Source organism: Kitasatospora sp. NPDC051984, assembly GCF_044593455.1.
In the GTDB taxonomy this organism is placed as follows: Bacteria; Actinomycetota; Actinomycetes; order Streptomycetales; family Streptomycetaceae; genus Kitasatospora.
The window spans coordinates 13,653-68,377 of sequence record NZ_JBIUCB010000015.1 but is presented as its reverse complement, the minus strand read 5'-3'; the positions used below and the strand labels follow the sequence as shown (position 1 = coordinate 68,377).

Annotated in this window: 54 protein-coding genes and 2 pseudogenes (1 of these 56 only partly in view); 20 read left to right on the top strand and 36 right to left on the bottom strand. The window is 71.4% G+C overall.

All coding sequences use genetic code 11. The features are described from left to right. On the bottom strand, positions 1 to 1,333 hold the 5' portion of the coding sequence (locus ACIHEI_RS26145) for an APC family permease (protein ID WP_396608291.1). Its footprint begins 170 nt before the window's first position; the window shows 1,333 of its 1,503 coding nt (coding positions 1–1,333); the start codon lies at positions 1,331 to 1,333; the stop codon falls past the left edge of the window. A 237-nt stretch (positions 1,334 to 1,570) separates the two neighbouring features. Then, a complete protein-coding gene (locus ACIHEI_RS26140; protein ID WP_396608290.1) occupies positions 1,571 to 3,031 on the bottom strand; it encodes a PHB depolymerase family esterase in 1,461 nt (486 codons plus the stop codon). Positions 3,032 to 3,355: 324 nt separating this feature from the next. Here ACIHEI_RS26140 and ACIHEI_RS26135 point away from each other — a divergent pair, with 324 nt between their 5' ends. Next, positions 3,356 to 4,483 (top strand): PP2C family protein-serine/threonine phosphatase, encoded by a 1,128-nt coding sequence (locus ACIHEI_RS26135; RefSeq protein ID WP_392946304.1) that lies wholly within the window; start codon positions 3,356 to 3,358, stop codon positions 4,481 to 4,483. Positions 4,484 to 4,511: 28 nt separating this feature from the next. Here the strand turns inward: ACIHEI_RS26135 and ACIHEI_RS26130 are convergent, their stop codons facing one another. Next, complete coding sequence (locus tag ACIHEI_RS26130) at positions 4,512 to 4,811, bottom strand: hypothetical protein (RefSeq protein ID WP_396608289.1); 300 nt, start codon at positions 4,809 to 4,811, stop codon at positions 4,512 to 4,514. Between the two features lie 121 nt (positions 4,812 to 4,932). On the opposite strand from ACIHEI_RS26130, the gene ACIHEI_RS26125 reads away from it, so the two are divergent. After that, positions 4,933 to 5,961, top strand: a complete 1,029-nt coding sequence (locus ACIHEI_RS26125) for a 2-dehydropantoate 2-reductase (RefSeq protein ID WP_396608288.1) — start codon at positions 4,933 to 4,935, stop codon at positions 5,959 to 5,961. Between the two features lie 94 nt (positions 5,962 to 6,055). On the opposite strand, the gene ACIHEI_RS26120 is transcribed toward ACIHEI_RS26125, so the two are convergent. Then, positions 6,056 to 6,505, bottom strand: a complete 450-nt coding sequence (locus ACIHEI_RS26120) for a hypothetical protein (protein WP_392946296.1) — start codon at positions 6,503 to 6,505, stop codon at positions 6,056 to 6,058. Positions 6,506 to 6,605: 100 nt separating this feature from the next. Here ACIHEI_RS26120 and ACIHEI_RS26115 point away from each other — a divergent pair, with 100 nt between their 5' ends. Continuing rightward, positions 6,606 to 7,412, top strand: coding sequence for a phosphotransferase family protein (locus ACIHEI_RS26115; protein WP_396608287.1), 807 nt, complete (start codon positions 6,606 to 6,608; stop codon positions 7,410 to 7,412). Here the strand turns inward: ACIHEI_RS26115 and ACIHEI_RS26110 are convergent. The 6 genes from ACIHEI_RS26110 to ACIHEI_RS26085 all read right to left on the bottom strand — a co-directional run bounded on the left by ACIHEI_RS26110 (position 7,406) and on the right by ACIHEI_RS26085 (position 13,338). Beyond that, a complete protein-coding gene (locus ACIHEI_RS26110) occupies positions 7,406 to 8,329 on the bottom strand; it encodes a GNAT family N-acetyltransferase (RefSeq protein WP_396608286.1) in 924 nt (307 codons plus the stop codon). The genes ACIHEI_RS26115 and ACIHEI_RS26110 overlap by 7 nt on opposite strands. A gap of 74 nt (positions 8,330 to 8,403) precedes the next feature. Then, complete coding sequence (locus ACIHEI_RS26105) at positions 8,404 to 9,072, bottom strand: HAD family hydrolase (protein WP_396608285.1); 669 nt, start codon at positions 9,070 to 9,072, stop codon at positions 8,404 to 8,406. Between the two features lie 312 nt (positions 9,073 to 9,384). Continuing rightward, positions 9,385 to 10,059, bottom strand: a complete 675-nt coding sequence (locus ACIHEI_RS26100; protein ID WP_396608284.1) for a maleylpyruvate isomerase N-terminal domain-containing protein — start codon at positions 10,057 to 10,059, stop codon at positions 9,385 to 9,387. Positions 10,060 to 10,098: 39 nt separating this feature from the next. Further along, complete coding sequence (locus ACIHEI_RS26095; protein ID WP_396608283.1) at positions 10,099 to 11,412, bottom strand: HEAT repeat domain-containing protein; 1,314 nt, start codon at positions 11,410 to 11,412, stop codon at positions 10,099 to 10,101. A 68-nt stretch (positions 11,413 to 11,480) separates the two neighbouring features. Further along, entirely contained in the window at positions 11,481 to 12,758 is a 1,278-nt protein-coding gene (locus tag ACIHEI_RS26090; RefSeq protein ID WP_396608282.1) for a PP2C family protein-serine/threonine phosphatase, read from the bottom strand. Between the two features lie 148 nt (positions 12,759 to 12,906). Then, positions 12,907 to 13,338 (bottom strand): hypothetical protein, encoded by a 432-nt coding sequence (locus ACIHEI_RS26085; RefSeq protein ID WP_396608281.1) that lies wholly within the window; start codon positions 13,336 to 13,338, stop codon positions 12,907 to 12,909. Positions 13,339 to 13,577: 239 nt separating this feature from the next. Here ACIHEI_RS26085 and ACIHEI_RS26080 point away from each other — a divergent pair, with 239 nt between their 5' ends. Beyond that, entirely contained in the window at positions 13,578 to 14,015 is a 438-nt protein-coding gene (locus tag ACIHEI_RS26080) for a GNAT family N-acetyltransferase (RefSeq protein ID WP_396608280.1), read from the top strand. Positions 14,016 to 14,201: 186 nt separating this feature from the next. Here the strand turns inward: ACIHEI_RS26080 and ACIHEI_RS26075 are convergent, their stop codons facing one another. Next, positions 14,202 to 15,368: an FAD-dependent monooxygenase gene (locus ACIHEI_RS26075; protein ID WP_396608279.1), complete on the bottom strand. Its 1,167-nt coding sequence runs from the start codon at positions 15,366 to 15,368 to the stop codon at positions 14,202 to 14,204. A gap of 247 nt (positions 15,369 to 15,615) precedes the next feature. Continuing rightward, complete coding sequence (locus tag ACIHEI_RS26070) at positions 15,616 to 16,155, bottom strand: GNAT family N-acetyltransferase (RefSeq protein WP_396608278.1); 540 nt, start codon at positions 16,153 to 16,155, stop codon at positions 15,616 to 15,618. Positions 16,156 to 16,319: 164 nt separating this feature from the next. Between ACIHEI_RS26070 and ACIHEI_RS26065 the strand changes: the two genes are divergently transcribed. Further along, positions 16,320 to 17,546 carry an MFS transporter gene (locus tag ACIHEI_RS26065; protein ID WP_396608277.1) on the top strand — a complete coding sequence of 409 codons (1,227 nt, stop codon included), beginning with the start codon at positions 16,320 to 16,322 and terminating at the stop codon, positions 17,544 to 17,546. 20 nt (positions 17,547 to 17,566) lie between these two features. On the opposite strand, the gene ACIHEI_RS26060 is transcribed toward ACIHEI_RS26065, so the two are convergent. Beyond that, entirely contained in the window at positions 17,567 to 17,992 is a 426-nt protein-coding gene (locus ACIHEI_RS26060) for an SMI1/KNR4 family protein (protein WP_387862244.1), read from the bottom strand. A 205-nt stretch (positions 17,993 to 18,197) separates the two neighbouring features. Here ACIHEI_RS26060 and ACIHEI_RS26055 point away from each other — a divergent pair, with 205 nt between their 5' ends. Next, entirely contained in the window at positions 18,198 to 18,611 is a 414-nt protein-coding gene (locus ACIHEI_RS26055) for a nuclear transport factor 2 family protein (protein ID WP_396608276.1), read from the top strand. Between the two features lie 14 nt (positions 18,612 to 18,625). Here ACIHEI_RS26055 and ACIHEI_RS26050 read toward each other — a convergent pair whose 3' ends face one another. The 6 genes from ACIHEI_RS26050 to ACIHEI_RS26025 all read right to left on the bottom strand — a co-directional run bounded on the left by ACIHEI_RS26050 (position 18,626) and on the right by ACIHEI_RS26025 (position 23,452). Beyond that, a complete protein-coding gene (locus ACIHEI_RS26050; protein WP_396608275.1) occupies positions 18,626 to 19,234 on the bottom strand; it encodes a DJ-1/PfpI family protein in 609 nt (202 codons plus the stop codon). A gap of 74 nt (positions 19,235 to 19,308) precedes the next feature. Further along, on the bottom strand, positions 19,309 to 19,779 hold the full coding sequence (locus ACIHEI_RS26045) for a MarR family transcriptional regulator (RefSeq protein ID WP_392946259.1): 471 nt from the start codon (positions 19,777 to 19,779) through the stop codon (positions 19,309 to 19,311). 82 nt (positions 19,780 to 19,861) lie between these two features. After that, a complete protein-coding gene (locus ACIHEI_RS26040) occupies positions 19,862 to 21,313 on the bottom strand; it encodes an amidase (protein WP_396608274.1) in 1,452 nt (483 codons plus the stop codon). A 114-nt stretch (positions 21,314 to 21,427) separates the two neighbouring features. Continuing rightward, positions 21,428 to 21,964 carry a hypothetical protein gene (locus tag ACIHEI_RS26035; protein ID WP_392946254.1) on the bottom strand — a complete coding sequence of 179 codons (537 nt, stop codon included), beginning with the start codon at positions 21,962 to 21,964 and terminating at the stop codon, positions 21,428 to 21,430. A gap of 359 nt (positions 21,965 to 22,323) precedes the next feature. After that, a complete protein-coding gene (locus ACIHEI_RS26030) occupies positions 22,324 to 23,088 on the bottom strand; it encodes a hypothetical protein (RefSeq protein WP_392946251.1) in 765 nt (254 codons plus the stop codon). 70 nt (positions 23,089 to 23,158) lie between these two features. Further along, entirely contained in the window at positions 23,159 to 23,452 is a 294-nt protein-coding gene (locus ACIHEI_RS26025) for a hypothetical protein (protein WP_396608273.1), read from the bottom strand. A gap of 108 nt (positions 23,453 to 23,560) precedes the next feature. On the opposite strand from ACIHEI_RS26025, the gene ACIHEI_RS26020 reads away from it, so the two are divergent. Continuing rightward, positions 23,561 to 23,947 carry a hypothetical protein gene (locus ACIHEI_RS26020; RefSeq protein ID WP_396608272.1) on the top strand — a complete coding sequence of 129 codons (387 nt, stop codon included), beginning with the start codon at positions 23,561 to 23,563 and terminating at the stop codon, positions 23,945 to 23,947. A gap of 310 nt (positions 23,948 to 24,257) precedes the next feature. On the opposite strand, the gene ACIHEI_RS26015 is transcribed toward ACIHEI_RS26020, so the two are convergent. Together ACIHEI_RS26015 and ACIHEI_RS26010 are read right to left on the bottom strand one after the other, a co-directional pair. Next, positions 24,258 to 25,664 carry a family 2B encapsulin nanocompartment shell protein gene (locus ACIHEI_RS26015; RefSeq protein WP_396608271.1) on the bottom strand — a complete coding sequence of 469 codons (1,407 nt, stop codon included), beginning with the start codon at positions 25,662 to 25,664 and terminating at the stop codon, positions 24,258 to 24,260. Positions 25,665 to 25,934: 270 nt separating this feature from the next. Further along, a pseudogene (locus ACIHEI_RS26010) lies at positions 25,935 to 26,209 on the bottom strand (transcriptional regulator); the annotation flags it as partial. A 131-nt stretch (positions 26,210 to 26,340) separates the two neighbouring features. Between ACIHEI_RS26010 and ACIHEI_RS26005 the strand changes: the two are divergent. From ACIHEI_RS26005 to ACIHEI_RS25995, 3 genes are all read left to right on the top strand, one after another. Next, a complete protein-coding gene (locus tag ACIHEI_RS26005) occupies positions 26,341 to 26,769 on the top strand; it encodes a hypothetical protein (protein WP_396608270.1) in 429 nt (142 codons plus the stop codon). Positions 26,770 to 27,182: 413 nt separating this feature from the next. Further along, positions 27,183 to 28,361 (top strand): helix-turn-helix domain-containing protein, encoded by a 1,179-nt coding sequence (locus ACIHEI_RS26000; protein WP_396608269.1) that lies wholly within the window; start codon positions 27,183 to 27,185, stop codon positions 28,359 to 28,361. Positions 28,362 to 28,475: 114 nt separating this feature from the next. Beyond that, positions 28,476 to 29,822: a serine hydrolase domain-containing protein gene (locus ACIHEI_RS25995; protein WP_396608268.1), complete on the top strand. Its 1,347-nt coding sequence runs from the start codon at positions 28,476 to 28,478 to the stop codon at positions 29,820 to 29,822. An 11-nt stretch (positions 29,823 to 29,833) separates the two neighbouring features. On the opposite strand, the gene ACIHEI_RS25990 is transcribed toward ACIHEI_RS25995, so the two are convergent. Next, positions 29,834 to 30,028: a DUF1737 domain-containing protein gene (locus tag ACIHEI_RS25990; protein ID WP_396608267.1), complete on the bottom strand. Its 195-nt coding sequence runs from the start codon at positions 30,026 to 30,028 to the stop codon at positions 29,834 to 29,836. A 162-nt stretch (positions 30,029 to 30,190) separates the two neighbouring features. On the opposite strand from ACIHEI_RS25990, the gene ACIHEI_RS25985 reads away from it, so the two are divergent. Further along, positions 30,191 to 30,685 carry a ricin-type beta-trefoil lectin domain protein gene (locus ACIHEI_RS25985; RefSeq protein WP_396608266.1) on the top strand — a complete coding sequence of 165 codons (495 nt, stop codon included), beginning with the start codon at positions 30,191 to 30,193 and terminating at the stop codon, positions 30,683 to 30,685. Positions 30,686 to 31,117: 432 nt separating this feature from the next. Here the strand turns inward: ACIHEI_RS25985 and ACIHEI_RS25980 are convergent. After that, positions 31,118 to 32,100, bottom strand: a pseudogene (locus ACIHEI_RS25980) (phosphotransferase family protein). 169 nt (positions 32,101 to 32,269) lie between these two features. On the opposite strand from ACIHEI_RS25980, the gene ACIHEI_RS25975 reads away from it, so the two are divergent. Next, on the top strand, positions 32,270 to 32,779 hold the full coding sequence (locus tag ACIHEI_RS25975; RefSeq protein ID WP_396608265.1) for a hypothetical protein: 510 nt from the start codon (positions 32,270 to 32,272) through the stop codon (positions 32,777 to 32,779). Between the two features lie 41 nt (positions 32,780 to 32,820). On the opposite strand, the gene ACIHEI_RS25970 is transcribed toward ACIHEI_RS25975, so the two are convergent. The 5 genes from ACIHEI_RS25970 to ACIHEI_RS25950 form a co-directional block, all read right to left on the bottom strand. Continuing rightward, positions 32,821 to 33,306, bottom strand: coding sequence for a MarR family winged helix-turn-helix transcriptional regulator (locus tag ACIHEI_RS25970; protein ID WP_396608264.1), 486 nt, complete (start codon positions 33,304 to 33,306; stop codon positions 32,821 to 32,823). After that, positions 33,303 to 35,054 carry an MFS transporter gene (locus tag ACIHEI_RS25965; RefSeq protein ID WP_396608263.1) on the bottom strand — a complete coding sequence of 584 codons (1,752 nt, stop codon included), beginning with the start codon at positions 35,052 to 35,054 and terminating at the stop codon, positions 33,303 to 33,305. The genes ACIHEI_RS25970 and ACIHEI_RS25965 overlap by 4 nt, the downstream gene beginning before the upstream one ends. A 142-nt stretch (positions 35,055 to 35,196) precedes the next feature. Beyond that, positions 35,197 to 35,355 (bottom strand): hypothetical protein, encoded by a 159-nt coding sequence (locus ACIHEI_RS25960; RefSeq protein WP_387647800.1) that lies wholly within the window; start codon positions 35,353 to 35,355, stop codon positions 35,197 to 35,199. 125 nt (positions 35,356 to 35,480) lie between these two features. Beyond that, entirely contained in the window at positions 35,481 to 36,713 is a 1,233-nt protein-coding gene (locus tag ACIHEI_RS25955; protein WP_396608262.1) for a cytochrome P450, read from the bottom strand. 129 nt (positions 36,714 to 36,842) lie between these two features. Next, positions 36,843 to 36,983 (bottom strand): sigma factor, encoded by a 141-nt coding sequence (locus ACIHEI_RS25950; RefSeq protein WP_396608261.1) that lies wholly within the window; start codon positions 36,981 to 36,983, stop codon positions 36,843 to 36,845. Between the two features lie 70 nt (positions 36,984 to 37,053). On the opposite strand from ACIHEI_RS25950, the gene ACIHEI_RS25945 reads away from it, so the two are divergent. Further along, positions 37,054 to 38,034, top strand: a complete 981-nt coding sequence (locus ACIHEI_RS25945; protein ID WP_396608353.1) for a sigma-70 family RNA polymerase sigma factor — start codon at positions 37,054 to 37,056, stop codon at positions 38,032 to 38,034. A 7-nt stretch (positions 38,035 to 38,041) separates the two neighbouring features. On the opposite strand, the gene ACIHEI_RS25940 is transcribed toward ACIHEI_RS25945, so the two are convergent. Continuing rightward, on the bottom strand, positions 38,042 to 38,329 hold the full coding sequence (locus tag ACIHEI_RS25940) for a hypothetical protein (protein WP_396608260.1): 288 nt from the start codon (positions 38,327 to 38,329) through the stop codon (positions 38,042 to 38,044). A gap of 169 nt (positions 38,330 to 38,498) precedes the next feature. On the opposite strand from ACIHEI_RS25940, the gene ACIHEI_RS25935 reads away from it, so the two are divergent. The 3 genes from ACIHEI_RS25935 (at position 38,499) to ACIHEI_RS25925 (ending at position 40,402) form a co-directional block, all read left to right on the top strand. Next, positions 38,499 to 39,068 carry a dihydrofolate reductase family protein gene (locus ACIHEI_RS25935; RefSeq protein WP_396608259.1) on the top strand — a complete coding sequence of 190 codons (570 nt, stop codon included), beginning with the start codon at positions 38,499 to 38,501 and terminating at the stop codon, positions 39,066 to 39,068. A 34-nt stretch (positions 39,069 to 39,102) separates the two neighbouring features. Continuing rightward, complete coding sequence (locus ACIHEI_RS25930) at positions 39,103 to 39,657, top strand: dihydrofolate reductase family protein (protein WP_396608258.1); 555 nt, start codon at positions 39,103 to 39,105, stop codon at positions 39,655 to 39,657. Between the two features lie 283 nt (positions 39,658 to 39,940). Continuing rightward, complete coding sequence (locus tag ACIHEI_RS25925) at positions 39,941 to 40,402, top strand: hypothetical protein (RefSeq protein WP_396608257.1); 462 nt, start codon at positions 39,941 to 39,943, stop codon at positions 40,400 to 40,402. A gap of 69 nt (positions 40,403 to 40,471) precedes the next feature. On the opposite strand, the gene ACIHEI_RS25920 is transcribed toward ACIHEI_RS25925, so the two are convergent. Then, a complete protein-coding gene (locus ACIHEI_RS25920; protein WP_396608256.1) occupies positions 40,472 to 42,649 on the bottom strand; it encodes an MMPL family transporter in 2,178 nt (725 codons plus the stop codon). A gap of 106 nt (positions 42,650 to 42,755) precedes the next feature. On the opposite strand from ACIHEI_RS25920, the gene ACIHEI_RS25915 reads away from it, so the two are divergent. Next, positions 42,756 to 43,340 carry a TetR/AcrR family transcriptional regulator gene (locus ACIHEI_RS25915; protein WP_396608255.1) on the top strand — a complete coding sequence of 195 codons (585 nt, stop codon included), beginning with the start codon at positions 42,756 to 42,758 and terminating at the stop codon, positions 43,338 to 43,340. A gap of 627 nt (positions 43,341 to 43,967) precedes the next feature. Here ACIHEI_RS25915 and ACIHEI_RS25910 read toward each other — a convergent pair. Further along, positions 43,968 to 44,738, bottom strand: coding sequence for an SDR family NAD(P)-dependent oxidoreductase (locus ACIHEI_RS25910; RefSeq protein WP_396608254.1), 771 nt, complete (start codon positions 44,736 to 44,738; stop codon positions 43,968 to 43,970). 104 nt (positions 44,739 to 44,842) lie between these two features. On the opposite strand from ACIHEI_RS25910, the gene ACIHEI_RS25905 reads away from it, so the two are divergent. Next, complete coding sequence (locus ACIHEI_RS25905) at positions 44,843 to 45,427, top strand: TetR/AcrR family transcriptional regulator (RefSeq protein ID WP_396608253.1); 585 nt, start codon at positions 44,843 to 44,845, stop codon at positions 45,425 to 45,427. Between the two features lie 250 nt (positions 45,428 to 45,677). Next, positions 45,678 to 47,237 carry an RICIN domain-containing protein gene (locus ACIHEI_RS25900; protein ID WP_396608252.1) on the top strand — a complete coding sequence of 520 codons (1,560 nt, stop codon included), beginning with the start codon at positions 45,678 to 45,680 and terminating at the stop codon, positions 47,235 to 47,237. A gap of 76 nt (positions 47,238 to 47,313) precedes the next feature. Here ACIHEI_RS25900 and efeU read toward each other — a convergent pair whose 3' ends face one another. The 4 genes from efeU to ACIHEI_RS25880 all read right to left on the bottom strand — a co-directional run bounded on the left by efeU (position 47,314) and on the right by ACIHEI_RS25880 (position 51,373). After that, positions 47,314 to 48,162 carry an iron uptake transporter permease EfeU gene (efeU, locus tag ACIHEI_RS25895; protein ID WP_396608251.1) on the bottom strand — a complete coding sequence of 283 codons (849 nt, stop codon included), beginning with the start codon at positions 48,160 to 48,162 and terminating at the stop codon, positions 47,314 to 47,316. 44 nt (positions 48,163 to 48,206) lie between these two features. Next, positions 48,207 to 49,499 (bottom strand): iron uptake transporter deferrochelatase/peroxidase subunit, encoded by a 1,293-nt coding sequence (efeB, locus tag ACIHEI_RS25890; protein WP_392946188.1) that lies wholly within the window; start codon positions 49,497 to 49,499, stop codon positions 48,207 to 48,209. Between the two features lie 130 nt (positions 49,500 to 49,629). Beyond that, on the bottom strand, positions 49,630 to 50,781 hold the full coding sequence (gene efeO / locus ACIHEI_RS25885) for an iron uptake system protein EfeO (protein ID WP_396608352.1): 1,152 nt from the start codon (positions 50,779 to 50,781) through the stop codon (positions 49,630 to 49,632). A gap of 268 nt (positions 50,782 to 51,049) precedes the next feature. After that, positions 51,050 to 51,373, bottom strand: coding sequence for an ArsR/SmtB family transcription factor (locus tag ACIHEI_RS25880; protein WP_396608250.1), 324 nt, complete (start codon positions 51,371 to 51,373; stop codon positions 51,050 to 51,052). 189 nt (positions 51,374 to 51,562) lie between these two features. On the opposite strand from ACIHEI_RS25880, the gene ACIHEI_RS25875 reads away from it, so the two are divergent. Then, the gene (locus tag ACIHEI_RS25875) at positions 51,563 to 52,744 is read left to right on the top strand and encodes an MFS transporter (RefSeq protein WP_396608249.1); all 1,182 of its coding nucleotides are present in this window, start codon (positions 51,563 to 51,565) and stop codon (positions 52,742 to 52,744) included. A 286-nt stretch (positions 52,745 to 53,030) separates the two neighbouring features. Here the strand turns inward: ACIHEI_RS25875 and ACIHEI_RS25870 are convergent. Beyond that, on the bottom strand, positions 53,031 to 54,725 hold a 1,695-nt coding region (locus tag ACIHEI_RS25870), incomplete at its 5' end, for an LPXTG cell wall anchor domain-containing protein (RefSeq protein ID WP_396608248.1).

Sequence of the window (54,725 nt, the reverse complement as noted above, 5' to 3'; positions counted from 1 at the left end):
GGAAGAGCACCAGCGAGATGCCGACCACGATCAGGCAGAGCTTGACGGCCCTGCTGCCCTCCTCGTTGTACTGCTCAATGGCGGCCCAGACGCTGATCGAGGTCAGGCAGACGGTGATCAGGCCGACGCTCCACCAGCCGCCGGGGATCTTGTAGGGGCGCTCCAGCTCGGGCTCGCGGATCCGCAGCGCGATCAGGGCCGCGACCTCCAGCAGGATGCCGAGGTTGGTGAGGAAGACGTCGAAGATCACCAGCTTGCTGAAGCTGGAGAAGCAGAACAGCGCGTAGATGACGGACGATCCGATGATCGACGCGATCGGCATCTTGTAGCGCTTGCTCTCCTTGGAGACCCACCTGGGCAGGTAGCCGTCCTGCGAGAGGGCGGACGGGAGGCGCGAGTAGGAGGCGAGCAGCGCGGAGAACATCGCGACCGAGGCGAACAGGCCGCCGATGGTGACGGTGTACTGGAGCCAGGGGCCGGCCAGTTGGCCGGCGATGTCGGAGAACGAGCCGTCCTTCCAGTTCGTCCAGCCGTTGTCGCCGTCCGCGCCGACCGCGAGGGCGGCCACCGAGGGCAGCAGGTAGCCGACGACGATCAGCAGGACGGCCCAGAACAGCGCCTTGGGCAGGTGCTTCTTCGGGTTCTCCATCTCGCCGGCCACGGTGGAGACCGAGTCCCAGCCGGAGTAGTTCCACATCACGATGAACAGGCCGGAGCCGAAGGCGTTCCAGGTGGACTGGCCCTGTTCGGCGGTCAGTGGGGTGACCGGGTTGATGCCCTCGGTCAGCAGGTGGTAGCCGCCGATCGCGGTGAGGATCAGCATCGGGGTGAGGCAGATGATCGCGAACAGCACCGAGGAGTCGCCGACCCAGCCCGCGCCCATCAGGTTCAGCAGTGTAAAGATCACGATGACGCCGGAGCAGATCACCCAGTTCAGGTCCACGTCGAGGTTGTGGCCGGCGATCAGCGGGACGGTGAAGAACACGTGCTTACCGGGGGCGACGACGCCGATCAGGCTGGACAGGTACGAGGTGAACATGACCGGGTAGAGCGCCATGTCGACGAAGCTGCACACCCAGGCCAGCACGCCCTGCTGGAAGGCCCAGAATCGGCCGAGGCCGCGCTTGACCCAGTGGTAGTAGCCGCCCTCGACAGGGATGGCGGTGCCGAGTTCGGCGCAGACCAGGGCGTGCGGCACGCTGTAGATGAGCGGGGCGATCAGGATCAGCAGGATTCCCATGCCGGGCCCCGACGTCGAGAACAGCGGCTCGATGCCGTAGGCGCCGCCGGAGACGCTGAAGAAGATCAGGGCGACCAGGGGAACCAGGCTCACGCGCTTGGGCGTTGCCCACCGGGTCTCCGGCGGGGCCACGGGGATGGCGGTCATTTTCACCTTGGCAATCGGGTGTCGGCTCGGATGTCTGAGGTGCACGAGTCTGGCCGCCCCGTTGACGTAGGACAATCATTCAATCTGTCAGACGTCTTGTTGCCCCCCTGACACTCTGGTGGGCCCCACCGGCGAATCCGGCAGAGCCCACATCACCGCTGGTCAGAGCTTGTCCGGACGGGTTCAGGCGGTGCAGCCGGAGTCCGCGAGCACGAAGTACCCGGCCGAGGTCTCCTTCAAGGTGTGAACCACGAACAGGTTCCACAGCCCCATGTTCTGGTTGGAGCCGTTCGCATATGCGTACCCGCCGCTCTGGTGGGCGCGGCCCGCCGAGACCTGGTTGTAGTTGTTGTCGGTGTAGCACTTGGGCGTGAACACACTGCCGGTGGTGGTCCCCGTCACGGCCGAACTCGCCGCTCCCACCGCCCCGTTGGCGTCCACCGCCGCGACCGTCCAGGCGTACCCGGTGCCCGCGGTCAGCCCGGTGTCGGTGTAGGTGGTGCCGGCGCTGGTGCCGACCTGCGCGCCGCCCCGGTACACGGTGTAGGACGCCGCGCCCGGTACCGCGTTCCAGCTCAGCGAGGCGGTGGTGTCCGTGGTGCCGGTGACGCTCAGGCCGCCCGGTGCGGGCAGCTGACCGTTGTTGCCGCTGCCGTCCAGACCCCAGAACAGACCGGTGTAGTACGACGAGCAGATGGTGTTCAGGAAGTAGGCGCCGGCCTGGCCGCAGTTGGCGGTACCGCTGCCCGGGCTGACCGGCAGACCGTGGCCCATCCCCGACACGCTGTACAGCTGCACCGCCGGCTTCCCGGCGCTGTCGTCGTACACGCTCAACGTGGTGCCGCCGGGCAGCGACCGGGTGGCGGACGCGGTCTGCGGGATGCCCCACACATTGGTCCACTGGTCACGCAGCTCGGTGGCGTTGACCGGCGCCACGGTGGTGTCCGAACTGCCGTGCCAGATCGCCACCCGCGGCCACGGCCCGGCCCAACCCGGGTTCGACGCCCGCACCTTGTCGCCCCACTGGGCGGGCGTCAGATTCTGGCTGGAGTTCTGACAGCCGGACGCGGCGGACTGCGTCGTCGCGCACTGCGCGGGCAGACCGGAGGCGATCGAACCGCCCGCGAACACGTCCGGGTAGTCGGCCAGCAGATCGGCCGCCATGCCCGCGCCCGCCGACAGGCCCGTCACGTACACCCGCGACGGGTCACTGCCGTACAGCGCCACCGCCTTGTCCACCATCTGCTTGACCGACAGCGCCTCGCCCTTGCCCCGGGTGTCCTTGGAGCTGTCGAACCAGGAGAAGCAGGACAGCATGTTGTTGGTCGAGTTGGTCTGCGGGAACACCACCGCGAAGCCCCAGCGGTCGGCGAGCTGCGCCCAACCCGAGTTGCCGTAGTAGTCGTTGGCGGTCTGGGTGCAGCCGTGCAACGCCACCACCAGCGGCTTGCCGGTGGCCAGCCCGCTCGGGACGTAGCTGTACATCGCCAGGTTCCCCGGGTTGCTGCCGAACCCGGTGACCTGGCCGAGCCCCGCCGCCGAGGCCTGCGGGGCGCCGGCCAGCACACCTACGGTCAGTACCGCTCCAGCGAGCAGCGCCTTTGCCCAGTGTCCGATCCGTCCCTTGCCGAAGTGTCCTGCCATGTGGGGGCTCCGCTCTCGCCGTGTGCTCATCTGCCTTGAGTGGGGGGTGGCCGAGCACGTTTGGCGTGAATCATCGGCGCGGACCAGGTGGCCGCCCATGGCCCGGCGCACCACCGAGGGGCCGACTGGCATGGTGGCGGCGAACATTGAGGCGCTCATCGGCTCCGCGCCGCGCCGATCATCCGACCGGGTCCGCCCACGGTCCGGCGTGGCGGCGGCCGTTGAGCTACCCATTCGCTCCGCGCCGCGTTGATCATTTGGCCGGTGCCGCCCGCCCGCGCCTCCCACACCCGGGCGCGCCGCCCGGGTAGCGTTCACCAGGCCATGCCCACGATCACCGACAAGTCGGATCCTTCGCGGCCGCGACCGGTCCTGACCGCCCTCACCCGCCTGTCCCCGTTCCTGCTGATCGCCCTCGCGGCGGCCGCCGACAGCGAAACCCCCGCCGGCCAGCGCTACGACCGTTTCGTGGTGGCCGCCCCCGCGCTCGCCGCCGCCAGCTGGGGCCCCGCCGGGACACTCGCCATCGGCGGACTCGCCGTGCTCACCGAAGTGGTGCTGGCCCTGATCCGCGACCACAGTGTCGGCGCGGCCGGCGCCTCGGTGATCGCCGCGACCATCACCGTCACCCTGGCCGCCGCGTACACCGCCGCCCAACGGGTGCACCGCGAACGGGACCTGGCGATGGTCCGCTCGGTCGCGCAGACCGCCCAGGAGGTGGTGCTGCGTCCACTGCCCGACCGGATCAACAGCGTCGACCTCGCCCTCTACTACGCGGCCGCCGCCGAACAGGCCCAGATCGGCGGCGACTTCTACGAGGCCGTACGAACCCCCTTCGGGGTGCGGATCATCCTCGGCGACGTCCAGGGCAAGGGCCTCCCCGCCGTCGAGATGGCGGCCGCGCTGCTCGGCTCGTTCCGCGAAGCCGCCTACGACTCCAAGGACCTCCCCGCCCTCGCCAGCCGCCTGGAGACCGGCCTGCACCGCTACGCCGAGCGGGCATCCTCACCCGACGCCGCCGAACGCTTCGCCACCGCCGTCCTGTTGGAGATCCCCGACGACCGCCCCGAGGCCCGCCTCCTCAACTGCGGCCACCCGCCACCCGTCCTGATCCAGCCCCACGGCGTCCGCCTCCTCGAACCCGAGGTCCCCCTGCCGCCACTCAACCTGTCCGCCCTGGTCGCCTCCGACTACCGCTCCGCGACCGTCCCCTTCGGCCCCGGCGACCGCGTCCTCCTCTACACCGACGGCGTCTCCGAAACCCGCGACCGCCACGGCGAGTTCTACCCCCTCCCCGACCGCCTCGCCCGCTGGACCACCGACCCCTCCCCCACCGTCCTCCACAACCTCCGCCGCGACCTCCGCCACTACGCCGGCGGCCCACCCGACGACGACCTCGCCGCCCTCCTCGCCACCCGCCACACCGAACCCGACGGCCCGTCCGGGCACTGACGGACCGTCGATCCGTTCGACAAGGAGATCAGAACGGAACCGGCAGCCCGGCCTCGCGCAGCCGGGCCAGGGCCGCCGACATGCAGTGCTGCACCGTCCTCCCGTCCGCCCGGATGCCCTGCTCCAGGGGACCCCCGCTTGCGGCGAACGTCCACGCCGGTGCGTTGTCGGCCACCCGCTCGGCGTCCACCCTGATCATCGCGTTCACGCCCTGCTCGCCCAGCCATTCCAGGACGAGGAGCGTCACGTCCTCGATGCCACTGTCCTGGTCGGTCTTCGGCCCGCGGCCCTGGTCCATCGTCATGACCTCCGTGTTGGGATGACGCATGGCTGTATCTTCGCCCGGTGAGAACCCCGGCTGCCAGCACTTTACCCAGCGGCACCTGCACTGACGGGGAGGCGACCGGGCGGTAACCTCGGGGCCGTTGCCGTCCGACGAAGGAGATCCCGTGTCCGAAGACCGTTCCGCTTCCCCGCTGCGGATCGTCGTGTTCGGGGCGGGCAGCGTCGGCTGCCGTCTCGGTGGGGCGCTGTCGGCCGTCGCCGAGGTGACGCTGATCGGGCGTCCGGCGGCGATGGCCGAACTCGACCGTGTGGGGCTGACGTTGACCGGGCCGGGCGACCGTCGGCTGCGGGCCCGGCCGGGCACTGCGGTGGATGCCTCGGCCGCTGCCGGGGCCGACTACGTGCTGGTGACCGTCAAGTCTTCGGACACCGCCGAGGCCGCCCGTGAGCTCGCCCCGCACCTGGACGAGCGGAGCACCGTGATCAGTTTCCAGAACGGGCTGCACAACGCCCGCCTGCTCGCCGAGGGTCTTCCGGGGCGCCGGGTGCTGGCCGGGATGGTTCCGTTCAACGTGGTCCGCACCGGGCCGGGCGCGTTCCACCAGGGCACCGACGGCCGCCTGATGCTCGAACGCGCCGACACCGCAGAGCGGTTCGCCGCCGTCTCGGAGGCGGCCGGGCTGCCGGTGGAGTTGCGTGGCGACATGCCGCAGGTGCAGGCGGCGAAGCTGCTGCTCAACCTGAACAACGCGGTGAACGCGCTGTCCGGGCGGCCGCTCCGCGAGCAACTCGGCAGCAGGCCGTACCGGTTGGTGCTGGCGCGGTGTCAGCGTGAGGGTCTGGCGGCGTTGCGGGCGGCGGGGCTGGTGCCGGCCCGGCTCGGTCCGGTTCCGGCGTCGTGGATGCCCGCCGTACTGAGGCTGCCGGACGGGCTGTTCCGGCGGCTCGCGGCGGCGAGTCTGCGGGTGGACGCGCAGGCCCGGTCCTCGATGTGGGAGGACCTGCAGCGTGGCCGCCGTACCGAGGTCGACGAACTCCAGGGCGAGGTGGTGGCCCTCGCCGCCCGGCACGGGCTGGCGGCGCCCGCGAACCGGCGGCTGCTGGAGCTGGTCCGGGAGGCCGAGTCCGCGCCGACCCCGCCGTCCTGGTCGGGGCCCGAACTGCTGGCCGCACTCGACACCCGGGCGCGGTGATCCTGCGGGGTCCGGCACTGACGGTGGCTCGATGTGACGTTCAGCCTCGGTACGGCAGCCCCCGCAACAGCACCTGCCGCGACGGCCGTCGAGGTCACCGGGACTGCTGATCGCCCGGCTGCCGCACCGTCACGTTGCTGGTCTCGACCCGGCCGATCTGCAGGGCGATGCCGTGCACGTCGGCGGTGATCTCGTTGTGGATGGTGGTCACCTCGATGCGCGGCCCGGCGCCCTGCGGGGCGATCTCGTCGAGCAGGGCACGGAGTTCGGCGACGGCGGTCGGGTCCTCGCGCAGGACGGTGAGCAGCCGCTGTTCCCAGTCCTGCCGGACGTTCTCGCGGACCGCGGGCAGGCCGTTCTCCTCGGCGTCGAGGACCTCGGCGTAGGCGAGTTCCATCCGGGCGTCCTCCACCCGGCTCTCCCGGCCGCGGGTGAGCAGCCGGCCGACCCGGTCGCGCACCTGCCCCCACAGGTCGGTGGCCACGGCGCCGACCAGCGCCGTCGCCCCGGAGGCCGCCAGTTCGGCCAGTTCGGTCCCCACCATGTCGTTGCCGCCCCTCGTTGTCCGTGTGCTGCTCCCCCTAGCCTAGTGACGCACACCGACCCCCGACGCCGCTTTCCCACCGGTACCGAAAGCTGACGCCATGACCACCTCGTGGACCACCCACGGTGTCGAGTTCCTCCCCGACACCGTCCGCAAGCGTTTCCGCCCGGACGCGGACGGCGACCCGGACCGCGAGTGGCGGGCGCTCACCCTGCTCGACCGGTACGCGCCGGGCCTGGCGCCGCGCCCGCTGTCGCTGGACGGGCGCACCGTCACCATGTCCAGGCTGCCCGGACTCCCGTTGCGCGGCACCGAGTTGACGCCCGCGCACCTGGACGCCCTGGCCCGCGCCACCGACCGTCTGCTGCACGCCGTCCCGCCCGAGGAGCTGGCCGCGCTCCCGGAGCGCCGCTGGTACGTCGGCGACTCGGTGGCCGCGATCCGCCGCCGCGCGGCGCTGCCCTCGCTGCCCTCGCTGCCGGCGCTGCCGGCGCTGCCGGCGCTGGTGGCCGGGCTGCGCTGGCTGGCGGGCGCAGAGGCCTCGTTGTCAGCACCGTGGGCGCCGGTGCTCGGGCAGGCGGACGGGAACCTGGCCAACTTCCTCTGGGACGGCGCCGACGTCCGGCTGGTCGACTTCGAGGACTCGGGGCGCAGCGACCGCCCGTACGAGCTCGCCGAGTTGGTCGAGCACCTCTCGGCGTGGGTGGACACCGACCTGGACGCGGCGGCGTTCCTCGGCCGGTTCACGCTCTCTCCCGCCGAGCAGGCCCGGCTGCTGGAGTGCCGGCGCCTGTTCGCCCTGCTGTGGCTGGTGTTCCTGGCCACCGACCCGGCGACGGCGGCCCGCAACCCGCCGGGCACCACCGAACGGCAGGCCGCCCGCCTGCTGGCTCTGCTGGACTACTGAAGGGTCTTCTTCAGCACCGTGGAACTGTGCCGGACCGTCATGCCGGCCTTCAGGTAGAGGTCGAGCGCGCCGGTCCCGGAGTGCGTCCACAGGGTGCAGCTGCGCAGGCCGGCGGCGCGGCAGGCGTGGAAGGTGTGGCGCAGCAGGTGGCGGGCGATGCCGCGGTGGCGGTGGCCGCCGTGGACGGCGACGTTCTCCACGTAGCCCTCGCCGGTGTCGGGCAGGTCGAGGGCGAGGGCGGCGCCGACCAACTGGCCGTTGGCGGCGAAGGCGAGCGGGGAGCGGTCGGCGGCGAAGCTGGGGCGGCGCACGGTGTGGGCGGCCCATTCGTCGAAGTCCTTGCGGCGCTGCTGCCATTCGTCGAAGGCGTCCTCGATGAGCCGGTGCGTGGCCTGCTCGTCCGCCGGATCGCCGGCCCGGAAGGGGCGGACGGTGATGCCCTCGAGTGCGGGCGGCAGCTGCTCGGGCAGGTCGTCGAGGTCGATGGCGAGCAGCCAGCTGGTGGCGGCGGGGTGGAAGCCGTGGGCGTGCAGCAGAGCGGTGGCGGCCGTGTCGCGGTCGGGGACGACATGGGCGAGTTCGGCCGTGCCGGCTTCGCGGGCCCGCTGTTCGATCCAGCGCAGCAGTGCGGTGCCGATGCCGCGGCCGCGGTGGTCGGGGTGCACGTCGGCGTCGGTGAGCCGGTCCGTCCAGGCCCAGCCGGCGAGTCGCCCGTCGGGGGCGTGCACCAGCAGGGTGTCGGTGGCCGGGTCGAGTCCGGGGCGGGCGAACACGGCGGCGAGCGCGCCGGCGTCGGTGGTGGCCGTGCCGTCGAGGGCGCGTTCGCAGGTGTGGACGAGGTCCTGGACGGCGGGGAGGTCGGTGGCCGGGTCGATCGGCCGTGCGGTGTGGCCGGGGGGAAGTTCGACCTGCGCCATGGGGATTCCCTTCGGTGGTGCGGACGGGGTGTCAGCCGGTGGTGACGCGCAGCGGTGCGGACAGGTGCAGGGTGTCAGCCGGTGGTGGCGCGCAGCAGTGCGGGCAGCTGCCGCATGTCGGAGAAGAGTACGGTGCCCGGGCCGGTGAGCGCGTCCGCGCCGGTGGGTCCGCCGGTGTAGCCGAAGCAGCGCATGCCGGCGGCGCGGGCGGCCCGGGTGCCGGGGCCGCTGTCCTCGACCACGGCGCACACCTCCGGGGCGAAGCCCATCCGCTGCGCGGCGTGCAGGAACAGGTCGGGGGCGGGCTTTCCGCGTTCCACCTCGGTGGCGCTGAAGATCCGTCCCTCGAAGTGCTCGTACAGGCCGGTCCGGCCGAGGGTGCGCCGCATCTTGTCGTGCGTCCCGCTGGAGGCGACGCAGGACGGCAGGCCGAGCGCGGCGAGTGCCTCCACGATGCCGTCCACCGGCTCCAGTTCGGTGTCCACCAGCTCGCGGTGCCGCTGTTCGAAGCGCTGCTCCCACTCGGCGGCGACGGTCTTGCCGAGGCGCTCGGCGACCACCTGCCAGCCGGCGGCGTGCGAGCGTCCGATGAAGTGCCGCACCACCTCGGCCTCGGTGAGCGGCCAGCCGAGCTGCGCACCGACCTCCTGCTGAACGCGTACCGCGATCCGCTCGCTGTCCACCAGGACGCCGTCGCAGTCGAAGATCACCAGTTCGACAGGCTTGCTGTTCGAGTCGATCATCCGCTCAGCATATTTCTCACTGCCCGAACGATCGTGCGGCCAACGGAAATTGAGTTGCCGTCGGGGCGTGGCGTCGATCACGATCACCGCATGGACTTTTAGCGGATGCCACGCATCGGGGCCTGGCAGGCCCTGACCGCCGACCTGTCGCGCGACCGACCTCGCGGCCCCCAAAGGCCCTGTGGGCCGTGCGCCAGTCCGTCCTGCCCGCCGTCCAGTGGCCGCACGAGGAGGCCCTCGGGGCGTACCGACCACCGCGACACGGCCTCCCGGACCACCGCCGCCCGGGAGGCCGTGCCCAACTGCTCGCTCTCAGCCGAGCGTCAGCCAGGTGATCCCGGCGCGCTTCACCTCGGCCTGCTCGGCGGCGTCCAGCTCGGCACGGCCGGTGGCCTTGCGCAGCAGTGTTGCCCGGTCCCAGCCGAGCGCCTTGCGGACGGACGGACCGTCGGCGTCCGTGAGCAGTAGGTCTTCCAGGACGTCCGAGGCCTGGTTCGTCAGCCAGGCCGGGCGGTCGAGCGCGTCGGCCAGGTCGAGGCCGTGGACGGCGAGTTCGACCACTCGGGTGATCATGAACTCGGTGAGCAGCATCGGGTCACCGTGCCGGGTCCGTACCACTCGCGTCGCGGATTCGGCCTCGAACCGGTCCGCCACGCCCCGCCAGGTCCGTTCGAACTCGCCGACCGGCTCGGTGCCGTCGGCCGTGTCGCGGGCGAGCGCGATCCGGGCGCTGTTGGTGGCCGCGTCGAAGCGCTCGTCGGGACGGTAGTAGCCCACCGCCGTCACCTCGGCCCGCTCCGGTTCGGGCGCCGCCACCATCGCCTCCACCCGCCCGATCGCGACCCGGACGTGCGCCAGCAGCTCGACCACCGTCCACGGCTCGCACCGCGTGGCCCGCGCCCAGTCCGCGTCCTCCAGCCCGGCCATCGCTGCCCCGAGCGCCCCGGCCTCGGCCCGAAATGCCGTCCCCACCAGTTCAGTTCGCATACCGGCCCACGCTACCCGAACGCACCCGACGCCCTTCAATCAGAGCGTGAGCGCCCCAGTCGGAGCGCCAAGCCTGCGACCGTACTCGGTGAGAGCGAGGACGCCGGTGCCCCGAGCCGGTGTGCTCGCGTCGACCGACCGGGGGTCCAGGCTCAGTTCAGCGGCCAGGCCGGGCGCCAACTCGAGCAGTTCCCATACCCATTCGTCGCCCTCCTCCTCGATGTTCACGTGGCCGCCTGCCAGCGCGGGCAGGCCAACAGCGGTTCGACGCTGCTGCTCGTAGGCAAGCGGCGCCCCCAGTTCCAGGTCCTGCGCGTCCTCGCCGGGTATGTAGGCGAAGCGCCGCACGATCGTGCCCTGCTCGGCGACCAGAACCGCCGAGCCGTCGCCCTGGTAACTGTGCCAATAGGCCTGGGCTCTCCCGTACTTGGCACTCAGCTGCGCACACACCTCCAGGACCTCGTCCTCGCGCTCGGCGGAGCTCGGGTCGCACCATGACCCGACCACCAGAGTCCAACCGGCGAGCTCAGGGGTGACGAACACGCGGCGGTACTGATCGAGCGGGTTCTCGTCCAGGCCGGCGTGACTGTCGCAGTCGGCAACGTCCACACCGGTGGCGAACGGCACCGGACGCGGCGACGAGAGGCCGAGCAACTCGATCACCCCCGCCTGGTCACCCGTACTCACCGCAATCCACGAGAGGAAGCAGCAAGAGATGGGAGTGGGTACGTCGTCGGGCAGCTTGATCCGCACCAACCGCTCCAGCGCCGCCAGGTCGCGCGCGCTCAGCACCGCCTCCCCGCCGATCTCCGCCAGCGCCTCCAGCGCGCCCGCCCGCGCGGCGCCGGGGCCACCGCGACGCACCGCCTGCAGCAGGGGCACCACAGCGTCACCCCACCACGCGAACGACCGCAGGGCCGCCCGCCGCACCTCCGCGTCCGGGTCGCCCAGCAACGGGACCACCCGCTCGGCGAACCGCAGTCCGTCGTCCCCGCACTCGCCGATGGCCATGACCGCCGCGCGACGCACCACCGGGTCCTCATGCGTCAGCGCACCGTTGTAACCGTCCAGCGCCACTGCCCCGAGACCGGTGAACACCCGGAGCGCCCGCCAGTACGTCTGCCCCGCAGCCACGCTCCGCAGAACGTTCAGCACCAGCGGAAACGCCGAGGGGCCCATGCGGCGAAGGACACCCAGCAGCGCGGCCTCGCTCACCGGCGAAGCAGCGTCGCCCAGGTGCTCCATCAACGCCGGCAGAGCAGCCGGGCCGAGCGCGGCCAACGCGTCCTCGGCGGCCCGGCGGTCCGCGTCGTCGGGAGCCGCGAGGCGCAGAACCAGCTGGTGGGGGGTCATGGCCGCACGCTAGCGGGCGGCACGGACAATCGGGCAGGTTGGCGCAGCGGCCGCGGCCGGCCCACGGCTCAGGCGCGGGGCGGGGTGCGGATGGCCAGGACAGCCATGTCGTCGTGGCCGTCGCCGGGGTGCAGGTCCGCGAGGAGGTGGACCAGTTGGTCGAGTGGAAGGTCGGCGTGTGCGGCGGCGAGGGTGGCGAGGGCGGCGAGGCCCTCGTCGATGTCGCGGTCGGGGCGTTCGACCAGGCCGTCGGTGAAGAACAGGACGGTGGCGCCGCTGGGGAGCGGGTGGGTGTGGTCGGGGCGGTGCAGGGTGGGGTCGACGCCGATCGGGATGCCGGGTTCGCCTTCCAGGTACCAGGTGCGCCCGTCCGGCCCGAGGACGAGTGGCGGCGGGTGCCCGGCGGTGCTCCAGCGCATGGTCCAGCCGTCCCCGGCGGCGGGTTCGATCCGGGCCAGGCAGGCGGTGGTGACGGGCAGGTCGGTGATGGCCTCGACGGTGCGGTCGAGCTGGGTCAGCACCGAACTGGGCGGGCTGCGGCGGTCGTACAGCAGTGCGCGCAGCATGTTGCGGGCCTGGGCCATGGCGGCCGCGGCGTTCAGGTCGTGGCCGACGACGTCGCCGATGACGGCCGCGCATGCGTGGTCGGGCAGGATGACGGCGTCGTACCAGTCCCCGCCGACGCCGGCCGGGTCGGCGGCGGTGCGGTACGCGGCGGCCCCGGTGAACGGCGACAGGTCCGGCAGTGTGGGCAGCAGCATCCGTTGGAACTGCGCGGCGCTGTCCCGCATGTACCCGAACAGGCGGGCGTTCTCGATGGCGATGCCCGCCGCGCCCGCGAGTGCCTGCACCACCTCCTCGTCGGCCTGGTCGAACGGCCGCCCGTCCCGGCGTTCGGACAGGTACAGGTCGCCGTAGATCGCCCCTCGGACGGTGATCGCCACGCCCAGCAGCGTCCGCATCGGCGGGTGGCCCGGCGGGAAGCCGACCGACGCCGGATGCGCGGCGATGTCCGTCACCCGCAGCGGTTCGGGGTTCCGGATGAGGTGCCCGAGCACCCCGCGTCCGCGCGGGAAGTCGACCCCGGCCAGATCCGCGCGTTCCTCCGGCGACAGCCCGGCCGTCACGAACTGCTCCAGCCGGTCCCCGGACGGCGCGAGAATCCCGAGCGCGCCGTACCGCGCGCCGGCCAGTTCCATCGCCGTGGTGACGATCCGGTGCAGCACCGTCGGCAGATCCAGGTCACCCCCGATGGCCAGCACCGCCGACAGCAGCCCCTGCAACCGGTCCCTGGCCTCGCCCAGCGCACGCAACTGCGCCGCGATGTCCTCCACCTGCTCGTTCATCGCCCCCACGGTAGCCACGACACCACCGTCCCCACCGGTCAACACGCGCTGCACGCCCCGGCCCGCGCCCGGTTTTCGCCGAGTACACCCGCCTGCGGGGACGGCACGGGCCCGCCGGCAGACGCGGTGGTGGCCCGGTTCGGACGGCTCAACTGCCGTGCGGCTCGCAGGAGGCCGGCTTCAGGCGGCACTCGTCGAGGACCTGCGCCACCGCGGCCCGCGCCTCGTCCCCGTCCGGCAGTTCGACGAGCAGTTCGCCGGCCGCCACCAGGGCTTCCCAGAACTCCACCGGCCGGCCCCGCCCGGTACGCGGGCCGAGGCGCGCGAGCGAGCGCAGGACCGAGTCCAACTCGCCCTGCGCGAACCGGCGCGAGAGCCCGAGCGCGTGCCCGCTCCCCAAACCTCCCATGGCAGCCACCGCGGCCCGCAGCCGTTCCGCGACCGCCAGTTCCCGCGCGTCGAGTTGCCGGTGGATGTCGAACACGCCGACCGTCTCCAGCAGTTCGCCGTACAACGCCCCCTCACCGACCCGGAACTGGCTCTGCGCCACGTCCGGATCGCTCTGCAAACGCTGCCGCAACTCCGGCTCCGGGTCCCCATCGCCAGGCCGACCGCCACTGCCGCGTCCCACCACCGCACCGTCCGTGCGGCCAACTCGCCGCACACCACGGCCGGTTCCGCCCCCGACCGCAGCCGCTCCCGAGCCTCCTCGGCCAGGCTCCCGCCGTCCGCCACGCCCGTCTCCCGTCGCATTCGATCCGCTGCCGCTACCGCCGCGATCCCGCTCGCTCCTGGCTCTTCCCACTATGGTCTCGGCCCATGAGTACCGACATCGCGATCGCCCGCGAGGCGAATGACGAACTGGTGACCGCATTCGCCCGCCTGCTCCCCCAACTGTCCACTACAGCCGCGCCGTTGGACCACGACGCGGTCGCCCGCCTGGTGACCTGCGACTCGAACACGCTGCTGGTGGCCCGGCTCGACGGGGTGATCGTGGGTGTGCTGACGCTGGTCGTGTCGCCGCTGCCGTCCGGTCTGCGGGCCCGGATCGAGGATGTGGTGGTCGATGCCGCCGCCCGCGGACACGGCGTCGGTGCCGCACTGACCGACGAGGCCGTCCGGCTGGCGAAGGACGCGGGCGCCCGGACCGTCGATCTGACGTCCCGTCCGTCGCGGGGAGCGGCGAACCGCCTCTACGAGCGGGCCGGGTTCCGGACCAGGGACTCGATGGTCTACCGGTACACCGTCGCCGAGTAACTCGCCTGCCGGGGCTCAGAGTTCCGACGACGCAGCGAGAGCAACGCGAGGTCGTGCCGTCTCCCCCGGCGCAGGCACCGCCGCGACATTCGCCTGGTGCGCGCTGCCAGTCGGATCGCTGCGCGCCGGCAGCGACCCGGCCGGCCCTGCGGTCGGCCTCCGTTCCGGCCGGGAAGCCGAGGGCGGTCAGGTGGAGGCGAAGTAGCGGCGGGCGGTCGGCGTGCCCAGCGACGACCGGGCGGCCAAGGAGACCCCTGCCTGCGAGAGTGCGGCCAGGTGGGTCAGCCGCTCGCGCTCCCAGCCCGCGAGCCGCTCGTGCGGCAGGCCCCGGCCCGGCACCCATCCGCGCAGGGCAGTCGCGAGCGAGGCGGCGTCACCGACCGCCTTGGCGGCTCCTGAGGCGGTGTGGGGGCGCACCGTGCCGGCGGCGTCGCCGATCAGCGCGGCGTGGTCGGCGACCATCCGGTGGGGTGCGAGGTCGAAAATCGGCTGCATGAAGACCTTGGACAGCCTGACCAACTGCGCGAACGGCGCCGGCATCACTTGCTCCGCCGTGGCCGCCAGCTCGGCCTCGATCTGCGGCAGCAGCTCACCGGGCGGCAGGAAGGTCGAGTACGCCTTGCCCGAGCGGCTCGCCAGCAGCCTGGGCAGTTCGGTCTCCGGAACGGTCATGTGGCAGACCCAGTTGACCCGCCTGGACCCCTCGGTGCGTTCGCCGTTCGGGCCCGGGACGAGGTAGCACAGCATCTGCAGGCCGTCCGCGCCGAAGAAGGTGAACCTGCCGGCCAGCAGTTCCAGCAGCTCGCCGGGCAGCGCGGACTCCGGTTCCAGGCCTCGCCAGGACACGTACCCCGCGTACCTGGAGCGGGAGGAGGGGTCGAACAGCCGGCGGGTCGTCGAGCCGATTCCGTCGGCGCCCACCAGGAAGTGCCCCTGCGTCGTGTACCCGTCCGCGAACTCGGCCGTGACCTTGCCGTCCTCCACCCGGACGTGCCGCAGTGCGCTGTCCATCCGGTAGCAGACCTCGTCGAGGGGCACGCGCAGCGTGCGGTGGAGGACGTCCCACGCGCTCATCAACTGCGGGGCCTCGTAACGGGTGGGCCTGCCCCGGCGGTGCAGCCACTGGCGCTCCGTCAACTCGACGCTGACCTCTCGCGCGGAGCTGCCCAGCTTGGCCAGCAGCGCCTCCACCTCCGGTTGCATGACGATCCCGGCGCCGCGGGTCGCCATTTGGCCGCCCGAACGCTCGTACACCGCCACCTCGGCACCCGTACCCCGCAACTCGTGCGCCGCCGCGAGGCCCGCGAAAGACCCCCCGACGATCACCACCCTGGCTGCCTCGTCAGTCCGCATTGCATGCCTCTCTCCGCCACCGGCCCCGATGCCGCTGGACCATTCGATCTTGGGCCGCGCCGCGAACCTCCCGCAACCCCAAGCCAGTTCGACCGGTGATCTGTGCGCAGAGGGGAAAATTCCGTGGGCGCGCGTGGACAAACAGGGCCGGAACGGCCCGGCAGACTTCGCTCGGCGAACACACACCCCACCACCGCTCGGCCTGCCGAGGCACCGGGTCTCCGTGGTGCCGGTGCCGGTGCCTGCGCTACGGGAGCGCGAAGCGCCACATGTCGCGCGGTTCGCCGCCGACCTCCTGATGCGCGGGCACCAGCGTCTCGCGCCGGTAGCCGGCCCGTTCGGCGGTGCGCAGCGAGCCGGTGTTCCACGGCTCCACGTACAACTCGACGCGCGGGACGGCGAGTTCGCCGAACGCCCAGTCCGTGACGGCTTTCAGCCCGATGAGTGCGACGCCCCTGCCCCGGCCGCTCCCCGGCACCCAGTAGCCGGCGGTGGCACTGCCGCGCAGCGGCAGTTCGCCGACCCACAGGCCGACGTTCCCGACGGCCCGCCCGTCGGGGTCCTCGATGACGAACGGGTAGCCGGTGCCGATCTCGGTACGCCGCCACTGCCGTTGCACGAACGCGTCGGCCTCCGCGTCGGAGTAGGGCGCGGGCACGGTGGTGATCAGCGGAATGTACGGGTCGGTGGCGGCCTCGCGCAGCAACGCCCGGTCCGTCAGCTCCCAACGCCGCAGCCGGAATCCGTTCTCCGCCGCGATCTCCGGCATCACTCTGGGCAGGTCCACTCGCCCATCCTCGCCCAACCGCCCCACCGACGGCCAATCACCTCGGCTTCCCCGCCGGGCCTGCCCCGTCCCCCGTAACGGTGATGACGGAAAGCCGCCAGCCTCCACCCGGGGGCCCTGCTGAACTGGCCGGACATCGAACGATCCGGTACAGGACGGAATTCATGGCCACCTCCGCTGCTTCACGCCCCCGCACGGCCAACCGGCCGGCCCGATCTCCCGTGGTCGGGTGGCTGTCCGTGGTGGCGGTCATGTTGGGGATCTTTTCGATCGTCACGACCGAGATCCTGCCGATCGGCCTGCTCACCTCGATCGGGTCCGACTTCGCGGTCTCGGACGGGGTGGCGGGGCTGATGATGACCATGCCCGGCCTGCTCGCCGCGGTCTCGGCGCCGCTGGTCACCGCAGCCACCGCCCGCATCGACCGCCGGGCGATGCTGGGGGCGTTCATGCTCCTGCTGGCCCTGGCGAACGGACTGGCGGTTGTCGCGCCCAGCTTCGAACTGGTGGTGGTCTCACGGGTCTTGGTGGGCGTCACCATCGGCGGCTTCTGGTCGATCGCGGCCGGGGTCGCCGATCGGCTGGTGCCTGCGGACCGCGTCGGCCGCGCCGTCTCGGTGATCTTCTCGGCCGTCCCGCTGGGGTCCGTCCTCGGGGTACCGGTCGGCACGTTCATCGGCGACGTGGCGGGCTGGCGTGCGGCGTTCGCCGTCATGGGCGCGCTGTCGGCCGGCGTGTTCGTCCTGCTGCTGGTGGTCGTGCCGCCCCTGCCGCCGGCCGGGGCCACCCGGCTGCGGGTGCTGGGCAGCCTGTTCCGCAGCGTGAACGTCCGCTTGGCGTTGCTGCTGACCATGCTCATCGTGCTGGCCCACTTCGGGGCGTACACCTATGTGACGCCGTTCCTCGAACAGGTCACGCATGCGGGCCCGGCACTGATCACCGTCTTCCTGCTGGTCTACGGAGCCGCGGGCATCCTCGGCAACTTCCTCGGCGGCGCCCTGGTCGCCCGGCGCCCCCGCACCGGTTTCGGCGCGGCGGCGGCCCTGCTCGCCGGGGCCACTCTGCTGCTGCCGGTGCTGGGCGGATCGAAGGCCGGCGCGGTGAGCCTGTTGTTCGTGTGGGGCGTCGCCTACGGAGCGGTGCCCGTGTCCTCGCAGACCTGGTTCGCCAAGGCGGCCCCGAACGTACCCGAGGCGGCGTCGGTGCTCTTCACCGCCTCGTTCCAGGCCACCATCTCGCTCGGCGCACTGGCCGGCGGCAGCATCGTGGACCGCACCTCCCCGTCCACGGTCATGACCCTCGCCGGCATCACGTCCGGCCTCGTGGTCCTGACCGTACTGACCCACTTCACCCGCGGCCTCACCTGGCCGAACGGCAGCACCGACAACTGACGGCTGCGACCGTCGTGTGTCTAGCGGTACCAGTCTCCGCTCTCGCGCAGAGCCCGCTCAAGGTACTGCCGCAGGCTTGCTGTCGCCATGTACCGGCTGTCCGTCTCGTGGTCCCAGACGAAGACCTCGTCCCGCTCGGGCGTGCGGATGAAGGCGAACTGGTCGGAGGCGTTGTCCCCGAAGAACATCAGCGGCTCGAAAGGCATGTAGAGGCCGGCGAAGCCCGGGGTATCGCGGAATTCGGCATTGCCTTTCGCGATTTGTTCGGCGCTCCAGATCGTGTCGAGACCGTTGCGGGACACTCCGTTGCACTCTCGCAGCAAAGTCGCGAGATCCTCCGGCAGGTGCTGGCCCAGGACCTGCTCGACCGCAATCAGGGAGGCCTCATCGGCCGGCGCACCGAGCTCGGCGTTCGGTGCCATCTCAAGAATCAGTTCGCGCCACATGAGGTGAGTCTTTCAAACGCCGACCGAGCGCTGCGGGCGGGCCGGGCGGAACGGGCAACTCCCGGGGTGCCGTCCCAGCGGGCGGAGCAACAACGCCGCTGACAGCGGACTTGCGCGGGAGCTGTCAGGTTCTCGGCTGACGGTTCGTCAATCGGGCGTAGGCTCCGAGTCAATCCATCACGAACGACACCTTGGGGGTACCGCCATGACCGATTCGCCGCTCCTGGACGTCCTGGCCCGCTACCAGCGGGCGATGCTCCGGCTGGATGCCGATGCGTTGGCGGAGCTGTATGCGCCGGACGGGGTGCACGAGTTCCCGTTCCGGTTCCCGGGCTTTCCGGCGCGGTTCGAGGGGCGGGAGGCGATCCGGGCGGGGTACAAGGCGGCGTGGTCGGGGACTCCGGCGCGGCCGACGGGGATCGAGGAGACGGGCGTGCATCTGTCGACCGATCCGGAGGTGCTGGTGGCCGAGCAGACGGTGCGGGGTGAAATCGCGGGTGGGCGCGGCGAGTTCGCCATCCCGGGGCTGCTGGTGCTGCGGGTCCGCGACGGGCTGATCGTTCACGCCCGCGACTACATGGACGGCCTCGCCGTCACCGGTGGGCTGCGCGAGCAGTAGGAATCGGGCCGGCGTCAGCCCCGTACGGCCTCGCCCGCGCGGACGGCGCGGAGAGCCCGTTCGACCGTCTCCTGCTGTTCGCCGACCGGGGCCACGTAGCCGATGGCGCCGCGCGCGGCGTCGGTGCCGAGTGCGCGGGTGATGACCCAGGTGGCGAGGTACTGGGATGCCAGGCAGCCGCCCGCAGTGGCGATGTTGCCCTCGGCGTGGAACGGCGCGTCCAGGACGGTCACGCCGCGCGCTTCGACGAAGGGCCGGGTGGTGACGTCCGTGCAGGCGGGCATGTCGTTCAGCAGTCCGAGCCGGGCGAGCACCAGCGCGCCGGAGCACTGTGCGCCGATCAACTGCCGGGCGGGGTCGAGCGGGAGCCGCGAGATCAGCCGGTCGTCGGCGACCACGTCGCGCGTTTTCACGCCGCTGCCGATCAGGACGACGTCGGCTTCGGTGACGAATTCCATCGGGCGCTGTCCGGTCACCTCCACGCCGTTCATGGAGGTGACCTGCGGCGTCGGGGTGGTGATGAAGGCCTCCAGGCCGTCCTTGCGGCAGCGGTTGATGGTGGCGGAGGCAACGAAGCTGTCGAGTTCGTTGAATCCGTCGAAGGTGACCACGGCTACCTGCATCACAACTCCTTCAAAGGCACGGTGCCCCAAGTCTCCCCCGACGCATCGTCCCGTCAAGTGAGGCGAACGAGCTGTCAGTCGTGACCGAGCCGTTCCAGGACGGCCATGGCCGCGATCACCGTCTGCCTTTCCGCTTCGGTGCACTTGGTCTGGAGTTCGGCGGCGAGCCATTCGCTGCGGGCCCGTCGGCCGTCCTCGGCGCGGCGGCGGCCCTCGGGGGTGAGCACGATGAGCATCCGGCGGCCGTCGTCGGGGTCGCGGCGGCGTTCCACCAGGCCCTGGGCGGTGAGGGCGGCGATGGTGGTGGCCATCGACTGGTGGCGCATGCCCTCGGCGACGGCCAGGTCGCTGGTGGTCAGGCCCTGGCCGTCGTCGTCGAGCAGCCGTCCCATGGCGGAGGCCTGGGTGAGCGTCAGGTCGCCCGTTCCGGCGGCGGCCCGGATGCGCCGGCGCAGGCGGCCGATCACCGACCGCACCTGCTGCGAGGCCTGCACGGCGGACGGTGCGGCCTCCGGGTCTTCACTCACCTCCGGGTCTTCACTCATGGGGGTCACCCTAGGTTCCCGGCGGCCGGATGTAGCGGCGAACTGTATATTCGGGCCGCTCAAAAGCTCCGGGACCGACGGCTCACCTCGGTGCCCGGAAGCCGCCGATCTCCCGTTCCAGCAGTTCGGCCAGCCGCAGCGGGGTGCGGTCCTCGAACATCGGTCCGATGATCTGCACGCCGACCGGCAGGCCCTCGGGCGACGGTCCCGTCGGGACGGCGGTGGCGGGCAGGCCCGGCATGGTGGCCACGCCGGCCCAGACGAGCTGGTCGAAGTACGGGTACTCGGCGCCGTCGATGTCGAGCCGGCGCTGGAGCGGGTCGGGGTTGTGGTCGTGCGGGAACGCGGGCGTGGGCGTGATCGGGCACACCACGGCGTCGTACTCGGCGAAGAGCTGCCGCCAGCCGTGGCGGTGGAGCTCGCGGCGGAAGTTCACTCCCATCCAGTCGCTGTGGCTGAGCACCATGCCGCGCAGCCCCGCCGCGTCGAGGCTCTGGTCGTCCGCCGCCAGCCCGGCGGCGCGGGCCTGGATGTGCTCACGCGCTTCGACGGGGAAGCGTGCGATGGTGCCTGCGAACAGGAGCTGCCGGTAGATCCGGGCGGCTTCGCCGAGGTCGGGCAGAAGCGGACTGTGCCGGTCGACGCGGGCGCCGCCTGCGACGAGCGCGCCTGCCACCCGGTTCAGGCCCGCCCGCACGGCGGAGCCGGTCGGAATGTACGGGTGCTCCTCGACGACCAGGACCCGGAAGTCGCCGATCCGGTCGTGGCGCGCGGGCGGCAGCGCCAGCTGGTACGCCACACCGTGCGTCAGCGGGTCCGGCCCGGCCATCACGTCGAGCAGCAGCGTGAGGTCACGGGCGGTACGCGCCATCGGGCCGACGACGGCGAGGTCGTGCTCGGACGGCAGGGCCGGCCCGGGCGGCGGAACCATGCCGCGGCTCGGCAAAAGCCCGAGTGTCGGTTTGTGCGCGTAGACACCGCAGAAATGCGCGGGGGTGCGCAACGAGCCGCCGAGGTCGGAGCCGATGGACAGCGCGCCGAAGCCGGACGCCAGGGCCGCCGCCGATCCGCCGGAGGATCCGCCCGAAGTACGGCCGTGGTTCCAGGGGTTGTTGGTGGTGCCGTAGATCTCGTTGAAGCTCTGGATGTCCTGCAGCCCGAGGGGCACGTTGGTCTTGCCGAGCACCACCGCGCCCGCGGCCTTGAGCCGCGACACCTGGAGGGCGTCCTCGGCCGGCACGAAGTCCCGGTGCGGCGGCAGGCCCCAGGTGGTGGGCAGCCCGGCGATGTCGTAGCACTCCTTGACCGTCACCGGGATGCCGAGCAGCGGCCGGTCCTCGCCGCGGGCGCGTGCCTGGTCGGCGTCGCGCGCGGCGGCCCGGGCGCGGTCGAAGTCCGGCACGCAGATCGCGTTGATCGTCTTGTCGTCCCGCTCGATTCGGGCGATCGCCTCGTCGGTCAGCTCCACCGAGGTCACCTCGCCGGCGCGCAGGGCAGCGGCGAGTTCTTCGGCCGACTTGAAGTTCCAGTCCATGAATCGGACCGTACGCGCCCCCGGGACCGGGCACGAAATTGAATTTCGCACAACGGGTTCGCTGTCCGAGTGCCCGTCAATTCACTCCGACCAGCGGCAAATCGGCCCGACCCGTCAAGCCAGTACCAGCCCGTAGTCCGCCAGCCAGCCGCGCAGCTGGGCCCGTTCGGCGCGGGCCAGCGAGCCGCCGGTGAAGCGCGGGTCGTCGGTGACTTCCGCAAGACAGTTCGCCGGGGGCACGAACGTTTCTGCGTCCTCGGTGGTCTCGAACTCGGCCTCCGCCAGCACCAGTCCGAGCAGCCGGCCGTCGAAGACGTCGATGCCCAGCGGCGGGACGCTCAGCCGGGTCTTGGTCAACTCCCGGCCGGGCAGGCTGTCCAGCAGCACGGAGTACTCCTCCCCCGACAGGTACAGGTTGGTGATCAGGCCCTGCACCGGGCCGGTCGTACCCGGCGGCGCCGGGATCTTCTGGGTGAGCTTGTGCGCGCACTCCCCGGTGTCGATCCGCTCGACGTGACGCAGCCGCAGACGGGTGCCGTCCACGTACCGGTCGGTGATCAGCCGGGCGCAGGTGACCGCGCCCGGCGCCGGGACCCGGGCGAGCAGGAAGCGCCGCTCCCGCTCCACCCGCGCGTACTTGCTCCCGGCCACGGCCTGCACCGGGCCGTGCCCCGAAACCGTCGCCTCCGAAACCGCCGCCTCCGAAACCGCCGTTCCCGAAACCGCCTCCGAAACTGAAGCCTCCGGAACTGACCCCTCCGAGCCCGTCTTCACCGGGTCCGTTCCCGTCCCCGTCGCGGGCGAATCGCCGCAGCGCCGCCCCTCCGCGTCCTGCGCCCCCATGCCGTGTCTCCCCGTTGCACGTTGTACCGCCGCGCCCGCACCGCCCATGGCGGCCCGCCGCGCGACCTCCCCGTTCGGGCCGCCCGTCCCCTCGGGGGCGGCCGTGCCCAGCGTAATGCGCGAACCGGACCGGGGCGCGCGGATGTCCGTCATCTCCGCCGCTCCGGCTACTGGTTGAGGGACGGGAACAGGTCCAGGAACGGTTGCGTGGTGACCGACATGCCGCGCCCGAACGGGTCGTCGAAGTCCCAGATCAGGAACAGCAGGAAGCCGATCAGCGCGCTGAACGTGCCGGCCAGCACCAACTCCCGCCCGGAGCGCCGGATCTGGAGCGCGAACAGCATGCCGACGGTGACCAGGGCGCCGACGATCAGGCCGAACCAGACCACGCCGGGCATGGTCGGACCGGTGTTGCCACCACGGGAGTTGCGGGTCTCGTCGGCGATGGCGATCTTGTCCATCATCGCCTGGTACGCCTGCGCCTCGATGTCGTTCTGCGGGGCCCGGGAGGCCACGTCGGTGCGCAGCTTGGCGAGCAACTCGGTTCCCTCCGGGGAGAGTTCCCCGTCGGTGCGCATGTGGTGCCACTCAGTGTTCACCACGAACGACACGTAGGCGTCGACGTCCTTGACGACCGTCGCCCGGTAGTCGGCGGGGAATACCTCGGCCCGGGCGCTGACTTCGTGCAGCGACTGTGCCTCGCGCTGCACGTCGTCCTGCGCGGACGACCGGGTCTCCCAGACGCCGGCGATCGCCAGGCCCAGCACGATGGCGTACACGACGCCGATCATCATGGTGATGTACTCGATGACGTCGGGCGTCTCCGAGGTGTCGGCGTGCAGGTCGGTCTTGCGGTGCCTCACCAGCATGACCGCGACGACGACCAGGCAGGCCCCGGCCATCGCGATGGCGAGCGCCACCCATTCGGACATGACAGGTCCTCTCCTGTTGCTTGGGTCAACGTCAACAACTCGGCTGAAATGGAAGTGGCTTGACGGATCGTCAGGAACGGCCTCGGGCCCGGGACTTCCCGCTCGGGCGCAGCGCCGCCGCGGCGAGGACGGCGGGGATGGTGACCACCAGCATGCGGGTGGTGGTGGGGGCGCCGTGGCGCTTGGGCGGTTCGGCGTGCACCACCGGCGGCGGCAGATGGACGGACGACGTCGGCGCGGGGGCCGGGGCGGGCGTCGCCGGTTCGGGGGTGGGCGGCGCGGGCGCGATCGGCGCGGCGCTGCGGGTGGGCGCGGGCCGCGGCGGCAGGGGTGTCGGCGGCGCGGGCTTCGGCGGTGTCGGCACCGGCGTCGGCGTTGGTTTCGGCGACGGGCTTGGTTCGACTGTCGGGCTGGGCTTGGGAGTTGGCGAAGGCTTGGGTGTCGGCGTGGGCGTCGGCCGCGGGTGGCAGTGGTGCCCGTGCCCGTGCCCGTCCCCGTCGCCGTCGCCGTCCTGATCGTCTCCCCCGCCGTGGCCGTGCCAGCCACCGCCCCCGTGGCCCCCCTGGCCCCCCTGCAATCCGGCCGTCGGGAGCTGGACGTCGGCCCCGCCCTCGGCATCCACCTCGACGTGCGCCCCTGCGGCGTCGACGGAGGTGTGCACGTGGACGCAGATCTCCAGCCACCGCCCCTCGCCCCCGTCCCCCCGTTCGCTCACCGTCGTGGCGGCCTGCGTACCGGCCCGCGTACCGGCCTGGGTGGCGCCGGTGAGCACCGCGCACACCACGACGACCCCGGCGAGCGCCCCGGCCGTCCGGACTCCCGCCGCCCGGGCCACCCGGCGTCTGGTCCGGGTGGGTAAGGTCTCCGCCGCCGCGTTCCCGCCGCTCGCGGGCGGCCGGTCGTTCCGCTGCCTGGGCGTGTGCATGGGCGTGGTCCAACCTTCCTGTGGCTGTGGACGGGTGGCTGCGGACGGGTGGCTGTGGACCGTCGAACTGGCCCCGGCCGGGGCCGGAGCGCAGTCGAGGGTGCACCGGAGGACCGGTGCCGTTCCGCGCAGAAACGGAACAGCATGATCAATCCGACGCACCCTCAACTGGGCGGACCGCCGTTTGGTTACGGCCTCCGACGGTTCACCCTTGGTCTTCCTCGTGACAGCTCTCGGCCTTGCCTCAGCGGACGGCGATCTCCACGTTCTCGAGCACGCCGAGCGCGTCGGGCACCAGGATGGCCGCGGAGTAGTACGCGGTGACCAGGTAGTTGATGACGGCCTTCTCGTCGATGCCCATGAAGCGGACCGACAGGCTGGGCTGGAACTCGTCGGGGATGCCGGTCTGGTGCAGACCGATGACGCCCTGGTTGTCCTCGCCGGTGCGCAGCACCAGGATGGAGCTGGTGTTCTCCGGGGTGATCGGGATCTTGTTGCAGGGCAGGATCGGGACGCCGCGCCAGGCCGGCACCTTGTGGCCCTGCATGTCGACCGTGTCGGGGTACAGGCCGCGCGAGTTGAACTCGCGGCCGAGCGCGGCGATGGTCTTGGGGTGGGCCAGGAAGAACTCGGAGTCGCGGCGGCGGCTGAGCAGTTCGTCCAGGTCGTCGGGGGTGGCGGGGCCGGAGTGGGTCTGGATGCGCTGGTCGAAGGCGCAGTTGGAGAGCAGACCGAACTCGCGGTTGTTGATCAGCTCGTGCTCCTGGCGCTCGCGGAGCGCCTCGACGGTGAGCTTGAGCTGCTGCTCGATCTGGTTCATCGGCTGGTTGTAGAGGTCCGCGACCCGGGAGTGGACCCGGAGCACGGTCTGCGCGATGGACAGCTCGTACTCGCGCGGCTTGAGCTCGTAGTCCACGAACGCGGTGGGCAGCAGGTGCTCGCCCTCGTGGCCTGCGGACATCGCGATCTCGGCCTCGCCGAGCTCGTTCTGCCGCTGCAGCGGGAGGCTGGCGAAGTCCCGGATGTGGGCCTGCAGGCTCTCGGACTGCGCGAGCACCGACTCGAAGTCGGACCGGGTGAGGGTGAGCAGGGTGCCGGAGGTCTTGGCGGTGGCGGTGTAGTCCCAGCTGGCGTCGGCGTCCAGCAGGGCGTTCTCGCCGAACCGGTCGCCGTCGCCGAGGACGCCGATGACCGCGTCGTCGCCGTACTTGCCGGCGGAGATCTGGTTGATCTTGCCGTGCGCGATCAGGTGGATCTTGTCGGACGGGGTGCCGCGCTCGGCAAGGGTCTCCCCGGCCCGGAAATCGCGCTGCACGCAGCGGTCGGCGATCGCGGACAGCACGTCGTCGTCCTCGAAGCCGCGCAGCAGGGCGAGTTCACCGAGCTCCCGGGGAATGACCCGGACATCGCCGCCGGTCTGGATGAACTCGATCCGGCCGTCGCCGACCGTGTAGGTCAGACGGCGGTTGACCCGGTAGGTACCGCCGGAGGTCTGCACCCAGGGCAGCATCCGCAGCAGCCAGCGGGAGGTGATCTCCTGCATCTGCGGTGCGGACTTGGTGGTGGTCGCCAGGTTGCGTGCGGCGGCGGTGGTGAGGCTGGTCTGCTGGCGCTGCGCCTGCTGAGTCTCCGGGCTGCTGTCCACGGACATCGGGCCGGGCTCTCCTTCGTCTCGCCACGTGAGCTGACGCTACGTCAGATCCGTGGGTATGTTGGGGTCTTGGCAAGGTAACGAGGGGATGGCTGAGGGTGTCGGAGGGCCTTCGGGTCACCGGGCCGCCCACTGCCTCCCGAACAGTAGATCTTTGCCACTCCCAGCACTGCCCCCGAGGCCGATGGTGCACCCGATCAGGTGAATCTTGCCCCCGCGAGGATTGGGACTGCCTCCGTCCGGTTTGCCATTCGGGGGACGCGCGGCAACTCAGGTTGACCGCGAACCACCCGCCCCGGAGGCCACAGCGCCGCCCGGCGCTCCGCCAGCGGGTCTCCGCCGCACCCGAACCAGGACCTCACCGGCGTCGGTGCGGAAGCAGAGCACCGACCGCCCGGCCCGGCGTCGAACAGCACCTTCAGGCGCCGGCCCACCGACCCCAGGCCCTGTCCGGTCAGAGCGACCAGCTGGGTGGTGGTCTTCGGGGCGCCGAGCAGCACCAGGACGTCCGCCCGGGCCGGGCCGAGCAGCCGGCCCAGCGCCTCGCGGCCTCGGCGGACGGTCTTCCTGGCGCTCTGGGTGCCGAACGGGCTGGGTCGTCGGCTGCGAGTCCCGCTACGCCCCCTACGCACCGAAGGAGGCCGGCCTGCTGTTCGCGGGCGGCGGCGCGGTCGGCATGCCGGCCGGGGACATCGCCGTCGGCCGCTTCGTCTCCCCGCAGTGGCAGGACCGGCTCGGCGTCCCGCTGTGCCTGCTGCTCGCCGCGCCGTTCCTGCTGCTCGCCGCGCCGCTCCTGCTGTTCGCCCTGCACCCGCCACTGCCCGTGCTGCTCGCCGTCGTCACAGTCGCCGCGCTCGGCCACGCGACCGGCCTGATCTTCCAGGACCGCCCGATGCAGCTGACCCCGGACGAACTCGGCGGCCACGCCTTCGGGTTGCACGGCTCGGGCCTGCTCGCCATGCGGGGCGTCGGCGCCGCCCTGGCCGGCACGGTGGCCGAACGCACCTCGCCCGCGACGGCGATCGCCGTGCTGGCGGCATCCTCCCTGACCGTCACCCTGCTGCTGGCGCCCGGGCTCCGCTCCGGAACGGCAGCTGCGGCCTGACGCCCTTCAACGGGCGGCCGGCCGGTCCGTAAACACCGCGCTTTCCCCCGTTTTCCGTCACGCCCCCGCTTTCCTCCCGGCCCGGAATTCCACCGCCCACGATCGACCTCGAACGACTTCGCATCTGACGCTCCGTCAACTCACTGCCCGCAGAACCGGAAAAGGCCATCCTCGGGTGCCAGGAATTGGCTTCCCCCTCCAGCGGAGCTGTCACCCCGGTGAGCGTTTCCGCCCGTCGGGCCTCCCGGGCGGGGCCCGCATGCCTGCGCCGAACCTATTGACCCCCGGGTTGCGCCGCCGCATACTCCCCCTGTCCCCGACCACCGTCGGATTCGCGGGGACTCCGGTGGAACGGATTATCGCTACCTGGAGGATCGGAATTGGCTGGGCCGTGGGAGGGACTTCCGCGCGATTTGTCGGCCGAACTCAGGGCGGAGCAGCAATCCCTGGCGTCCGAGATCATCCGGGAGATCAGGTCTGCCGTCCCGGAATTCGCCCGCCCGCTCTCCGGCCAATTCGGCGCCGGAATCCAGCAGGGCGTGGAGACGGCGCTCGCCGAGTTCGTCGACCGGGTCGCCGGGCTGCCCGCCCCCGGCCTGCGGCAGGTGCGGGTGTACCGCTCGCTCGGCCGGGGCGAACTCGCCGAGGGCCGCAGCCTGGACGCCCTGCAGGCGGCGTTCCGGCTCGGCGCCCGGATCGCCTGGCGCCGGTACGCCCGGGTGGCCCGCCGCCGCGGTCTCGGCCCGGAGCAGCTGGTCACGCTGGCCGAGGCGGTGTTCGCGCACATCGACGAGGTCGCGGCGGCCAGCGTCCAGGGCTACATGGACGCCCGCACCGACCGCGCCGGCGCACTCGGCCGGGCCCGGCACCGGCTGCTCGACCTCCTGCTGTCGGGCGCCGAGCCCGCCGAACTCGCCGCCGCCGCGCAGTCCGCGGACTGGCCGCTGCCCGCGCTGCTCGCCGGGGTGTCACTCGACCCGCGCTCCCCCGCTCCGCTCCCCACCGCCCGTCAACCCCTCGCCCGCGTCGCCGCGTTCGGCGCCCGGCCCGCCGGCGGCGGACGGCTGCCCGAGCACGTCCTGGTCAACCTGGACGGCCCGCAGCCGCACCTGCTGCTGCCCGACCCGGCAACGACCCTCGCCGACCCGCGAGTTGCCGCGGCGCTGCACGGACGCGGCGCGGTGATCGGCCCGCCGGTGCCGCCCGCCCTGGCGGCGCAGTCGCTGCGCTGGGCCCGGCTGGTCCGCGCCTCCCTCCCGCAGGCCCCGGATCAGCCGGTGGACTGCCGCGAGCGCTTCTCCGACCTGCTGCTGCTCACCGACCCGGCCCTGGTCCGCCTGATCGCCGAACGCCGCCTGGCCCCCCTCGCGCCCCTCACCCCCAAGCAACGCGAACGCCTCGCCGCCACCCTCCTGGCCTGGCTCCAGACCGGCCGCGGCACCGCCCCCCAGGTCGCCGCCCGCCTCGGCATCCACCCCCAGACCGCCCGCCAGCGCCTCCACCGCGTCCACCGTCTCTTCGGCCCGTCCCTCGCCTCCCCCGACGCCCGCTTCGAACTCGAGGTCGCCCTCCGCGCCACGCCCATCCGATAGGCCCGGCGACCCCTGCGGCGGAGCCCGGCCGGCGCCTAACGGGCAGGCCGGTCAAGGCCGTTCGAAGTCGGACGGCTACGATCCGAACAGGAGCGATCAAGGGGAGGCATGAACGTGCTGGACAAGCTTGGTGTGCTGGACGGACTGGACGAGTTCTGCGAGAAGACGCTTGCGGCGCACGGCTGCCCGTCGGCGAGCGTGGCTGTGGCGCAGGGCGACGAGCTCGTGTTCGCGCGAGCCTACGGGCTGGCGGACGTCGCGGCGGACGTCGCCGCCACCCCGGAGACCGTCTACGGACTGGCGTCGGTCACCAAGTCGTTCACGGCCATCGCCGTGTGCCTGGCCGCCGATCGCGGGCTGATCGACCTCGACGCACCGCTGCCCGGCGAGTACCCGTGGGCGACGGTGCCGACGCCGCGTCAGCTGTTGCAGCACCGGGGCGGGTTCCCGGCGTACTACGACTTCTACTACGGCGAGGAGCCGTCACCGATCGACCCCGCCTTCTACCGGCGCCAAGTCCGCGAGCCCGGCGGCGACTTCGAGTACTCCAACCACGGCTACCAGGCACTCGGCCGCCTCCTGGAGCAGGCCACCGGCCAGCCCCTGCGCACCTACCTGCGCGAGCAGATCGCCGAACCGCTCGGCCTGTCCTCCTTCGAGCTGGCCGACCTCCCGCCCGCCGCCGCGCCCGTCGCGCAGCGCTACACCCCCGACGGCCGCAGCTACCCCGGCTGCCGCACCAGCGTCCCGGCCGCCGGGGCGGGTTGGGCCACGGCCGGTGACATCGCGCTGTTCGCCCGCCGCTCCGCGCGGCTGCTCCGTCCGTCCACCGCGGCCGCCGTGCTCGACGCGCTGCCCATCACCGACCGTCTCGGTTACGGTCTCGGCCGGATCGTCCAGCGCGAAGACGGTTCGCTGATCAGCAGCCACGGCGGCGGCATGGGCGGCGTCGCCACCATGATGATCGACCTGCCCGACCGCGAACTCTCGCTCGCCGTCCTGACCAACAGCACGAACAAGGCCGCCCGCGACGCCGTGGTCCGCCACCTGATGGACGCCCTGGCCCCCGAGTTCGACCCGGCCCACCTGGCCCCCGTCACCGAACAGGACCCCGAGCTGACCCTGCCCCCGGGCAGCTGGACCGGCCACATCGACACCCCCGACGGCGAAGTCCCGCTGCACCTGGACGCCCTGGCCGACCGCCGGATCCGCGTCCGCCTCGCCGACCTCCCCCCGGCCACCGTCCCGGCGATCGCCTCCAACCTGTGGGACGTGCGCCTCATCGCCGACCTTCAACTCCCCACCACGGACGCCCGGGTGAACAGCCCGTCGTTCGGACTGGAACTCCGCACGGACGGCGCCGAACTGACCGGCCGCGCCATCGCCCTCAAGAACGGCGACCGCGAAGGCCTGCTCGGCCCCTACCTGATCCACGCCTGCCGACTGCGCCCCGCCGGCTGAAGTCCCTCCCGCTACCTCTTCGGCCACACCACCGCCTGAGCCACGATGACCCGCTCGCCGTCGAACGTGACGGCGGGCCCCTCGTGCAACTCGTAGCCCAGCGCGAGCGCTTCGCTGACCCGGTGGCAGAAAGCGGCGTCGTCCGGCCCGGTCAGGACGCGGTAGTGGGGCAGTCCGTCCGGCGGCGTGCTCGAAAGTGTGCTCATACCCACAGGATTCCAGACCGCGCCCCCTCACTCCGCGCCGGAGGGGGCGCTCCGCCCTCACCGAACACTCCGTCCGCGCACCGCCTGCCGCTGCCGCGGGCCAGGGGCCCGCCGCTAGCTTGGAGGCAGGTCAAGACCCCATCCCCCACGGAGGGTCGGAGCATGAAGCTGCGTGTCGCGGCCGCGCTCGGTACGGCGGCTGTGCTGGTCTCCCTGGTCGCCGGCTCCGGCACGGCCCACGCCTATGTGAACGTCGACAACATCGTCATCGGCAGCAGCAAGTTCATCGATCACCACCTCGGAAGCGTGTACGGCAGCTACGAGTTGAGCTCGACCACCTACAGCACCAGCGCGGCCAACCTCCGCTGGAAGATCGCTTCCGCCGCGCCCGACACCGGATACCCCAACGTCCAGATCCGCAACGACAGCAGTGGGCGCTGCATCCGGGCGATGAGCTCCTCCGTCGTCCAGATGAAGTCCTGCAACAGCCAGGACGCTTTCCAGATCTGGGCGATGACCCAGGGCGCGATCGGCACCCAGTTCTTCAACTTCGCTGTCCGCTCCTGCCTGGACAACGGCAACAACAGCCCCTACCTCTTCCACGAGGAGGGCTGCAACCGCAACAACCCGTACCAGAGCTGGTTCCTCGTCCGCTGACCCACCCGGCCCACCCGACAGCCCCTGCGAAGAAGCGCCCTACTCGCCCGCCACGCCCTCGCCGCTCGTTCCCTCACCGTTGAAGAACGCGACCACACCCCGAGCGACGATGCGGCCTCCGTGATCCGGTGAGCGGCATCAAGCCCGCACCGCATCACCGCACAAGTGCCCTACCCCGGGGGGCTCTTTCGGGCAGGCGGCCGAACATCCCCGGCCAGGCCGGCGCTCGCCCGGCCATTCACCACCAACGGGCTTGCCGGGGCGCAGCAACGCCGCAACGCTGGTGAGCGCTGCCCCGCCGTCCCGCCCGCCGGTCTCACCGGACGGGCTGGTACGGCGTGCGGCCACAACTGACCGAGGGGCTGCCGTACTTCGCCCCGGAGGTCCGAGCCTTCTCGCCTCAAGGCGCCCAAGTCGCCCGGGAGCCGGGGACTACGAGTAGCGCTCGACGAGAGCCAGGACGTACTCCTCCAACCTGTCGGCCAGCAGCGCGGGAGTCAGGTCCGCGCGGCCGAGTTCTCGCCAGGGGACGGCGACCTTCTCGGCGTCCGGGGCAAAGGCCAGGGCGTCGATCAGGCGCCAGTAGAGATGCGCCGCCGGGTCCTCGTCGAGCTGTCCGCCCGCGGCGACGTACCGGTCCGCGAAGCTCATGCCCAGCGGGACGCCGTGGAGCAGGGCCAGGGCTGTCGAGCAGTGGCGACGTCCAGGTCGGCCGGGCCCCACGAGGTCTCCACCCAGTCGACGACACCGCTGATCCGGGCATCGTCGCCGGCCCCCTCGAACAGGACGTTGCCCGGGTGGAAGTCCCGGTGCAGGAAGCACGGCCGGTGGGCCGGCGGTTCCTGCCGGATGACGTCGACGGCCTGCTGCCAGAGGTCCGGTCGGGCCGTCGATTCGGGCAACCGCACCCGATCCGTGGAGGTCCATGCCTGCCAGGCGCGCGGCCTCGTCTCCGGCGGGACCTCGACCTGGTGGATGCGCAGCAACTGCGCGGCCAACAGGTCGGCACGGTGCTCGGCGCCCTGGTCGTCCACGCTGACGGTTCCCGGCAGCAGCGACATCAGCAGTGACGGGTGGTCGCAGGAGGTCGCCGTCGGGTCCGCGTCCACGAGCACTGCCGCTGGGACGTCCGTGCCGTCGAGCAGGCGGAGGATCGCGGCCTCACGCGACAACAGGCCGTCCGCGTGCTGGAGAAAGAACGGCTTGACGAACGACCGCAGCACCAGAGCACGCCGGCCTTCCGGTCCGCTGATGCTCAGTCGGCGCATCTCCGAGGTCCAGCCGCCACGCAGGCGCGCGACAGCTTCGATCCGTTCCCCGGCGGCGAGTCTCCGCTCCACCCAGGACCTGGTGAAGGCCCAGCCCTGCTCCTCGAGATCGCCGCCGACCAGCTCTGCGCCTTCGCTCTTGACCACGGCAGCGAGGCTATCGGCAACGCAGCCTCCCAGACCGGTCATCAGAGAATCCCGCCCCGGACATGCAGCTCAAGTCGACCGAACCGCACCGCACCCAACCCCCCTCTCCGGCCGCCCGTACGCCGTGCCACCATGACCCTCCGACAACGGGGAGTTGGGGGGGCGCAGCATGGTCGGCGAGACCTTCAGAGCGGGCGTGAAGGCGTGGTGGGTGCGTCGGGTTTCGGGGTTCCTGCTGTGCGCGCTGCTGGTCACGGCCGCCTTCACGGTGGTGCAGACCGTCCAGGGCCGAACGGGTTGGCAGGTGGCGACCGGGGCCGGCCGACCGGGGTTCTTCACGGTGACGAAGGAGGCGCCGCACAATTGCGGCGCCCGGGGCAACCCGTGCGACGTCGTCGGCCATTTCGTCCCGGACGACACCGGGCAGGAACTGGCCTACCCCCAGGTCGCGGACGACGATCTGGGGGTGCATCGCCTCGGCGAGCGGACGGCCGGCGAGGACCTCCGCGGGACGGTGTACCGGCCGAACGACGACCACATCTGGCGGATCCACGCCTTCCTGGCCTGGCTGGGCGTGATGGTGATGACCGCGATCCTGGGCCTGCTGGTGCGCCACTGGCGATTCGGCCCGACGTTGCTCCTGAACCGCTTCACGCCCCAACCGGTCCGGCGCTACTGACGGATCGCCAACCCCCGGACGCCCGGAGCCCCCAGGCAGAGTCAGTCCTCGAACGCCACCAGCCGCTCCAGCACCGGCAGCGCCTCCAGCAGCACGGCGCGCTCCCGCGCGTCGAGTTCGGCGGTGCGGCGGGCCAGCAGCTCGGAGCGGCGTTGGCGGATCTCGGCGAGCAACTCGACGCCCTCGGTGGAGAGTTCGACCAGCGCGGAGCGGCGATCGTCCGGGTCGGGATGGCGGGTGACCAGGCCGGAGGCGACCAGGGGGGCGACGGTGCGGGTCATCGAGGGGGCGGCGACGCGTTCGCGGGTGGCGAGTTCGCCGAGCCGGATCGGGCCGTGCGCCTCGATCCGGGCCAGCGCGGAGAGTTGTGCGAACGTGAAGTCCTGCCGTCCGGACGCCTGCGCGAGCTGCCGGTGCAGCCGGGCGACGACGAGCCGCAGCCGCACCAGGTCCGCCGGGTCGAGCCCGCTCTCCACTGTCGAACTCCCACCCTCCGCCGAACTCCCGTACTCTACCCCGGAGTTCACGACGACACATCCGGCGCCACGGCCGAATCGGCCGCCGAATCGACCGCCGGATCGACGACCGCGACCCGCTCCCGCAGCAGCGAGGCGACGGCGGCGACCAGCGACATCGCGATGGCCAGCGAGAACACCACCATCAACCCGTCGTGGAACGGCCCGGAGATCAGGTGCGGGAAGAACTCGCGTCCGGTCAGGGTCTGCGCGTTGGAAGCCGGAAGCGTGGACAGCACGTGCGGGCCGAGCAGTTCGCGGATCGGGTTGTAGCCGAGGAACGCCGCGAACAGCGTGCCGACGGGCGGCAGTCCGGCCACCGCGTGGGCGTCCGCCGGGGAGACGCCCTGGGCGGTGAGACCGTCGGTCAGGGTTCCGGGCAGGGAGCCGGCCAGGCCGGCCACCATCAGCGAGAAGAACACGCCGATGGACAGCACCATGCCGGCGTTCTGGAAGGTGGCCCGCATGCCGGAGGCGGCGCCCCGGTCGGCGGCGGGGACGCTGGACATCACCAGCGCGGTGTTGGGAGCAGCGAAGAGGCCGCCGCCGAGCCCGTTCAGGAACACCAGGAGCGCGAACCAGAGGTACCCGAAGTCGGTGGGCAGGAGCAGCAGTCCGGCGAACGAGGCGGCCATCACCACCAACCCCCCGGCGGCGAACAGGCGGGCGCCGAAACGGTCGGAGAGGTGGCCGGAGATCGGGCCGGCGGCGAGAAATCCGATGGTCAGCGGGATGAGGTAGATGCCGGCCCAGAGCGGGGTGTCGGCGTAGTCGTAGCCGTGCAGCGGCAGCCAGATGCCCTGGAGCCAGACGATCAGCATGAATTGGAGGCCGCCGCGGGCGATGGAGCCGAGCAGCGTGGCCAGGTTGCCGCCGGCGAACACCGGGTCGCGGAACAGGCGCAGCGGGAACATCGGTTCGGCGACCTTGGTCTCGATCACGCAGAACGCGACCAGCGTGGCCGTTCCGCCGATCAGCCCGGCGAGCACCCACGGGTTGGTCCAGCCCATGGTGTGGCCGCCGTACGGTTGGATGCCGTAGGTGATCGCGGCGAGCAGCGCGGTCAGGCCGACGGCGAAGGTGATGTTTCCCCACCAGTCGATCCGGCCGGGTCGGCGGATTCCGGTCTCGTGCAGGGAGCGGTAGGCCCAGACGGTGCCGATGATGCCGATCGGGACGTTGACCCAGAAGATCGACCGCCAGTTCCACTCGGCGAGCAGGCCGCCCAGCACGAGTCCGACGAACGAACCGGCGATCGCGGCCACCATGTTGACGCCCAGCGCCATGCCGCGCTGCCGGGCGGGGAACGCGTCCGTGATGATCGCCGCCGAGTTGGCCATCAGCATCGCGCCGCCGACGGCCTGGACCACCCGCCAGCCGATCAGCCAGAGCGCACCGCCGCCGCCGTTCATCGGGTCGAGCGAGAGCACCACGGAGGTCAAGGTGAAGATCAGGAATCCCGCGTTGTAGATCCGCACCCTCCCCCAGATGTCCCCGAGCCGCCCGAGCGTCACCACCAGCACGGCGGTGACCAGCATGTAGCCCATCAGCATCCACAGCAGGTAGCTGACGTTTCCGGGCTGCAGCGGGTCCAGGTGGATTCCGTTGAAGATCGCGGGCAGCGAGATCAGCACGATCGAGGAGTTGATGGTGGCGATCAGCATCCCGAGCGTGGTGTTCGACAGCGCGATCCACTTGTACCGCGGGTGCTCCACGCCGATCCGGCCCAGCCTGCCCGTTCCCTCGGTCACGTCGGCCATCTCCTGCCCCGCCCCTGGAAGCCAGATGATAATTAGCTGATGTGAACTAAATTACTCCGGACCGATGCCACCGGCCAGACCCCGGCCGGCGACAGCACAACTCCCGGCACGGAAGCCGCGCCGGGAGTTGATGCACGAGCCGTCACTGCTGCTGGTCGTCCTGCCGGTCGTCCATGTTCTGCTGGTCCTGCGGCTGGTCGGCGGCCTTCTGCTGGTCGTCGCCCTGCTGGGGCTTCTGACTCATCCGCTGCTTGGCCTGCTCCGCAGCCTGCTGGGCCTTGTCCTTGAACTTGTCGCTCATACCCATGGTTACTCCCTGCGATCAGTAGGGGATTCGGGCAGTTGCCAGGCTGCCACGGACTCCCCACCCCCGCAGTTCGGCAGACCCCTCACCCCCGCAGGTCGACAGGACGGGGGTCAGCGGGGTCAGCCGTGCAGCCGGACCGGCAGCTCGCGCGGCCCGTCGGAGATGAACGACTCCAGCGGCTTGACCTCCGCCGTGGCGAGAGCCAACTGCGGGAACCGGTCGAAGAGCGCGGCGAGCGCGATCCGGGCCTCCAGGCGGGCGAGTTCGGCGCCGAGGCAGTAGTGGGTGCCGTGTCCGAAGGAGAGGTGTTCGCGGCGCGATTCCCGGGTGTGGTCGAAACCGTCGGCGTCAGAGCCGTGCAGAGCAGCGTCGCGGCCGCCGGCGGTGAAGTTGATGACCAGCATGTCGCCGCGCGCGAAGGTGATGCCCGTCACCTCGTCGTGCAGTTCCTCGACGGCGAACCGCGGCAGGATGCTGGAGACCGGCGGCCGCAGGCGCAGCGTCTCCTCCACCACGTCGGCCCAGCGGGCCGGGTCCTTTCGGACGGCGTCGAGCTGTTCGGCATCAGCGGCGAGCGCGATGATCGCGCTGCCGAGCAGGTTGACGGTGGTCTCGTGGCCTGCGCCGATCAACAGCAGCAGGCTGTCGAGGAGTTCGCGTTCGGTGAGGCCGGTGCCGGTCTCCTCGTCGTGGGCCTGGATGAGCGCGCTGGTGACGTCCTCGCCGGGGGTGCGTCGCTTGGCCTCGACCAGGTTGGCGAGTTGGAGGTAGACGGCCTCGCCGTTGCGGACGGCTTCCTCGGGGATGGCGTCGGTGTCGAAGATGCGGCCGATGCAGGCGCGGAAGGCATCGTGCAGGTCTTCGGGGACGCCGAGCAGGGTGTTGACCACCATCAACGGCAGCACCCAGGTGAATTCGCCCCGCAGGTCGACGATCTGGTCCTGCGGCCGGTCGGCGAGGCGGTCGAGGAGTTCGGCGGTGATGCGTTCGATCTCGGGGGTGAGGACGCGGATCCGCCGCGCGGTGAACGCGGGGCTGATCAGGCGGCGCAGCCGGCCGTGTTCGGGTCCGTAGGCGGTGAGCGCGTTGCGGACGTCGATCCACATCCGCAGCGGCCAGTCCTCGGCTATCTCGCCGTCGATGTAGGCGGGCCAGTGCTGTTGGGCGTCCTTGGAGACCCGCGGGTCGGTGAGCAGGCGCTTGATCAGGGCGGGGTCGGTGACGGACCAGGCGGGGATGCCGCCGGGGAGTTCGACGGGGGTGGCGGGCCCGAGGGCGCGCAGGGCGACGGCTTCGGCGGGCAGGTCGGTTCCGACGGTGTCGAGACGGTACGGGCAGCGCTGAGTGTCCATCAGGATCGGCCTCCGGCAGGTCAGTTGTACTGAGTTTGATCAAACGCGTGAGCGCCTCGGACTGTACCTGCCGTCCCGCCGGGCCGGGTGCGGTTTCGCACCACACCCGGCCCATTCCCCCATCGCTCGTCAGCCGCGCCGGTAGCGGGCGTGGAGCATCGACCCGACCTGCTCGAGGGTGTCCTGGACGAGGTCCTCGGCGTCCTGGAAGGAGCCGGTCATCCGGCAGCAACAGGCCGTCAGTTCGCCTCTGTGCGCCTCGAGTTCCACCCTGGGCATGGTCCATGGTCCCGCAGCGGCTCGATTGTCGGAGCCTCGTACTAGGGTGTCCGGCGTGTCAATGATCACGGATCGTGATGGGGTTGCGGAGCAGCTGGAGCCGTTCCGCCGCGAGTTGACGGCGTACTGCTACCGCATGCTGGGATCGGCCTTCGAGGCCGAGGACGCGGTGCAGGAGACGATGGTCCGCGCCTGGTCGAAGTTCGCCGGGTTCGAGGGCCGGGCGGCGCTGCGGACGTGGCTGTACCGGATCGCCACCAATGTGTGCCTGGACATGGGTCCGGCGGCGCAGCGGCGGGCGCGTCCGATGGATCTGACGTCGCCGTGTTCGGCGGGGGCGCCGGATCTGACGCAGTTGGAGGAGAACATCTGGGTGGGTCCGGTGCCGGACGGCCGGGTGCTGGCGGGTGATCCGGCGGAGGTGGCGCTGGGCCGGGAGTCGATCCGGTTGGCGTTCGTCTCGGCCTTGCAGAAGCTGCCGGCCCGCCAGCGGGCGGTGCTGATCCTGCGCGAGGTGCTGGCCTGGTCGGCGGCGGAGACGGCGGAGTTGCTGGAGACGTCGGTGGCGTCGGTGAACAGCGCGCTGCAGCGGGCCCGGGCGACGCTGGCGGACGGCGCGGGGTCGGCGGGTGACACGTTCAAGCCGCTGGACGAGGCGCAGCGTGCGCTGCTGGCCCGCTATGTGCAGGCGTTCGAGTCCTTCGACATCGAGGGGTTGAAGCGGCTGCTGCACGAGGACGCGGTGCTGAACATGCCGCCGTTCCGGATGTGGCTGCAGGGCCTCGCGGAGCTCGAGGTGTGGTGGCAGGGCCCGGGCCGCGGTTGCGTGAACTCGCGGATGCTGCCGGTGGAGGCGAACGGTTCGCCGGCCTTCGCGCAGTACCGGGTGGCGGAGGACGGCAACGGCTGGACGCCGTGGGGCATCATGGTGTTGGAGATCGTGGACGGCCGGATCGCCATGATGACCAACTACATGGATGTGGATCGGCTGTTCCCGTTGTGGGGTCTGCCGATGCGGTTGACGGAGGATCCGCGCGGCTGACATCCCGTCAGCCCTCGTGGAGGGTGTCGGCCAGCCCGGTGAGGTCGAGCACGATTCTCAACCGGGGGCCGACCCCGCGCAGTACCACCTGGTGGCCCGCCCGCCGTGCGAGTACTCCGAGCCTGCAGAGGCGTTGGAGGTCGCCGGGGACGGGCCGCAGTACGTTTCCGACCAACAGGGCGACCAGTACGGGCGATTGGTGGGCGTCCAGCAGCGCGGTGTACTGCTCCTCCAGTGCGGGGCGGGCGGCGTGGTGGGGTGGCACGTCGAACTCGACGGTGTCATCAAGGCTCATGCCGGTGCTGACCGGTCGGCGGCCGCGGACTCATCGGTGGGGCGAGCCCTCGGATCAAAAAAAGTTCTTCAGATTTTCTCGCCGGGACCGATGAGTCCGGTGCGCGGGCTCCGTCTGACCGGTTGTAAGCGAGCAACGCACACCGGGAACGAGCAAGGAGCACCACCCCATGAGGAAGATCACCGCCGGTCTGTTCATCTCCGCCGACGGCGTCGTGGAGAGCCCCGAGCAGTGGCACTTCAAGTACTTCGACGCCGAGTTGGGCGCGGCGGTCGGCGCGCTGCTGGGCGCGTCGGACACCGTGCTGATGGGCCGCACCACCTACGACGTGTTCGCGGGCACGTGGCCGGCCGTCGAGGAGGCGGGCGGCGACGAGGCCGAGATGGCGAAGGCGATCGGCGACACCCGCAAGATCGTGGTCTCGCACCAGGACCTCTCCTTCACCTGGCGCAACTCCGAGCAGCTGAAGGGCGAACTGATCGAGGGCGTCCGGGCGCTGAAGCAGGAGGAGGGCGGGCCGATCGGCATGTCCGGCTCGGTCTCCGTGGTCCGCCGGCTGCTGGCGGCCGGCCTGCTGGACGAACTCCACCTGTTCATCCACCCGGTGGCCCGCGGCACCGGCATGCGTCTGTTCGACGAAAGCGCCGACCCGATCGAGCTGAAGCTGCTCTCCAGCACGGCGTTCGCCGGCGGCACCATGCACGTCGTGTACGGCCCGGCGTCCGCCGCCGCCGAATGACCCACCCTCCCTACCGAGCAAGGAGCACCGAACCATGAGGAAGATCACCGCAGGCCTGTTCATCTCCGCCGACGGCGTGGTGGGCAGCCCGGAGCAGTGGCACCTGCCGTACTTCGACGACGAGGTGGGCGCGGCGGTCGGCGCACAGGTCGGGGTGTCCGAGACCCTGCTGCTGGGCCGCACCACCTACGACATCTTCGCGGGCGCCTGGCCGGAGCGGGAGGCGGCGGGCGGTGAGGACGCGGGCTTCGCGAAGTCGCTGGGCGACATGCGCAAGGTCGTGGTCTCGCACCAGGACCTCGACCTCACCTGGCGCAACTCCGAGGTCCTGAAGGGCGACCTGGTGGAGGGCGTCCGCGCGCTGAAGCGGGAGGAGGGCGGGACGATCGGCGTGTCCGGCTCGGTCTCCGTGGTCCGCCGGCTGCTGGCGGCCGGCCTGATCGACGAACTGCACCTGTTCATCCACCCGGTGGCCCGCGGCAACGGCATGCGCCTGTTCGACGGGATCGCCGAGCCGATCGAGCTGAAGCTGCTCTCCAGCACGGCGTTCGCCCGCGGCACCGTGCACGTCGTGTACGGCCCGGCGTAGCGGAGAGCGGCCGGCTCCGCCACTCCCCCCGGGAACCTTGTCCGAACGGTCGGCAAGGTTCCCGGGAGGAAGCTGCACCAAGACTTCACCAATCGTCGGCAATCACCATGCAATCTAGCCATCCATGGTCATTTTCCGGCCGAGCACCTCATTTCCTCCCCAAAAGGCTCGTCGGGCATTCGAACCTGTGGCAACTTAAGTCCTGCGCCTGTGACATTTCACATGTGACAGGTCATTAACACGTGCCCCCAGCTGGGCACCACCACATGGAGGAGAACTCGCGATGAACCGACCTTCGATGAAGGGGCTGACCCTGCTCGCCGCAGGCGTGGCCACCGCCGGCGCCCTGATGACCGCTCCCGCCCAGGCCGCCACCACCGCCGTGACCACGACCACGGAGACCTGCAGCCCGTGGTCGCTCCAGTCCGGGCTGATGACCCAGGTCTGCGCCGCGATCACCGGTAGCAGCGTCCAGTTCCTCGGCCGTGTCGCCCTGGCCGGCCCGCCCACCCCCGACTTCCCGCCGCAGCCCCAGACGCTCTCCACCACGCTCTCCGGCCAGGTCGTCGGCGGCGCCTCGCTCGGCTCCATCGCGCAGAACGTGAACTTCCTCGCGAGCACGGTCACCGTCAACGGCCCGACCGCCACCGTCGCGTGCGGTTCCACCGTCAGCGGCACCTTCGGCGTCAGCAAGTTCGGCTGGGGCCCGTCCCCGGTCACCGTCAACGCCGTGGTCCCCTGCTGACCCCGAGCAGCCATGAACCGGGCCCGGGAGTCGCGAGCAACTCCCGGGCCCGGCCCGCGTTCTGTCCCGTCAGACCCGCTCGGCGACGCGCTCCGACCGCTCCGGGGCGGCAGGCAGGCTCGCCCCCTCCAGGTCCACGTCCGGGGTGATCCGGTCGAGCCAGCGCGGCAACTGCCAGGCTCGACGGCCGAGCAGGGCCATCACGGCGGGCACCAGGGTCATCCGGACCACGAACGCGTCGATGAACACACCGACGGCGAGCGCGAATCCGATCGACTTGATGATCGGGTCGTGGTTGAACACGAACCCGCCGAACACCGCGACCATGATCAGCGCGGCGGCGGTGACCACCCGCCCGCTGCTGGCGACGCCCTGCGTGACGGCCCCGGCGGCGTCGCCGGTGTGCTGGTGGTGCTCGCGCATCCGGCTGACCAGGAACACCTCGTAGTCCATCGCGAGCCCGAACAGCACGCCGATCAGCAGCACCGGCAGGAAGCTCGTGACGGGCGCGGCGGACGGGATGTCGAGCAGGCCGTTCAGGTGGCCGTCCTGGAACACCCACACGGTGATGCCGAGCGCGGCGCCCACCGACAGCAGGAACCCGAGCACCGCCTTGAGCGGCACCAGCACCGAGCGGAACGCGACGGTCAGCAGAGCCAGCGCGAGGATCACGATCAGGCCGACGAACAGCGGCAGCGCGTCGGCGAGTTTGCCGGACACGTCGATCGCGGCGGCGGTCGCGCCGGCGATGTACAGCGTGCCGCCGGTCGCGGTGACCTCGGCCTTGTGGGCGCGCAGCCGGTCCACCAGGTCGCTGGTGGCCTGGTCGTCCGGCCCGGTGCGGGGGACGACGGGCACGGCGACGGTGCTGCCGTCCGCGCTCGTCACGGGCATGCCGACGGCGGCGACGCCCGGGTCCGCGGAGAGCGTGGCGTGCAGCTCGCCGAGCGCGGCTTCGCGGCGCTCGGCGGGGATGCCGGTGGCGTCGACCACGGCGGCCAGGGTGGCGTTGAAGCCGGGGCCGAAGCCCTCGCTGAGCAGGTCGTAGCTCTTGTGCTGGGTGCTGGCGGCGGGCTGCGAGGCGTTGCCGGGCAGGCCGAGCCGCAGGTCGCGGGCGGGCAGCGCGAGGGCGAGCAGCCCGACCACGCCGGCCAGCAGCACCAGCAGCGGCTTGCGGGTGACGATGCGCGCCCACGCCGCCGACCAAGTGCCTCCCTGCGGAGCGGCCTTCACCTTCCCCCGGGGCCGCAGACGCTCGCCGAGCAGGCCGAGCAGCGCGGGCACCAGGGTGACGGCGACCAGCACGGCGAGCAGCACGGTCGCGGCGGCGGCCAGGCCCATCACGGTCAGGAACGGGATGCCGGTGACGGCGAGCGCGGCCAGCGCGATGATCACGGTGGCGCCGGCGAACACCACGGCGCTGCCGGCGGTGGCGGTGGCGCGGGCCGCCGACTCCTCGATCTCGCTGTCGGGATCGGCGAGTTGCTCGCGGTGCCGGGCGATGATGAACAGCGCGTAGTCGATGCCGACGGCGAGGCCGATCATCAGCGCGAGCACCGTCGCGGTGTTGGTCATCTCGACCACGTTGGCCAGGATTTGAGCCCCCAACACACCGATACCGACGCCGACCAGGGCTGTCAGCAGCGGGAGTCCGGCGGCGACCAGCGAACCGAGCGCGACGGCGAGCACCACGAACGCGACCAGCACGCCGATCGCCTCGGCCGGGCCGCCGACCTCGATGTCCGGCGCCATCACGGTGCCGCCGAACTCGGCCTGGAGCCCGGCCTCGCGCAGCGGCACGGCGACGTCGTTCAGCGCGTCCTTGGCACTCTGCGGAACGCTGCTCGCGGACTGCGCGAACTGCACGTCGGCGAACGCGATCCGCAGGTCCGGCGAGACGGTGCGGCTCTCGAACGGGTCGGCGACGTGCACCACGCCGGGTATCCCGGCCGCCCGGTGCAGACCCTCCTGAAGTGCGGCCCTGGCTGCGGGCGTGTCCAGGCTCTGCCCGGCGGGCGCGGCGACGACCAGGCGGGCGGTGCCGCCGGCGGACTCCGGCAGTTGACGTTCCAGCAGGTCCTGGGCCTGCTGGGACTCGATGCCGGGGACGGTGAACTCGTTGCTGACGGGCCCGGCGAAGGTGGTGCCGAGGGCGCCGATGGTCGCGAGCAGCAGCAGCCACAGGCCGATCACCCGGCCTCGGCGGCGTACCGCCCATCGTCCCCAGGTGTACAGGACCGACGCCATCGCGCCCCCTCGTGCTCAGAACCAGTGGATTTTTGCACCCTAAGGTAACTTTGCATCCGACTGCAAAATTACCGCCACTGGTAAAGACTGGGCTAGCATGGCCCGCATGACCGAGGGTGCGAGGGAACGCGGCAAGGCCCGCCGCCGGGAGGCGATCCTGCGAGCGGCCTACCAACTGTTCGCGGAACGCGGCTTCGAGGCGACCACCATCGCCGACATCGCCGACCGGGCCGAGGTGTCCGCACGGACCGTCACCCTCTACTTCCCGACCAAGCTCGACCTGGCGACCTCCCACATCGCCGAGTTCACCGACCGCCTCAGCCACACCCTCAACCACCGCGAACCCGGCACCACCACGCTGGAAGCACTCGAGCACTGGCTGCGCACCGACCTCGCCGAGAACCCCGCCGACAGCGAACTCGACGCACTCTGGGAAGCGATGCTCGACCGCAACCCCCAACTGCGCGCCGTCGCCAACAGCCGCCTGACCGAGGCCATCCAGGAGGGCGCCCGGATCTTCGCCGCCGAACGCGGCGACGCCCCCGACGACTTCGCCCCCCGCATGGTCGCCGCCACCGCCGCCGCCGTCGTCTGCGAGCTCTACCTCCGCCCCACCGAGGCCCACCTCGACGCCGCCATGTCCTTCCTGACCGCCGGCATCAACACCCTCCCCCCGGGCCAACTCCCCTGAAGCTCCACCCTCGTTGACGCCAACGGCGGAACGCCCCGGGCCCTCTTCCCGCGCCACCCCGGAATCCACCCGATGCCCGCCGCCGGGAAAACCCCTCCCAACTACCCTCGCCCCGAGCCCACTTGACCCCGAAAGCGGAACGACCCGAGAGCCCACCCCCGCCCCGCCCCACCCGGGAACCGCCGACCGCCCCCGCCAGGGAAGCCCCATCCCCCGCCCGCCCAACCACCCTCGCCCCGAGCCCACTTGACGCCAAAGGCGGAACGACGCGAGGGCCCACTCCCGCCCCGCCCCGCCCGCCCGGGGACCGCCGACCGCCCCCGCCGGGGAAGCCCCCTCCCCCGCCCGGCCAACCACTGTCGCACCGAGCCCACTTGACCCCGAAAGCGGAACGACCCGAGAGCCCACCCCCGCCCCGCCCCACCCGGGAACCGCCGACCGCCCCCGCCGGGGAAACCCCTCCCCCGCCCGCCCAACCACCCTCGCACCGAACCCACTTGACGCCGAAGGCGGAACGCCCCGAGGCCGCCCGAAATCCGCCCGCTCCCCGCCGGGATGCCCCTCGGGCCGGGACGATCCGGCGCACTCGCCCTCCCCTCTCCCTCCGCGGGCCGTCAACTCCCCACGTCAGGCGAAGAATCCGCCGTCCACCGCCAGCACGCTGCCGGTGATGAACGCGGCGGCCGGGGTGGCCAGGAAGACCACGGTGGCCGCGAGCTCCTCGGGCCGGCCGTAGCGGCCGAGCACGTTCAGCGCGCGCTGGGCGTCGGCGCTCGGGCCGTCCGCCGGGTTCATCTCGGTGTTCACGGAGCCGGACTGCACCACGTTGACGGTGATCCCGCGCGGGGCCAGCTCCAGCGCCGCGGCCCGGTTGTACGCGGTGACGGCGGCCTTGCCGGCCGCGTAGTCGGCGATGCCGGGCCGGGTCGGGCGGATCGCCAGGTAGGAGCCGATGGTGATGATCCGTCCGCCCTCGCCCAGCACCGGCGCGGCGGCCCGGATCGCGGCCGCGACCCCGCCCACGTTGATCGCGTACTGCCGGGCCAGCGCCTCCTCGTCGACCGGCTCGTCGACCCGGCCGGTGGCGATCACGCCCGCGTTGTTGACCAGGATGTCCAGCCGCCCGAAGTCCGCCGCGACGGCGCCGACCAGCTCGGCGACCTGCGCCGGATCTGCCTGGTCGGCCTTGTACGCGGCGGCCCGCCGCCCGAGCGCCTCGATCTCCCGGACCACGGCCTCCGCGCGTGGCGCCGAACCGCTGTGGCTGATCGCCACGTCCGCCCCGGCGGCGGCCAGCGCCAGCGCGGTGGCGGCGCCGATGCCGCGCGAGCCGCCGGTGACCAGCGCGGTGCGGCCGGACAGCACGTCGGGCGCGAAGGTGGCAGTGGTGAGCGTCATGGTGGATTCCCCTCCGATAATCCGTACCGTTCGGTACAGATCCAGGACGCTACCATATCGATCGGTACAGAACTCGGACCGAACTCCACGAAAGGCAGGCCGACATGACGGGCCGTCCGCGCACCTTCGACATCGAGGACCGGCTGGAGCGCGCCATGCGGGTGTTCTGGCGGCACGGCTACGAAGGCACCGCGCTGTCCGACCTGACGGCCGCCATGGGCATCAACCGCCCGAGCCTGTACGCCGCGTACGGCAACAAGGAGGCGCTGTTCCGCCAGTGCCTCGACCACTACCACCGCGGCCCGGCCCGGCACGTACGCGAGGCCCTCGACGAGCCCACCGGCCGGGCCGTCGCCGAGCACCTGCTGCGCGGCACCGTCGCGGTGGTGACTCGCGAGGAGGGCCCGGGCTGCCTGCTGGTGCACGGCGCACTGGCCACCGGCGAGGGCTCCGCCGCCGTCCGCGCCGACACCATCGCCCGCCGCGCGGGGGCGCGCGCCGCGCTCTACGCGCGCCTCGAACTCGCCGCCGAGGCCGGCGAGTTCGCACCCGGAACCGATCCGGCCGTGCTCGCCGACTACCTGACCACCCTCACCCACGGCCTCGCGGTCCGCGCCGCCGATGGCACCCCGGCCGAACAGCTGGACCGCATCGTCGACTTCGCGCTGAGCACCTGGCCCGCTGCCTGACGGCGCGTCAACCCAAACAGGGGGCGCATGCGATAACCACACTGCGCCCGGCGCACGCATCAGGTAAACAAACGGAATATATGATTCCGCGCGCCCCTGGTGCTCAGCGTGTCACGGACACGACGATGGCTCACGGCCTGCTGACGCCTCGTCACGCTACGAGACGTCCCTCGCCGGGCCGGGTTCTCCCCCGGCCCCGCTGCACCCGGACCGCCCTCCCGCGCTCCGGGCATCGTCTGGAAGGACGTCCATGTCTCAGCGCACCACCACCGCGCTCCGTCTCCTGGTGCCGGCCCTGCTCGCGGCGGGCGGCATCGTCCCGCTCACCGCGACCGCCGCCTCCGCCGCGTCCCCGATCTGCATGAGCGGCAACCTCCAGTACGACTACCAGTCCGCCGAGGCGGGCACCTCCAAGCCGACCCTGACCAAGGCCGCCCGCAACGCCTCCGTCGAGCTGTGGGGCCGGGAGAAGTCGACCGACACCGACCACAAGCTGAACACCGACACCCAGCTGACCGGTGCCGCCGACGGCTCGTTCAACCTCTGCTACACCCCGGTCACCACGACCTCGATGGACCACCTGTACGTGCACTTCGCCACCCAGAACAACCACGTGTGGCGGACCGCCGACAACAGCGGCACTGTCTACACCTTCAACACCCCGACCCAGTCGAACATATCGACCAGCGTCGCCCTCGGCACCATCAAGCCGACCACCTCGGCCCGCGCCTGGCACGCCTTCGACACCGTCAACCTGCTCTGGTCGCGCCGGGCCAACTCCACCACCCCGTGCTGGACCACCGCCGAGTCGAACGCCGCGACCTGCACCATGCTGACGGTCCAGTGGTACGCGGGCTCCACCGACGGCCCGTTGTACGACCTGGCGAACACCGTGCACCTGGCCGACGTCGACGCGGACTCCGAGCACGCCGTGCTGCACGAGTCGGGGCACTTCTTCCAGCACCGCCTGTACAACGGCACGTTCCCGCCCCTCACCAACTGCAACCCGCACTACATCCAGTACACCTCCTCCGCCACCTGCGCCTGGACCGAGGGCTTCGCCGACTCGGTGGCCGCCTACCTGGAGGGCGACCAGCGCTACGTCTGGGGGAACGGCTCCTCCTACCCGCTCACCGCCGCCGCCGGCTGGCAGACCGGCGACCAGGTCCAGGGCAACGTGGACGGCGCGCTGCTCAAACTGTGGAACCAGGTGGACGGCAGCTGGGACCGCACCATCGCCACCCTGGCCTCGCACACGCCGGCCACCTTCGCCGACTGGTTCAAGAACGTCCGCCCGACGGCCACCCCTCCGCTCTCCACCACCGGCTCGGCACTGACCGCGCTGGACGCCAGCGCCATCAACTACGGCCCCACCATCGTCGGTGACAACGGCTACCACCAGCTCACCAACGGCGGCGGCGTCGCCCTCCAGCGCAATGGCACCTGCACCGGCAGCATCCCGTCGGTAGCCGTGTTCGCCGCAGCGGACAACAGCATGGCCTCGCAGCGCTGGAAGTTCGTCTCCAACGGCGACGGCACCGTCCGCATCTACGACAGCTGCCTGATCCCGCTCTACCTGACCGCGCCGACCACCGCCGGCGGCCAGATCTCCCTGACGGCCCTCAACCTCGGTGGCGCCAGCCAGCGCTGGACGGTCACCCAGAACGCCGTCGGCACCTACACCCTGATCAACCCGGCCACCGGCTTCTCCCTGGACGGCAACGCCACCGCCGGCCAGGCGGTCACCGCCAACACCGCCAACGCGAGCTCGACCAGCCAGAACTGGGCGTCGATCTTCTCCATCTACTAACACCCCCTGCAACGCCGAACCGCCCGGCTGCCGCATCAACTGCGGCACCCGGGCGGTTCGTTGCCGAGCTCCTCCGTCAGGCGGTCTTCGCCCCCACCGGCGCGGCGGGCTTCGGCGCGGAAGCGCTCGCCTTCGGCTTGCGGAAGAAGAAGTACAGCGTCGGCACCAGGTACATCAGCCAGATCACGACCTGGATCACCGTCGGGTTCGGCTGGAAGTTGAACACACCCTTCAGCAGGGTGCCGTACCAGCTGTCGGCCGGAATCGTCGAAGAGATGTCGAACGCCAGCTCGTGCAGGCCGGGGATCCAGCCGGCCTCCTGCAGGTCGTGCACGCCGTAGGCGAGGACGCCCGCCGCGACCACGACCAGCATGCCGCCGGTCCAGGTGAAGAACTTCGCCAGGTTGATCTTGAGCGCGCCGCGGTAGAAGAACCAGCCCAGCAAGGCCGAGGTGAGCAGGCCGAGGATCGCGCCGGCCAGCGGGCTCCAGCCGTCGCCGGTGGACTGGACGGCGGTCCAGATGAACAGCGCGGTCTCCAGGCCCTCCCGGCCGACGGCCAGGAAGGAGGTGACGACCAGGGCGACGGTGCCCATCGCGAGCGCGGCGTCCAGCTTGCCGTGCAGCTCGCTCTTCAGGTGCCGGGCGGTGCGCTTCATCCAGAACACCATCCAGGTGACCAGACCGACGGCGAGGATCGACAGGCTGCCGCCGAGCGCCTCCTGCGCCTTGAAGGACAGCCGGTTGGAGCCGAACTGCAGCACCGCACCGAAGGCCATGGACAGCACGACGGCACTGCCGACGCCCATCCAGACCGGGCCGAGCCGGTCCTTGCGGCCGGTCTTGACCAGGTAGGCGATCAGAATGCAGACCACCAGGCTGGCTTCGAGGCCTTCTCGAAGGCCGATCAGGTAGTTGGCGAACACGGCGGTTCTCCTCGTGTGGGGAGTGAGGGTGAGGGGGGCGGGGGTCAGCCGAACAGGGTCTGGCCCCACCACTCGCCGGGCTTGCGGACCCCGGGCGGGCAGGCGAAGTGGGCGGATCCGACGTGCGTGATGTACTCGTTCAGCTTGTCGCTGGCCGCCAGCTTGGTCTGCAGCGGCACGAACGCCTTGCGGGTGTCGCGCTGGTACGCCAGGAAGAACAGGCCGGCGTCGAGGCGGCCGAGACCGTCGGTGCCGTCCGTGAACGAGTAGCCCCGGCGCAGGATCATCAGCCCGTCGTTGCTGTCCGGGTGGGCGAGCCGCACGTGCGAGGTGGCGGGCATCGCGGACAGGTCGGGCGCGTCCCGTTCCTTCTGCTTGCCGTACGGGGCGCCTTCGATCTTGGTGCGGCCGAAGGTGTCCTCCTGGTCCTGCAGCGAGGCGCGGTCCCAGGTCTCGATGGTCATCCGGATCCGCCGGGCCACCAGGTACGAACCGCCGGTCATCCAGTCCTGGCCGTCGCCGGGCGCCACCCACACGTGCTTGGCGAGCGAGTCCGCGTCCGTCCCGGCGACGTTGTGGGTGCCGTCCTTGAAGCCCATCAGGTTGCGCGGGGTCTGGCTGTCGGGCGTGGTCGACGAGGTCTTGCCGAAGCCGAGCTGCGACCACCGGACGTTCACCACGCCCATGCCTATCCGGGCCAGGTTGCGGATCGCGTGCACCGCGACCTGCGGGTCGTCCGCGCACGCCTGGATGCAGATGTCACCGCCGCTGCGGTTCGCCTCCAGCCGGTCGCCCTTGAACTTCGGCAGCTCCACCAGCGCCTCGGGCCGCTTCGCCTTCAGGCCGAACCGGTCCTGGCCGTCCTTCTCGAACAGCGTCGACCCGAAACCGATGGTCAGCGTCAGCCGGGACGCCGGCAGGCCGAGCGCCTCACCGGTGTCGTCCGGCGGCGACTGCGGCACCACGCCGACCGCACCGCCGCCGACCTCGCGGCCACCGGTGATCGAGGCGGCCGCCTTCGTCCACTCCTTGAGCATCTTGACCAGCGCGTCACGGTCCTCGGTGATCACGTCGAACGCGGCGAAGTGCAGCCGGTCCTGCACGGGGGTCGAGATCCCCGACTGGTGCTCGCCCCAGAACGGCACGTCCTGATTCTGCGGCGCGGCGGCCGGGCTGTCGGCACTCCGCGTGGCGGCGGCCACCGTGCCCACCCCCGCCGCGCCGATCGCGACACCCGCACCGGCCCAGCCGATGACGGCCCGTCGGCTGAGCCCGGCACCCTGCTGTGCCCCACCGGCCTCGGCGGGAGCCGCCTGCTGCTCGTTCTCGGCGTCCATCTCTGACGTTCCCTCTCGCACGTGTGACCTGCTCGAAAGCCCTGCCGACCTGCTGGTCCACCGACCGGCCGATCCACTGACAGGAACTTAGCTTACGCTGCCCTTACTTCACCGACGCCGACCGCGTCGGCTACTTGACCACGACGGCCGCGGCCAGCTTCGACAGCGGCTCGCTCAGCGCGTTCACCGCGTCGGTGAAGGTCTTGCGCTCGCCCTCCGTCACCTTGTCGTACGAGGTGTAAGTGCCGTCGGCCTGGCGGTACTTGGCCAGCAGGTCGGCGATCTTCTCGAACTCGGCGTCCAGGGTCTTCGACAGGCTCGGGTCGTTCTCGGCGGCGACCGGCTTCAGCAGCTCGTAGGCCTGGCGGGCGCCCTCGACGTTGGCGACGAAGTCCGACAGGTCGGTGTGGCTGTAGCGCTCCTCCTCGCCGGTGATCTTGTTCTTGGACACCTCGTCCAGCAGCTCCTTGGCTCCGTTCGCCATGCCGGTCGGGGTGATCTCCGCGCCCGGGACGCGCTTCTGCCAGTCCTTCAGGTCGGTGACCAGCTGGGTGGCGAGGGTCTTCTCCTCGTCGCCGATCCTGCCGTCCACCCACAGCGCCTTCTCCAGGCGGTGCCAACCGGTCCACTGCGCGCCGTCCGCCAGCGCGTCCTCCCGGACGTCGGTCTTCGGGTCGATGTCACCGAAGCTCTCCGCCACCGGCTCGGTCCGCTCCCAGCCCACCCGCGACGGCGCGTACAGCGACTTCGCCTTCTCCACATCGCCCGCGGTGATCGCCGCCGCGAACTGCTCCACCACCGGGATGGTCGCGTCCGCCTGCTCCTGCGCGTACTTCCGGTAGTCCGCGACCGCCTGCGTCAGCCGGTCGTCCGTCTTCACCGGAGCCACGCCGGCCGCCGTCACGGTGATCTTCTGCCGGATACCGTCACCGGCCATACCCGGCTTGCACGCCACCTCGTAGGTACCGGCCTTGATCTCGGCGTTGATGTTCACCTTGGTGCCCGGGCCGATGTTCTCCCGCTCGGTGACGATCTTGTCCCCCTCGGCGTACACGTACACCTCGGTGGTCTTGCTCCCCTTGTTCGCCACCGCCAGCTCGACGTGCCCCGCCGGAAACGTCGTCTTCGACAGCTCGCACTTGCTGTCCGTCGCCGTCACCTGCACCGGCCCGCTGCCGTCCGCCGAAACCTTCCCGTCGTCCTTCTTCGAACACCCCACCAACGCGGCACCCGCCACAGCGAGAACGAGGAAAGTCGCGGCAGTCGTACGGCGGGCGGGCATGCTCACTCCAAGGACGAGGGTACGGCGGACTCTGCGGCTCCCGAGGCCTGAACCCCGGCGCCGCTCAGTAAGCTAAGGCATACCTTATGTCGCCCATCACCCGGGGTCGAGATCCCCCTCACCCCACCCCACCCCACCACCCTGCACCTTTCGGCCAACCTCCCCACCCACCAAGCAAGTTCACCCCCAGCAAGCCTGCCCCACCCCCCTCGGATGTGACTGGGGCCACGCTCAGACCCTCCGTCAACTCCGGCAAAACGGACAGACGCTAGGCAGCCGCAGCCGCGAGGAGCGCGTCGAGCAGACCAGGGAAACGGAAGTCGAGGTCGGCGCGGCGCAGGCTGACGAACCGGTTGCGGCCGGCCACCCGGGTGGTGGTGACGCCGGCTTCGCGCAGGACGCGCATGTGATGGGAGACGGTCGACTTGTGCAGGCGCTCCAGGCCGAGACCGCGCGGGTCGCAGGAGTGTTCGGCGCCGTCTGCGTAGCTGAGCAGCAGGGTCATGCGGACGGGGTCGCCGAGGGCGTGCAGCACGGTGACGAGGTCGATGTCGGCGAGGGCGGGCTGGGGAAGCCGCTCGGTGTCGCTCATGGTGGCACGTGCTCCTCGGGGCCGAGGCCGGGGCGGGATCGGGACAGTTTGACAATCATCCACCCATCCCCGAATGTTTGGCGAGCGTCAAACTGTTGCATCCTCATCCAACAGAGCTGCGACAGCCCTGCCGCCCGTACGACGAACCGTTTTACGACGACCGTTTCCTGCGCCCCGGGGGGCTTTCCTGTGCCCATACGTCTGCTCCTGCTCGCCCTCGGCACCTTCGCCGTGGGTACCGACTCGATGGTGGTGGCCGGCATCCTCGGCCCGGTCTCCGCCGACCTGAAGGTCTCGGTGCCGGCCGCCGGCCAACTGGTCACCGTCTTCGCGCTCGGCTACGCGCTGCTGGCCCCGGTGCTGGCCACCCTCACCGCCCGCTGGCCGCGCCGGCGCCTGCTGCTGACTGCGCTCGCGATCTTCAGCGCGGCCAACGCACTCAGCGCGCTCGCACCCACGTACGGGCTGCTGCTGGCCACCCGGGTGCTGGCTGCGGCCGGCGCCGCCCTCTACACGCCGACCGCCAACGCGGTGGCCACCACCCTGGTCGCCCCCGAGCGGCGCGGACGGGCGCTGGCCACCGTGCTCGGCGGAATGACAGTGGCCACCGCGCTGGGCGTGCCGCTCGGCACCTGGGTCGGACGCGCCGACTGGCGGCTGACGATGTGGCTGGTCACCGCCCTGGGCCTGGCCGCGCTCGCGGGCCTGGCCCTCCTGCTGCGCGACCTGCCCTCCCCCCTCGCCGCCCCCACCCTGCGGGCACGCCTCGCGCCGCTGGGCCGACCCCGGGTGCTCGGCGCCGCGGCCACCACGCTGGTGTTCTTCCTCGCCTTCCAGAGCGTCTACATCTACCTCGCCACCGCCGTCTCGGGCGCCACCGGCGGCGACGGCGCCCGGCTGAGCGTGATCCTGCTGACCTGCGGCGTCATGTCGGTGGCCGGCAGCTGGCTGGGCGGCCGCCTGGTGGACCGCATCGGAGTGCGCCGGGTGCTGCTGACCGGCTCGGCGGCAGCGGCGGCAGCGTTCGCGGCGCTCCCGTGGCTGGGGCGCTCGATGCCGGGGGCGCTCGGGTACGCCCTGGTGGTGCCGCTCGCGGGATGGGCGGTCTCGGTGGCTCTGCCGCACCGTCTGGCCTCGATCGACCCGAACAGCGCGCCGCTGCTGATCTCGCTCAACAGCAGCGCCCTGTACCTGGGCACGGCAGCCGGCGGCGTGGCCGGCTCGGCAGCCATCGGCCTGCTGAGCGGACGCTGGTTCCCGCTCGCGGCGGCAGCACTCGCCCTGGTGGCCTGCGCGGTGGCCGCAGCAACCACCCGCGACGAACGGACACCCTGGACCCACGACCGGACGCCGGAGCCCGTCCCCGCCTGAGCGCCCGCACTCCCGGTCCGGCCGACAACTGCCCAGGCCGGGAACCCAGTTGTTCAGCGGGTGCCGGCGGCGAACCGTCCACGACGCGACGCGGGCCGTTCGGCCACTGACCGCCGCAATCCGGTCAACCCTCCGGCGCTCCCGGCCGGTTGGGCCTGAACCCGGCCCCGGAAAGCCACCGCCCCCTTACGGTCCGCCGGTAACAGCAGGGGACCGCCCCCGAAGCCCGAAAGCCCCGGAGGCGGTCCCCTTCACCTTCACCGGACGAGCGGCGAAGGCGCGGGTACTACCCCACGAACCGGTCCGCGTCCGAACGACGACGCGCCCGGTACAGCAGCACACCGCCCAGCGTCAGCAGCCCGCCACCGGCCAGACCCGCAGCCGCGAGACCCGCGGGCGAACCCGTGTCCGGCAGGTGACCCCCGCCACCGGCGTGCGGCGGCTTCGAAGGACCACCCGGACGCGGCACCTTCACACAGCCCTCGCCCTTCTCCTTCTCCGGGCACTCCGACACCGTGACACACAGCGACACCGGCCGGCTCTCCACCAGCTGCCCCTGCGGATCCCGCGCCGAAGCCGTCGCGACGTTCGTGACGTGACCGGCCTTCGCGTCCTCCTCGGTCACCACGTAGGTGCCGCGGCACGTCGTGCTCTGACCCGGCTCCAGCGTGGTCGACTCGCACACCACCGGGGACACCCGGTCGTCGCTGACGGAGACGTCCGTCAGCACCGTCGACCCGGTGTTCGTCACCGTGTACGTGTAGGTGATGGTGTCACCCACCTTCGCGGACCCCGACACGTCGGACTCCTTCACGATCGACAGCGACGACGCACCCGAAACTGTCTCCACCGTCGCCTCACCCGGCGGACTCACCACCGGGTGACCCTCCGGATCCGTACCGCTCGCGGTCGCCGTGTTGGTCACATGTCCCGCCTCGACGTCCTCCTCGGTAATCGTGTACGAGCCATGGCACACCGTGCTCTGACCCGGGTTCAGCGTGGTCGCATCGCAGGTCACCGACGCGACATGGTCGTCCGACAGCGCGACATCATGCACAGCCACGGCACCCGTGTTCGTCACCGTGTACGTGTACTGCACCACGTCGCCGGCACGGAACGGACCAGCACCATCGGCCTTCTTCACGATGGACAACCGGGCCTCGCCCACCACCGGAACATCCACCTCACCCGGCGGAGACTCCACCGAGTCACCACTGGGGTCGATGCCACTCGCATGCGCCACATTCATCACATGACCCGCCGCCGCATCCGCCGCGGTGATCACATACGTGCCGTGGCACAGCGTGCTCGCACCAGGGTTCAACGTCGTCGCGTCACACGCCACCGACGCGACATGGTCGTCCGAGACAGTCACGTTGTGCAGGACGACCGTGCCCGTGTTGGTAACGGTGTAGGTGTAGTGCACCGTGTCACCCACATGGAACGGGCCAGCACTGTCGGACTTCTTCACGAGCGACATCTGTGCCTCGCCCACCACCGTGACCGTAGCCTCCCCGGGCGGGCTCACCACCGGCCGGCCCTCGGGGTCGGTACCGTTCGCGTGAGCCGTGTTGGTCACGTGGCCCGCCGCAGCATCCGCGGCGGTGATCACGTAACTGCCGTGGCACAGCGTGCTCTGACCAGGGTTCAACGTCGTCGCATCACACGTCACCGAGGCGACGTGGTCGTCCGCGACCGTGACATTGTGAACAACCGCCGTACCCGTGTTGGTGACGGTGTAGGTGTAGTGCACCGTGTCACCCACATGGAACGGGCCAGCACTGTCCGCTGTCTTCTCGATCGACAGCACCGCCTCGCCCGCCACCGTCACCGTTGCCTCACCAGGGGGACTCACCACCGGCCGGCCCTCGGGGTCGGTGCCGTTCGCGTGAGCCGTGTTGGTCACGTGGCCCGCCGCAGCATCCGCGGCGGTGATCACGTAACTGCCGTGGCACAGCGTGCTCTGACCAGGGTTCAACGT

Coding starts and splice junctions, on each gene's coding strand:
- ACIHEI_RS25955 (WP_396608262.1), bottom strand. CDS start 36,713: ATGGACACTCAGCGCTGCCCGTACCGTCTCGACACCGTCGGAACCGAC.
- ACIHEI_RS25900 (WP_396608252.1), top strand. CDS start 45,678: ATGTCTCAGCGCACCACCACCGCGCTCCGTCTCCTGGTGCCGGCCCTG.
- ACIHEI_RS25965 (WP_396608263.1), bottom strand. CDS start 35,054: ATGGCCGACGTGACCGAGGGAACGGGCAGGCTGGGCCGGATCGGCGTG.
- ACIHEI_RS25990 (WP_396608267.1), bottom strand. CDS start 30,028: ATGAGCACACTTTCGAGCACGCCGCCGGACGGACTGCCCCACTACCGC.
- ACIHEI_RS26015 (WP_396608271.1), bottom strand. CDS start 25,664: ATGTCCGTGGACAGCAGCCCGGAGACTCAGCAGGCGCAGCGCCAGCAG.
- ACIHEI_RS26005 (WP_396608270.1), top strand. CDS start 26,341: ATGCCGGCCGGGGACATCGCCGTCGGCCGCTTCGTCTCCCCGCAGTGG.
- ACIHEI_RS26060 (WP_387862244.1), bottom strand. CDS start 17,992: ATGTGGCGCGAACTGATTCTTGAGATGGCACCGAACGCCGAGCTCGGT.
- ACIHEI_RS26120 (WP_392946296.1), bottom strand. CDS start 6,505: ATGGTGGGGACCGAACTGGCCGAACTGGCGGCCTCCGGGGCGACGGCG.
- ACIHEI_RS26105 (WP_396608285.1), bottom strand. CDS start 9,072: ATGATCGACTCGAACAGCAAGCCTGTCGAACTGGTGATCTTCGACTGC.
- ACIHEI_RS25935 (WP_396608259.1), top strand. CDS start 38,499: ATGAGGAAGATCACCGCCGGTCTGTTCATCTCCGCCGACGGCGTCGTG.
- ACIHEI_RS26140 (WP_396608290.1), bottom strand. CDS start 3,031: ATGGCAGGACACTTCGGCAAGGGACGGATCGGACACTGGGCAAAGGCG.
- ACIHEI_RS25940 (WP_396608260.1), bottom strand. CDS start 38,329: ATGAGCCTTGATGACACCGTCGAGTTCGACGTGCCACCCCACCACGCC.
- ACIHEI_RS26045 (WP_392946259.1), bottom strand. CDS start 19,779: ATGAGTGAAGACCCGGAGGTGAGTGAAGACCCGGAGGCCGCACCGTCC.
- efeB (WP_392946188.1), bottom strand. CDS start 49,499: ATGGACGCCGAGAACGAGCAGCAGGCGGCTCCCGCCGAGGCCGGTGGG.
- ACIHEI_RS25930 (WP_396608258.1), top strand. CDS start 39,103: ATGAGGAAGATCACCGCAGGCCTGTTCATCTCCGCCGACGGCGTGGTG.
- efeO (WP_396608352.1), bottom strand. CDS start 50,781: ATGCCCGCCCGCCGTACGACTGCCGCGACTTTCCTCGTTCTCGCTGTG.
- ACIHEI_RS26030 (WP_392946251.1), bottom strand. CDS start 23,088: ATGTCCGAATGGGTGGCGCTCGCCATCGCGATGGCCGGGGCCTGCCTG.
- ACIHEI_RS25975 (WP_396608265.1), top strand. CDS start 32,270: ATGGTCGGCGAGACCTTCAGAGCGGGCGTGAAGGCGTGGTGGGTGCGT.
- ACIHEI_RS25915 (WP_396608255.1), top strand. CDS start 42,756: ATGACCGAGGGTGCGAGGGAACGCGGCAAGGCCCGCCGCCGGGAGGCG.
- ACIHEI_RS26040 (WP_396608274.1), bottom strand. CDS start 21,313: ATGGACTGGAACTTCAAGTCGGCCGAAGAACTCGCCGCTGCCCTGCGC.
- ACIHEI_RS25960 (WP_387647800.1), bottom strand. CDS start 35,355: ATGAGCGACAAGTTCAAGGACAAGGCCCAGCAGGCTGCGGAGCAGGCC.
- ACIHEI_RS25910 (WP_396608254.1), bottom strand. CDS start 44,738: ATGACGCTCACCACTGCCACCTTCGCGCCCGACGTGCTGTCCGGCCGC.
- ACIHEI_RS26050 (WP_396608275.1), bottom strand. CDS start 19,234: ATGCAGGTAGCCGTGGTCACCTTCGACGGATTCAACGAACTCGACAGC.
- ACIHEI_RS25945 (WP_396608353.1), top strand. CDS start 37,054: ATGATCACGGATCGTGATGGGGTTGCGGAGCAGCTGGAGCCGTTCCGC.
- ACIHEI_RS26095 (WP_396608283.1), bottom strand. CDS start 11,412: ATGACCCCCCACCAGCTGGTTCTGCGCCTCGCGGCTCCCGACGACGCG.
- ACIHEI_RS26075 (WP_396608279.1), bottom strand. CDS start 15,368: ATGCGGACTGACGAGGCAGCCAGGGTGGTGATCGTCGGGGGGTCTTTC.
- ACIHEI_RS25985 (WP_396608266.1), top strand. CDS start 30,191: ATGAAGCTGCGTGTCGCGGCCGCGCTCGGTACGGCGGCTGTGCTGGTC.
- ACIHEI_RS26115 (WP_396608287.1), top strand. CDS start 6,606: ATGACCACCTCGTGGACCACCCACGGTGTCGAGTTCCTCCCCGACACC.
- ACIHEI_RS26135 (WP_392946304.1), top strand. CDS start 3,356: ATGCCCACGATCACCGACAAGTCGGATCCTTCGCGGCCGCGACCGGTC.
- ACIHEI_RS26090 (WP_396608282.1), bottom strand. CDS start 12,758: ATGAACGAGCAGGTGGAGGACATCGCGGCGCAGTTGCGTGCGCTGGGC.
- ACIHEI_RS25905 (WP_396608253.1), top strand. CDS start 44,843: ATGACGGGCCGTCCGCGCACCTTCGACATCGAGGACCGGCTGGAGCGC.
- ACIHEI_RS26080 (WP_396608280.1), top strand. CDS start 13,578: ATGAGTACCGACATCGCGATCGCCCGCGAGGCGAATGACGAACTGGTG.
- ACIHEI_RS25925 (WP_396608257.1), top strand. CDS start 39,941: ATGAACCGACCTTCGATGAAGGGGCTGACCCTGCTCGCCGCAGGCGTG.
- ACIHEI_RS26110 (WP_396608286.1), bottom strand. CDS start 8,329: ATGGCGCAGGTCGAACTTCCCCCCGGCCACACCGCACGGCCGATCGAC.
- ACIHEI_RS26100 (WP_396608284.1), bottom strand. CDS start 10,059: ATGCGAACTGAACTGGTGGGGACGGCATTTCGGGCCGAGGCCGGGGCG.
- ACIHEI_RS26065 (WP_396608277.1), top strand. CDS start 16,320: ATGGCCACCTCCGCTGCTTCACGCCCCCGCACGGCCAACCGGCCGGCC.
- ACIHEI_RS25880 (WP_396608250.1), bottom strand. CDS start 51,373: ATGAGCGACACCGAGCGGCTTCCCCAGCCCGCCCTCGCCGACATCGAC.
- ACIHEI_RS26055 (WP_396608276.1), top strand. CDS start 18,198: ATGACCGATTCGCCGCTCCTGGACGTCCTGGCCCGCTACCAGCGGGCG.
- ACIHEI_RS26130 (WP_396608289.1), bottom strand. CDS start 4,811: ATGCGTCATCCCAACACGGAGGTCATGACGATGGACCAGGGCCGCGGG.
- ACIHEI_RS25920 (WP_396608256.1), bottom strand. CDS start 42,649: ATGGCGTCGGTCCTGTACACCTGGGGACGATGGGCGGTACGCCGCCGA.